This is a genomic window from Pseudomonas sp. SCT, from assembly GCF_003864275.1.
GTDB lineage: Bacteria > Pseudomonadota > Gammaproteobacteria > Pseudomonadales > Pseudomonadaceae > Stutzerimonas > Stutzerimonas stutzeri_AE.
The window spans coordinates 1-56,057 of record NZ_BDJA01000006.1 but is presented as its reverse complement, the minus strand read 5'-3'; the positions used below and the strand labels follow the sequence as shown (position 1 = coordinate 56,057).

The 56,057-nt window shown below is 56.8% G+C and carries 56 protein-coding genes (1 of these 56 running past the window's edge); 31 read left to right on the top strand and 25 right to left on the bottom strand.

All coding sequences use genetic code 11. The features are described from left to right. The 5 genes from cmoB to lon all read right to left on the bottom strand — a co-directional run. A protein-coding gene (gene cmoB / locus BHD08_RS15600) for a tRNA 5-methoxyuridine(34)/uridine 5-oxyacetic acid(34) synthase CmoB (RefSeq protein WP_125023412.1) crosses the window boundary here: on the bottom strand, window positions 1–380 show its 5' end (the start). Its footprint begins 583 nt before the window's first position; 380 of the gene's 963 nt are visible here — the first part of the coding sequence; the start codon lies at window positions 378–380; the stop codon falls past the left edge of the window. Beyond that, window positions 377–1,153, bottom strand: a complete 777-nt coding sequence (gene cmoA, locus BHD08_RS15595) for a carboxy-S-adenosyl-L-methionine synthase CmoA (RefSeq protein ID WP_177412687.1) — start codon at window positions 1,151–1,153, stop codon at window positions 377–379. Before cmoA ends, cmoB begins: the two co-directional genes overlap by 4 nt. A gap of 27 nt (window positions 1,154–1,180) precedes the next feature. Further along, window positions 1,181–1,750, bottom strand: coding sequence for a hypothetical protein (locus BHD08_RS15590; protein WP_015277820.1), 570 nt, complete (start codon window positions 1,748–1,750; stop codon window positions 1,181–1,183). A gap of 86 nt (window positions 1,751–1,836) precedes the next feature. After that, window positions 1,837–2,238, bottom strand: coding sequence for a protease inhibitor I42 family protein (locus BHD08_RS15585; RefSeq protein WP_015277819.1), 402 nt, complete (start codon window positions 2,236–2,238; stop codon window positions 1,837–1,839). Between the two features lie 147 nt (window positions 2,239–2,385). Beyond that, window positions 2,386–4,773, bottom strand: coding sequence for an endopeptidase La (lon, locus tag BHD08_RS15580; protein ID WP_125023408.1), 2,388 nt, complete (start codon window positions 4,771–4,773; stop codon window positions 2,386–2,388). A 173-nt stretch (window positions 4,774–4,946) separates the two neighbouring features. Here lon and BHD08_RS15575 point away from each other — a divergent pair, with 173 nt between their 5' ends. From BHD08_RS15575 to putP (BHD08_RS15565), 3 genes are all read left to right on the top strand, one after another. Then, window positions 4,947–5,702 (top strand): AraC family transcriptional regulator, encoded by a 756-nt coding sequence (locus BHD08_RS15575; protein ID WP_015277817.1) that lies wholly within the window; start codon window positions 4,947–4,949, stop codon window positions 5,700–5,702. 251 nt (window positions 5,703–5,953) lie between these two features. Further along, on the top strand, window positions 5,954–9,115 hold the full coding sequence (putA, locus tag BHD08_RS15570) for a bifunctional proline dehydrogenase/L-glutamate gamma-semialdehyde dehydrogenase PutA (protein ID WP_125023406.1): 3,162 nt from the start codon (window positions 5,954–5,956) through the stop codon (window positions 9,113–9,115). A gap of 198 nt (window positions 9,116–9,313) precedes the next feature. Further along, on the top strand, window positions 9,314–10,798 hold the full coding sequence (putP, locus tag BHD08_RS15565) for a sodium/proline symporter PutP (RefSeq protein ID WP_125023403.1): 1,485 nt from the start codon (window positions 9,314–9,316) through the stop codon (window positions 10,796–10,798). A gap of 106 nt (window positions 10,799–10,904) precedes the next feature. Here the strand turns inward: putP (BHD08_RS15565) and BHD08_RS15560 are convergent, their stop codons facing one another. Continuing rightward, entirely contained in the window at window positions 10,905–11,129 is a 225-nt protein-coding gene (locus BHD08_RS15560; RefSeq protein ID WP_014819536.1) for a DUF3203 family protein, read from the bottom strand. Between the two features lie 227 nt (window positions 11,130–11,356). Between BHD08_RS15560 and BHD08_RS15555 the strand changes: the two genes are divergently transcribed. Together BHD08_RS15555 and putP (BHD08_RS15550) are read left to right on the top strand one after the other, a co-directional pair. Beyond that, window positions 11,357–13,369, top strand: coding sequence for a TonB-dependent receptor (locus tag BHD08_RS15555; RefSeq protein WP_125023401.1), 2,013 nt, complete (start codon window positions 11,357–11,359; stop codon window positions 13,367–13,369). A gap of 209 nt (window positions 13,370–13,578) precedes the next feature. Next, window positions 13,579–15,063 (top strand): sodium/proline symporter PutP, encoded by a 1,485-nt coding sequence (gene putP, locus BHD08_RS15550; protein WP_125023399.1) that lies wholly within the window; start codon window positions 13,579–13,581, stop codon window positions 15,061–15,063. Window positions 15,064–15,174: 111 nt separating this feature from the next. On the opposite strand, the gene BHD08_RS15545 is transcribed toward putP (BHD08_RS15550), so the two are convergent. Together BHD08_RS15545 and BHD08_RS22970 are read right to left on the bottom strand one after the other, a co-directional pair. Beyond that, entirely contained in the window at window positions 15,175–15,990 is an 816-nt protein-coding gene (locus tag BHD08_RS15545; protein ID WP_122099514.1) for a DUF1206 domain-containing protein, read from the bottom strand. 51 nt (window positions 15,991–16,041) lie between these two features. Beyond that, window positions 16,042–16,209, bottom strand: coding sequence for a hypothetical protein (locus BHD08_RS22970; RefSeq protein ID WP_160128662.1), 168 nt, complete (start codon window positions 16,207–16,209; stop codon window positions 16,042–16,044). Between BHD08_RS22970 and BHD08_RS15540 the strand changes: the two genes are divergently transcribed. From BHD08_RS15540 to pcaD, 5 genes are all read left to right on the top strand, one after another. Next, the gene (locus BHD08_RS15540) at window positions 16,208–17,050 is read left to right on the top strand and encodes an IclR family transcriptional regulator C-terminal domain-containing protein (RefSeq protein WP_106155553.1); all 843 of its coding nucleotides are present in this window, start codon (window positions 16,208–16,210) and stop codon (window positions 17,048–17,050) included. The genes BHD08_RS22970 and BHD08_RS15540 overlap by 2 nt on opposite strands. A 227-nt stretch (window positions 17,051–17,277) precedes the next feature. Then, window positions 17,278–18,135 carry a CoA transferase subunit A gene (locus BHD08_RS15535; protein ID WP_125023397.1) on the top strand — a complete coding sequence of 286 codons (858 nt, stop codon included), beginning with the start codon at window positions 17,278–17,280 and terminating at the stop codon, window positions 18,133–18,135. Beyond that, window positions 18,135–18,932, top strand: a complete 798-nt coding sequence (locus BHD08_RS15530) for a CoA-transferase subunit beta (protein WP_122099517.1) — start codon at window positions 18,135–18,137, stop codon at window positions 18,930–18,932. Before BHD08_RS15535 ends, BHD08_RS15530 begins: the two co-directional genes overlap by 1 nt. Beyond that, the gene (gene pcaF / locus BHD08_RS15525; RefSeq protein WP_125023395.1) at window positions 18,929–20,134 is read left to right on the top strand and encodes a 3-oxoadipyl-CoA thiolase; all 1,206 of its coding nucleotides are present in this window, start codon (window positions 18,929–18,931) and stop codon (window positions 20,132–20,134) included. Before BHD08_RS15530 ends, pcaF begins: the two co-directional genes overlap by 4 nt. A gap of 220 nt (window positions 20,135–20,354) precedes the next feature. Continuing rightward, entirely contained in the window at window positions 20,355–21,143 is a 789-nt protein-coding gene (gene pcaD, locus BHD08_RS15520) for a 3-oxoadipate enol-lactonase (RefSeq protein ID WP_125023393.1), read from the top strand. 278 nt (window positions 21,144–21,421) lie between these two features. Here pcaD and BHD08_RS15515 read toward each other — a convergent pair whose 3' ends face one another. The 3 genes from BHD08_RS15515 to BHD08_RS15505 all read right to left on the bottom strand — a co-directional run bounded on the left by BHD08_RS15515 (window position 21,422) and on the right by BHD08_RS15505 (window position 23,842). Next, on the bottom strand, window positions 21,422–22,237 hold the full coding sequence (locus BHD08_RS15515; protein WP_125023391.1) for a hypothetical protein: 816 nt from the start codon (window positions 22,235–22,237) through the stop codon (window positions 21,422–21,424). A 135-nt stretch (window positions 22,238–22,372) separates the two neighbouring features. Continuing rightward, window positions 22,373–23,083 (bottom strand): hypothetical protein, encoded by a 711-nt coding sequence (locus BHD08_RS15510; protein WP_125023389.1) that lies wholly within the window; start codon window positions 23,081–23,083, stop codon window positions 22,373–22,375. Window positions 23,084–23,158: 75 nt separating this feature from the next. Continuing rightward, on the bottom strand, window positions 23,159–23,842 hold the full coding sequence (locus BHD08_RS15505) for a hypothetical protein (protein WP_125023387.1): 684 nt from the start codon (window positions 23,840–23,842) through the stop codon (window positions 23,159–23,161). 460 nt (window positions 23,843–24,302) lie between these two features. On the opposite strand from BHD08_RS15505, the gene BHD08_RS15495 reads away from it, so the two are divergent. From BHD08_RS15495 to BHD08_RS15415, 17 genes are all read left to right on the top strand, one after another. After that, a complete protein-coding gene (locus BHD08_RS15495; RefSeq protein WP_014819553.1) occupies window positions 24,303–24,518 on the top strand; it encodes a hypothetical protein in 216 nt (71 codons plus the stop codon). Next, complete coding sequence (locus BHD08_RS15490) at window positions 24,515–24,664, top strand: DNA-binding protein (RefSeq protein ID WP_125023383.1); 150 nt, start codon at window positions 24,515–24,517, stop codon at window positions 24,662–24,664. The genes BHD08_RS15495 and BHD08_RS15490 overlap by 4 nt, the downstream gene beginning before the upstream one ends. Then, window positions 24,661–24,867, top strand: a complete 207-nt coding sequence (locus BHD08_RS15485) for an Arc family DNA-binding protein (RefSeq protein WP_125023381.1) — start codon at window positions 24,661–24,663, stop codon at window positions 24,865–24,867. Before BHD08_RS15490 ends, BHD08_RS15485 begins: the two co-directional genes overlap by 4 nt. A gap of 3 nt (window positions 24,868–24,870) precedes the next feature. Next, window positions 24,871–25,209 (top strand): DUF5447 family protein, encoded by a 339-nt coding sequence (locus tag BHD08_RS15480; RefSeq protein WP_125023379.1) that lies wholly within the window; start codon window positions 24,871–24,873, stop codon window positions 25,207–25,209. A 4-nt stretch (window positions 25,210–25,213) separates the two neighbouring features. Continuing rightward, window positions 25,214–25,987, top strand: coding sequence for a DNA cytosine methyltransferase (locus BHD08_RS15475; protein ID WP_125023377.1), 774 nt, complete (start codon window positions 25,214–25,216; stop codon window positions 25,985–25,987). Between the two features lie 293 nt (window positions 25,988–26,280). Then, window positions 26,281–26,640, top strand: coding sequence for a hypothetical protein (locus BHD08_RS15470; RefSeq protein WP_177412686.1), 360 nt, complete (start codon window positions 26,281–26,283; stop codon window positions 26,638–26,640). A 15-nt stretch (window positions 26,641–26,655) separates the two neighbouring features. After that, complete coding sequence (locus tag BHD08_RS15465; RefSeq protein ID WP_008567547.1) at window positions 26,656–26,835, top strand: hypothetical protein; 180 nt, start codon at window positions 26,656–26,658, stop codon at window positions 26,833–26,835. Further along, the gene (locus BHD08_RS15460) at window positions 26,832–27,047 is read left to right on the top strand and encodes a hypothetical protein (protein WP_015277797.1); all 216 of its coding nucleotides are present in this window, start codon (window positions 26,832–26,834) and stop codon (window positions 27,045–27,047) included. Before BHD08_RS15465 ends, BHD08_RS15460 begins: the two co-directional genes overlap by 4 nt. 10 nt (window positions 27,048–27,057) lie before the next feature. Then, window positions 27,058–27,267 carry a major capsid protein gene (locus tag BHD08_RS15455; protein WP_038662356.1) on the top strand — a complete coding sequence of 70 codons (210 nt, stop codon included), beginning with the start codon at window positions 27,058–27,060 and terminating at the stop codon, window positions 27,265–27,267. Window positions 27,268–27,415: 148 nt separating this feature from the next. After that, complete coding sequence (locus BHD08_RS23250; RefSeq protein ID WP_256678702.1) at window positions 27,416–28,714, top strand: virulence factor TspB C-terminal domain-related protein; 1,299 nt, start codon at window positions 27,416–27,418, stop codon at window positions 28,712–28,714. Further along, a complete protein-coding gene (locus tag BHD08_RS15445; RefSeq protein ID WP_125023374.1) occupies window positions 28,714–29,040 on the top strand; it encodes a DUF2523 domain-containing protein in 327 nt (108 codons plus the stop codon). Before BHD08_RS23250 ends, BHD08_RS15445 begins: the two co-directional genes overlap by 1 nt. Window positions 29,041–29,052: 12 nt before the next feature. Further along, entirely contained in the window at window positions 29,053–30,231 is a 1,179-nt protein-coding gene (locus BHD08_RS15440) for a zonular occludens toxin domain-containing protein (RefSeq protein WP_125023372.1), read from the top strand. A gap of 147 nt (window positions 30,232–30,378) precedes the next feature. Beyond that, the gene (locus tag BHD08_RS15435; protein WP_125023370.1) at window positions 30,379–31,656 is read left to right on the top strand and encodes a hypothetical protein; all 1,278 of its coding nucleotides are present in this window, start codon (window positions 30,379–30,381) and stop codon (window positions 31,654–31,656) included. Continuing rightward, a complete protein-coding gene (locus BHD08_RS15430; protein ID WP_125023368.1) occupies window positions 31,656–32,663 on the top strand; it encodes a tyrosine-type recombinase/integrase in 1,008 nt (335 codons plus the stop codon). Before BHD08_RS15435 ends, BHD08_RS15430 begins: the two co-directional genes overlap by 1 nt. Window positions 32,664–32,707: 44 nt before the next feature. Continuing rightward, window positions 32,708–33,022 (top strand): type II toxin-antitoxin system RelE/ParE family toxin, encoded by a 315-nt coding sequence (locus BHD08_RS15425; protein ID WP_125023366.1) that lies wholly within the window; start codon window positions 32,708–32,710, stop codon window positions 33,020–33,022. Window positions 33,023–33,027: 5 nt separating this feature from the next. Further along, complete coding sequence (locus tag BHD08_RS15420) at window positions 33,028–33,315, top strand: DNA-binding transcriptional regulator (RefSeq protein ID WP_125023364.1); 288 nt, start codon at window positions 33,028–33,030, stop codon at window positions 33,313–33,315. A gap of 336 nt (window positions 33,316–33,651) precedes the next feature. Continuing rightward, window positions 33,652–34,026, top strand: coding sequence for a hypothetical protein (locus BHD08_RS15415; RefSeq protein ID WP_125023362.1), 375 nt, complete (start codon window positions 33,652–33,654; stop codon window positions 34,024–34,026). A gap of 390 nt (window positions 34,027–34,416) precedes the next feature. Here BHD08_RS15415 and BHD08_RS15410 read toward each other — a convergent pair whose 3' ends face one another. Genes BHD08_RS15410 through BHD08_RS15400 form a run of 3 tightly spaced genes read right to left on the bottom strand, consistent with a single transcriptional unit; the run spans window position 34,417 to window position 39,729 of the window. Beyond that, window positions 34,417–35,025 (bottom strand): hypothetical protein, encoded by a 609-nt coding sequence (locus BHD08_RS15410; protein ID WP_125023360.1) that lies wholly within the window; start codon window positions 35,023–35,025, stop codon window positions 34,417–34,419. Next, window positions 35,000–38,341: a site-specific integrase gene (locus BHD08_RS15405; protein WP_125023358.1), complete on the bottom strand. Its 3,342-nt coding sequence runs from the start codon at window positions 38,339–38,341 to the stop codon at window positions 35,000–35,002. Before BHD08_RS15405 ends, BHD08_RS15410 begins: the two co-directional genes overlap by 26 nt. Next, window positions 38,338–39,729, bottom strand: a complete 1,392-nt coding sequence (locus BHD08_RS15400; RefSeq protein ID WP_125023356.1) for a site-specific integrase — start codon at window positions 39,727–39,729, stop codon at window positions 38,338–38,340. The genes BHD08_RS15405 and BHD08_RS15400 overlap by 4 nt, the downstream gene beginning before the upstream one ends. 365 nt (window positions 39,730–40,094) lie before the next feature. On the opposite strand from BHD08_RS15400, the gene BHD08_RS15395 reads away from it, so the two are divergent. Then, window positions 40,095–41,117 (top strand): DUF4238 domain-containing protein, encoded by a 1,023-nt coding sequence (locus BHD08_RS15395; RefSeq protein WP_125023354.1) that lies wholly within the window; start codon window positions 40,095–40,097, stop codon window positions 41,115–41,117. Between the two features lie 57 nt (window positions 41,118–41,174). Here BHD08_RS15395 and BHD08_RS15390 read toward each other — a convergent pair whose 3' ends face one another. From BHD08_RS15390 to BHD08_RS15365, 6 genes are all read right to left on the bottom strand, one after another. After that, the gene (locus BHD08_RS15390; RefSeq protein ID WP_125023353.1) at window positions 41,175–41,843 is read right to left on the bottom strand and encodes a competence protein CoiA family protein; all 669 of its coding nucleotides are present in this window, start codon (window positions 41,841–41,843) and stop codon (window positions 41,175–41,177) included. A 107-nt stretch (window positions 41,844–41,950) separates the two neighbouring features. Then, the gene (locus BHD08_RS15385) at window positions 41,951–42,901 is read right to left on the bottom strand and encodes an endonuclease (protein ID WP_125023729.1); all 951 of its coding nucleotides are present in this window, start codon (window positions 42,899–42,901) and stop codon (window positions 41,951–41,953) included. Between the two features lie 33 nt (window positions 42,902–42,934). Then, the gene (locus BHD08_RS15380) at window positions 42,935–43,969 is read right to left on the bottom strand and encodes a hypothetical protein (protein WP_125023351.1); all 1,035 of its coding nucleotides are present in this window, start codon (window positions 43,967–43,969) and stop codon (window positions 42,935–42,937) included. Beyond that, window positions 43,969–45,609 carry a hypothetical protein gene (locus BHD08_RS15375; protein WP_125023349.1) on the bottom strand — a complete coding sequence of 547 codons (1,641 nt, stop codon included), beginning with the start codon at window positions 45,607–45,609 and terminating at the stop codon, window positions 43,969–43,971. The genes BHD08_RS15380 and BHD08_RS15375 overlap by 1 nt, the downstream gene beginning before the upstream one ends. 3 nt (window positions 45,610–45,612) lie before the next feature. Then, complete coding sequence (locus BHD08_RS15370) at window positions 45,613–46,419, bottom strand: hypothetical protein (RefSeq protein WP_125023347.1); 807 nt, start codon at window positions 46,417–46,419, stop codon at window positions 45,613–45,615. 5 nt (window positions 46,420–46,424) lie between these two features. Next, window positions 46,425–47,852, bottom strand: a complete 1,428-nt coding sequence (locus BHD08_RS15365; RefSeq protein ID WP_125023345.1) for a hypothetical protein — start codon at window positions 47,850–47,852, stop codon at window positions 46,425–46,427. Between the two features lie 393 nt (window positions 47,853–48,245). Between BHD08_RS15365 and BHD08_RS15360 the strand changes: the two genes are divergently transcribed. Both BHD08_RS15360 and BHD08_RS15355 read left to right on the top strand, forming a co-directional pair. After that, window positions 48,246–49,715, top strand: coding sequence for a nucleotide excision repair endonuclease (locus tag BHD08_RS15360; protein WP_160128660.1), 1,470 nt, complete (start codon window positions 48,246–48,248; stop codon window positions 49,713–49,715). Between the two features lies 1 nt (window position 49,716). Beyond that, window positions 49,717–50,685 carry a hypothetical protein gene (locus BHD08_RS15355; RefSeq protein WP_125023340.1) on the top strand — a complete coding sequence of 323 codons (969 nt, stop codon included), beginning with the start codon at window positions 49,717–49,719 and terminating at the stop codon, window positions 50,683–50,685. A 188-nt stretch (window positions 50,686–50,873) separates the two neighbouring features. On the opposite strand, the gene BHD08_RS15350 is transcribed toward BHD08_RS15355, so the two are convergent. The 3 genes from BHD08_RS15350 to BHD08_RS23530 form a co-directional block, all read right to left on the bottom strand. Then, window positions 50,874–51,260 carry a hypothetical protein gene (locus BHD08_RS15350; RefSeq protein ID WP_125023339.1) on the bottom strand — a complete coding sequence of 129 codons (387 nt, stop codon included), beginning with the start codon at window positions 51,258–51,260 and terminating at the stop codon, window positions 50,874–50,876. Window positions 51,261–51,381: 121 nt separating this feature from the next. After that, window positions 51,382–52,203, bottom strand: coding sequence for a GIY-YIG nuclease family protein (locus BHD08_RS15345; protein WP_125023337.1), 822 nt, complete (start codon window positions 52,201–52,203; stop codon window positions 51,382–51,384). Between the two features lie 396 nt (window positions 52,204–52,599). Next, window positions 52,600–53,001: a 3'-5' exonuclease gene (locus BHD08_RS23530; RefSeq protein WP_125023335.1), complete on the bottom strand. Its 402-nt coding sequence runs from the start codon at window positions 52,999–53,001 to the stop codon at window positions 52,600–52,602. 49 nt (window positions 53,002–53,050) lie between these two features. Here BHD08_RS23530 and BHD08_RS15335 point away from each other — a divergent pair, with 49 nt between their 5' ends. Continuing rightward, entirely contained in the window at window positions 53,051–53,641 is a 591-nt protein-coding gene (locus BHD08_RS15335; RefSeq protein ID WP_125023333.1) for a hypothetical protein, read from the top strand. A 224-nt stretch (window positions 53,642–53,865) separates the two neighbouring features. Here the strand turns inward: BHD08_RS15335 and BHD08_RS15330 are convergent, their stop codons facing one another. Together BHD08_RS15330 and BHD08_RS15320 are read right to left on the bottom strand one after the other, a co-directional pair. After that, on the bottom strand, window positions 53,866–54,333 hold the full coding sequence (locus tag BHD08_RS15330) for a hypothetical protein (protein ID WP_125023331.1): 468 nt from the start codon (window positions 54,331–54,333) through the stop codon (window positions 53,866–53,868). Window positions 54,334–54,903: 570 nt separating this feature from the next. Then, window positions 54,904–55,989, bottom strand: coding sequence for a DUF4113 domain-containing protein (locus BHD08_RS15320; RefSeq protein ID WP_125023329.1), 1,086 nt, complete (start codon window positions 55,987–55,989; stop codon window positions 54,904–54,906). Window positions 55,990–56,057 lie beyond the last annotated feature (68 nt).

Genomic DNA, 56,057 nt, shown 5'->3' with positions numbered 1-56,057 from the left:
CCGACATCGAGGATGCGTTTGCCGGCGAGATCCAGGTGCGGTGCAACCCGCTCCCACTTCCAGTCCGAGCGCCATTCGGTATCGACGTGTACGCCAAACACATCGAATGGGCCCTTGCGCCATGGCGATAACCCCATCAGCGCATCGTGGGTGGCCTGGCGCGTGGCGTCGTCACAGATTGCGTCGAGGCGGAAGCCGTCACGCAGTTCGACTTGCACGGGCGCCAGCGCTGGCAGGGCGTCGACGGCTCGGCGCCAGCGCGGCAGGTCGCCGTGGCCGACGGCAAGTTTGGCATCCAGCTGCTGCTGAACGCTGTTGGCCCAGGCCGCGAGAGGGGTGCCGGCCAGGCGCCAGGCGAGAGGAGTCAGGTCGAGATTCATGGCAGGGCGATCAGCGAAGCGAAATTCAGGCATTGGAACCAGGGCACGACCTTGGAAAAGCCGGCGTCGAGCAGGCGCTGGCGATGGGTTTCCAAGCTATCGGGCTTCATCACGTTCTCGATAGCGCTGCGTTTCTGCGCAATCTCCAGTTCGCTGTAGCCATTGGCACGCTTGAAGGCGATATGCAGATCGGTCAGCAGTTGTTGTTCGCTGTCATCGTCGAAACGCAGTTTCTCGGACAGGAGCAGTGCCCCGCCGGGTACCAGCGCCTGGCGGATGCGGCCGAGCAGGGCAGGACGCTGTTCCGGCGCAATGAATTGCAGGGTGAAGTTCAACGCCACCAGTGAACTTGGCCGGAACTCCAGAGCCAGGATGTCGCCCTCGATAACCTCGACCGGCAGCAGCTCCTGGAACATCGAATCCTGCCCGTGCAGGTATTCGCGGCAGCGCTCGACCATCGCCGCTGAGTTGTCCACCGCGATCACCTGGCAGTTGTCGACCTTTACGTGGCGGCGCAGAGCCTGGGTGACCGCACCCAACGAGCAGCCGAGGTCGTAGAGGTGGGTATGTGGCTGCGCGAACTGCGCGGCGATCACGCCGATGTTTTCGACAATCGTTGGATAGCCGGGAACGGAGCGCTTGATCATGTCGGGAAACACGCGCACCACGTCCTCGTTGAATACGAAGTCGGCGATCTGCGCCTGCGGGGTGGCATAGATTCGGTCGGGAAGTTGCGTCACGGCTGTGTTCCGGCGAAGCAAAAAGGCGCGCATTTTAGCCCAAGTGCGCGTCAGGTTCGCTTATTTCAGCTGGTCGGAAAGAAACTCACCGGCACCCTGCAGTGGCCCGAGCGGATTGCGCTGTACCTGATAGCGGCGGATCTGCGGTTCGCCATTGCTGACCTTGTGTACCAGCGTGTCGTCCACCAGTACGAACACCGCTCGCAGGTTCCAGCCCTGCACCTGGCGGTTCTTGCGGAAGTTCAGCACGTCGGCCCAGAAGCTGCCGACGCGCTGGCTGTCGGTCTGGGTATATTCGAAGGCGTAGCCAGTGCAGCGGTCCTTGGCCTGGAGGCAGGTCACCAGGCTGTCCGGCAGGTATTCGATCGGAATGTTCGGTTGGACGAACAGCTGCCTGACATCCAGAAACGAGAGGATGCGGCCATTACCGCCATGCTGTGGGTCGAAACCCAGCTTGAACAGCTCGACGCGGGTCGTGCTGCCCGGGGTGGCACGGGCGAAGCTGGTCTCGGCGTCGAGATAGTCGCGGAAACCGGAGCTGACCTCGGCGCGTTCACTGGGTAGCAGGTTGCCGCAGCCAGCAAGCAGCGGCAGCGCACAGCAGAGCAGGCACAATCTGAAGCCGTCCATGACATGTCCCCCCGACTACGTTGTCCCTGTAATCGGTATAGGCGATTTTCGGCTGTGGCGCTGGGGATCCGTGCCGCTGGTATCGATTATTTCACACGGATACGGCAGTCGAAGCGCTGAGCCGGGGCGACTTCGCGCTCCCAGGGCCTGGCGTACTCGAGTGCCAGGTTCGCCTCGCCGCTGGTGGCCGCGCGGAAACGCCAGGTCGACACCCCGGCACCGCCGACGACTCCGGCTTTCTCGGGAACGGTGTAGACCTCGGGGCCGAGCAGCTTCAGCTGGGGTGCGCCGTCGGAACGGAGCGACCAGCGAAAGCCCGTGGTCGGGTTGCTCGGCAGTCGCAGGTTGAATTCCTGACCTTGGCTCAGCTGCATGGGCTGGCAGCTGCGGGCCTGATTATCCAGCGTAAGGGTATTGGGCGCCTGCTGTGCGCAAGCGCTGAGCAGAAGTGCGGCGGCAGGCAATAACGCGCGACGGACGAAGAGCATGGAGCGGCACCAGTCGGATTGGTTGCCGAGAGGATAGCTGCCCCGGTGCCTCAGCCCAAGCCTTGAGTCCCTGTGGCCGAGGCTACGAATGCTCGGCTCTGCTGGTCGCGGCCGTCAGGCAAGGGTGCCGCTTACCTGGCGTTGCCTTCAGAACAGCACCTTGGCCACGTCGGCGAAGCGCTTGGCGAAGTGCACCGTCAGCCCTTCCTTCAGGTAGTCCGGCAGCTCTTCGAAGTCGCCGCGGTTGGCTTCCGGCAAGATCAGCTCGAAAATCTTCTGCCGCCGCGCCGCGATCACCTTTTCGCGTACCCCGCCTATCGGCAGCACATGGCCGGTCAGCGTCAGCTCGCCAGTCATCGCCACGCCTTTCTTCGGCGGCTGGTTGCGCGCCAGCGAGAGCAGCGCGCTGGCCATGGTGATGCCGGCGCTGGGGCCGTCCTTGGGCGTGGCGCCTTCCGGCACGTGCAGATGGACGAAGGCCTGATCGAAGAATTGCGGGTCGCCTTTGAAGGTCTTCAGGTTCGAGCTGACGTAGCTGTAGGCGATTTCCGCCGACTCCTTCATCACCTCGCCGAGCTTGCCGGTGAGCTTGAAGCCGCGGTTTAGCGTATGGATGCGCGTCGCCTCGATCGGCAGCGTGGCGCCGCCCATGCTGGTCCAGGCAAGGCCGGTGATCACGCCGACCCCGGAGAGCACCTGTTCGCTGCGGAACACCGGCTTGCCGAGGTAGCTTTCCAGGTCCTTCGGCGTGATCTTCAGCACCGCTTGTGGATCTTCCAGCAACTGCACCACCGCCTTGCGCACGAGCTTGCCCAGCTGCTTTTCTAGCTGACGCACGCCGGCCTCGCGGGCATAGCCCACGATCACCGCTTTCATGGCGCTGTCGCTGATGGCGAGTCGCGCTTTCGGCACCCCGGTCTTGTCCAGCAGCTTGGGCCACAGGTGGCGCTTGGCGATCGCCAGCTTCTCCTCGGCGATGTAGCCGGACAGGCGGATCACCTCCATGCGGTCGAGCAGCGGGCCGGGAATCGAGTCCAGGGTGTTCGCCGTGCAGACGAACAGCACCTTGGACAGGTCCAGGCGCAGGTCCAGGTAATGGTCGAGGAATTCGACGTTCTGTTCCGGGTCCAGCGTTTCCAGCAGCGCCGAGGCGGGATCACCCTGGTAGCTGCTGCTGAGCTTGTCGATCTCATCGAGCATGATCACCGGGTTCATCACCTCGACATCCTTGAGCGCCTGCACCAGCTTGCCGGGCAGGGCGCCGATGTAGGTGCGGCGGTGGCCCTTGATCTCCGCCTCGTCGCGCATGCCGCCGACGCTGAAGCGATAGAACGGCCGACCGAGGGATTCGGCGATGGACTTGCCGATGCTGGTCTTGCCCACGCCCGGCGGGCCGACCAAGAGCACGATGGAGCCGGCGATTTCGCCCTTGAAGGCACCGACGGCGAGGAATTCGAGGATGCGGTTCTTGATGTCATCAAGCCCGGCGTGATGCTTGTCCAGCACCTTGCGCGCGCGCTTGAGGTCGAGTTTGTCCTGGCCGTAAACGCCCCAGGGCAGGGCGGTGGCCCAGTCCAGGTAGTTGCGGGTGACGGCATATTCCGGTGAGCCGGTCTCGAGGATCGACAGCTTGTTCAGTTCCTCGTCGATGCGCTTCTGCGCGGCCGGCGGCACCACCTTGCCTTCCAGTCGCGCGCGGAACTCGTCGGCATCGGCGCTCTTGTCGTCCTTGGTGATGCCCAGCTCGCGCTGGATGATCTTCAACTGTTCCTTGAGGAAGAACTCGCGCTGGCGCTCGCCGATCTTGCGGTTCACCTCGCCGGTGAGCTCCTTCTGCAGGCGCGCCACCTCGACTTCCTTGCGGAGCAGTGGCAGCACCTTCTCCATGCGCTTCAACACCGGCACGGTATCCAGCACTTCCTGCAATTCCACGCCCGGCGCGGTGGTCAGCGCGGCGGCAAAGTCCGACAGCGGCGACGGATCGTTGGGGCTGAAGCGGTTCAGGTAGTTCTTCAGTTCTTCGCTGTACAGCGGGTTGAGCGGCAACAGCTCCTTGATCGCGTTGATCAGCGCCATGCCGTAGGCCTTCACCTCGTCACGCGGATCGTCATCGCTCTTCGGATAGTCGACCTCCACCAGATAGGGCGGCTTGCGCCGCAGCCAGCCGCGGATACGCACCCGTGCCAGGCCTTGCGCGACGAACTGCAGCTTGCCGCCTTCCTGGGTGGCATGGTGCACGCGGACCATAGTGCCGTGTTCCGGCAGGCTGTCAGGGTCGAAGGTCGCCATATCCAGCACAGGCGAGTCGACGAAGAACAGCGCGACCCGCTGGTGCGGCGTCTTCGCCACGCGCTCCAGGGTCTCGGCCCAGGGATCTTCGTTGACGATCACCGGCAACACCTGGGCCGGGAAGAAAGGCCGGTTGTGCACGGGAATGATGTAGAGCTTGTCCGGTAGCTGCTGGTCAGGCAGTACGAGGCCATTGGAAGAAATGATTTCCTGCTCGATATGGTCCTGATTGACGTCGTCGTTCATGCAGCACCCGTTGCGAATACGTGCACCTTAGATGGGTGGTGGCGCGGATGATTTCAATCCCGTCGCGCGGGGGTGGGCACCTCGCGCGGGGTCCGGTAAAGTGCCGATGGTCTGTTCCCTTTCGGCATGGCTTCCGAACGACGCGGCGACAGACCCAGCCTCAGGTGCCAACCATGCTCAACGCCCGTCTGCTTCGCCTGGATGATCAGACCCACCAGCACGCCCACGACTATCACCAGCTGGTGATGTCGCTCTCTGGGCGTGCGGAATTCGAGGTCAACGGCACGGGCGGCGAGGTTTGTCGGATGCGCGCCTGTCTGGTGCCGGGCGATGCCGATCACGGCTTCGCCGGCATGGGCGACAACCGCATGCTGATCATCGATCTGGACGAGCAGGATGTCGGCACCGAAGACCCGGAGCTGCTGGCTCGGCTGTTCGAAGCGCCGCGCTATCCGGCGCTGGATGCCGATTTCCAGAACCTGCTGGCCTACGCCGGCGCCGAGCTGGCGCGCTACGGCAGCGATCCGCTGCTGGCCCGGGCGCTGGGCGGCGTGCTGTTGCGGGCGCTGCACTTGCGACTATTTGGTGAATCGCTGCAGCGCCCCGTTGGACCGCTCGATATCCAGCGGCTGGACAGCCATATTCAGGACAACCTGGCGCGACGCATCACCGTCGCCGAGCTGGCCCAGGTCGTCTGCCTCAGCCCCAGCCATTTCCACGCCCAGTTCAAGGACTGTGTCGGCCTCACGCCACACCAGTACCTGCTCAAGACCCGCCTCGACCGTGCTGCCCGCCTGCTGCGCGAAACGCCGCTGCCGCTGGTGCGGATTGCCGAGGAGTGCGGCTTCTCCAGCCAGAGCGCATTGACCACGGCGACCCGTCGCTATCTGGGTCTGACCCCTCGCGGATTGCGCAAGTCAGACTGCTGATCGCCCTGTTTTCGGGCTCTTCAGCTACCAGACACATATTCCTGCGCCATTCTGGTGCGCTTTCATTGCCTCCGTGTTTCGGCGTCCGGCTTTCGTAGTTTTTTGTAAAACTTCCGTAGTTTTGCGCAAGAACGACGCGCTGTGCTGCCCCTACATTCCGTCTCCCGACCTGGCTCATTGTCTTGTGCTGCACCAACAGCCTGGCCGTGGACTAGACCTATAAGCAGACACAATCACAAGAGGAGCGGCGCATGTTCAAGGCCGGTCACGTGCTGGATGGCGCCTTCGCCAACCAGAAAGCCGCGGAATTCTTTCCCGCCATCAGCGCCAACTACAGCGTTGACGAGGCGCAATATCTCACCGAACTGTTGCAGCTTGCCGATCCCGGCGAGGCAGGCATTGCCGCCATTCGCGAGCGTGCGCGCAGCCTGATCGAAGCGGTTCGCGGGCGCGACAATGCCGTCGACACGCTCGATGCGCTGCTGCGCCAATACAGCCTGGATACCCAGGAAGGGCTGATGCTGATGTGTCTGGCCGAAGCGCTGCTGCGGGTGCCGGATGCCGCCACCGCCGACGCGCTGATCCGCGACAAGCTCAACGCCGCCGAATGGGAACGTCACCTCGGCCAGAGCGACAACGTGCTGGTCAACTTCGCCGCCTGGGGGCTGGTGATGACCGGCAAGGTGGTCGATCCGGAAACCGCCGATGGCCGGCCGAAGAACGTCATCGGTCGCCTGCTCAAACGCTCTGGCGAACCGGTGATCCGCGGCGCGATGAATCAGGCGATGAAGTTGATGGGCAAGCAGTTCGTGCTTGGCCGGACCATTTCCGAAGCCTTGAAGAACGGCCGTCCCGAGCGCGAGAAGGGCTACACCTACTCCTTCGACATGCTCGGCGAGGCCGCGCTGACCGCCGAAGACGCCGCCAAGTACATGGCCGACTACCGTCAGGCCGTGGAAACCGTCGGTGCCGAGCCGCAGGTCGGCAAGGGCCCGCGTCCGTCGGTGTCGATCAAGTTGTCGGCGCTGCATCCACGTTACGAAGTCGCCCAGCGCGAGCGCGTGCTCACCGAGCTGTTTGGCAGTGTCCGTGAACTGGCCATCCTCGCGCGGCGGTTGAACGTCGGTATCACCATCGATGCCGAAGAGGCCGATCGCCTGGAGCTATCGCTGGAACTGTACGAAAAGCTCCTGCGCGACCCGGCCATCGCCGGCTGGGGCGAGTTCGGTCTGGTGATCCAGGCGTACTCCAAGCGCTGCCTGCCGGTGCTGGTCTGGCTGACCTTACTCGGTCGCGAGCTCGGCGAGCGCATTCCGCTGCGCCTGGTTAAAGGCGCCTACTGGGACAGCGAGATCAAGCAGTGCCAGGTTCAGGGCCTGGACGGCTATCCGGTCTACACCCGCAAGGAAGGCACCGACACCTCGTATCTCGCGTGCGCGCGCTACCTGTTGTCCGAGCACACCCGTGGGGTGATTTACCCGCAGTTCGCCAGCCACAACGCGCATACGGTCAGCTGCATTTTGGCCATGGCCGAGGGAACCTCGCAGCCGCGTGAGTTCGAGTTCCAGCGCCTGCACGGCATGGGCGATGCCCTGTACGACACGGTGATCGAGAAGTACGGCAAGAACGTGCGCATCTACGCGCCGGTCGGTGCGCACAAGGATCTTCTTCCCTATCTGGTGCGTCGCCTGCTGGAGAACGGCGCCAACTCGTCCTTCGTTCACCAGCTGGTCGACCCGCGCGTGCCGGTCGAATCGCTGATCGATCATCCGGTCACCCAGCTGCGCAGATTCGCCGCGCCGGGCAACCCGCGCATTCCGCTGCCGCCGGCGCTGTTCGGCAACCGCAAGAACTCTCAAGGGATCAACATGAACATCCAGAATCAATGGACCGAACTGGCCAGCGCCTATCAGCCCTTCCTCGAGCGCCAGTGGCAAGCCGCACCGGTCATCAGCGGCCGGACCCTTGCCGGTACGCCGTCCGAGGTGCGTTGCCCTTATGAGCTGAACAAGGTCGTCGGCCAGGCGCAGTTCGCCAGCGCCGACCAGGCGCGTCAGGCCATCGATCGCCTGGCAGCCTACTGGCCGACCTGGAATGCCACCCCGGTGGGAACCCGCGCTGCGGTGCTGGAACGCCTGGGCGATCTACTGGAGCAGCACCGCGCCGAGCTGATGGCGCTATGTACGGTGGAAGCCGGCAAGTCGCTGCAGGATGGCATCGATGAGGTACGCGAGGCGGTGGATTTCTGCCGCTACTACGCCCAGCAGGCGCGGCTGAAGCTTGGCCGCGAAGAGCTCAAGGGCCCGACCGGCGAGCGTAACGAGCTGTTCCATGAAGGCCGCGGCGTGTTCGTCTGCGTCAGCCCGTGGAATTTCCCGCTGGCGATCTACCTCGGCCAGATCACCGCGGCACTGGTGGCCGGCAACACCGTGTTGGCCAAGCCGGCCGAGCAGACCAGCCTCATCGCCGCGCGAGCGCTGGAGCTGATGTTCGAAGCCGGCCTGCCGCAGGAGGCGATCGCCTTCCTGCCCGGCGACGGCGCCACCCTGGGTGGCGTGTTCTGTCGCGATCCGCGCGTGGTCGGCGTGTGCTTCACCGGTTCGACCGACACGGCGCGCATCATCAACCGCCAGCTGGCCGAGAAGGAAGGCCCGATCGCGACGCTGATCGCCGAGACCGGTGGGCAGAACGCGATGATCGTTGATTCCACAGCGCTGCCCGAGCAGGTCATCAAGGATGCCGTCGGCTCCGCCTTCACCAGTGCCGGCCAGCGCTGCTCGGCGTTGCGCGTGCTCTACGTGCAGCGCGACATCGCCGACCGGGTCATCGACCTGCTCAAGGGCGCCATGGCCGAGCTCAGGGTCGGCCCGACCCATCTGCGCGAGAACGACATCGGTCCGGTGATCGATCAGGAAGCCCGCGAAGGCCTGTTGGCGCACATCCAGCAGCTCAAGAGCGAAGGGCGCCTGATCGCCGAAGCGACACTGCCGGCTGGTCTGAACGGTCATTTCGTGGCGCCGGTGGCCTTCGAGATCGACGGCATTCACCAGCTGAAGAAGGAACATTTCGGTCCGGTGCTGCACGTGGTGCGCTACGACGCGGCGGATCTGGAAAAGGTGGTCGCGGCGATCAACGGTACCGGCTACGGCCTGACCCTCGGCGTGCACAGCCGCAACGAGGAAACCGCCGAACGCATCGAGCAACTGGCGCGGGTCGGTAACCTCTACGTCAATCGCAACCAGATTGGTGCGGTGGTCGGCGTGCAGCCGTTCGGCGGATGTGGCCTGTCGGGTACTGGCCCGAAGGCGGGTGGGCCCAGCTATCTGCTGCGTTTCGCCAACGAACGCACCACCTCCACCAACACCACCGCGGTGGGCGGCAACGCCTCGCTGCTGTCGCTGGGCGACGACTGAACACCCGCCCGTGCTTCGTCACCGGCCGCACGCGCGGCCGGATCACAACAACAAATGGACAGTTGGCGGACGCTCTTCCGCCACTGACGGGCCCCGTTGGGTCTGTCACAGGTGATGGCCTTGTCGCCATCGCCCTCTGCCAAGGTGCGATGCGGGTCCGCTCGCGTTGCGCCGAACAACAACTAACGAGGGACACACATGAGCATCAGTACACCCACGCTGATCACCTTTCTGATCTACATCGCGGCGATGATCCTGATCGGTTTCATCGCTTATCGCGCTACCAAGAACTTCGACGACTACATCCTCGGCGGTCGCAGCCTCGGCAGCTTCGTCACCGCGCTGTCGGCCGGTGCCTCGGACATGAGCGGCTGGCTGCTGATGGGCCTGCCCGGCGCGATCTTCGTCGCCGGCCTGTCGGAAAGCTGGATCGCCATCGGCCTGATCGTCGGCGCCTGGCTCAACTGGCTGTTCGTCGCCGGCCGTCTGCGCGTGCACACCGAGCACAACCATAATGCCCTCACGTTGCCGGACTATTTCTCGCACCGCTTCGAGGACGAGAGCCGCATGCTGCGGATCTTCTCCGCGCTGGTGATTCTGGTGTTCTTCACCATCTACTGCGCTTCCGGTGTGGTCGCTGGCGCGCGGCTGTTCGAGAGCAGCTTCGGCGTGCCGTACGAGTACGCACTGTGGATCGGCGCCGCGGCGACCATCCTCTATGTGTTCATCGGTGGCTTCCTCGCGGTGAGCTGGACCGATACCGTGCAGGCCACGCTGATGATCTTCGCCCTGCTGATCACCCCGGTGTTCGTCATCCTCGCCCTCGGCGACATGGGCGCCGCGATGGACACCATTGCCACGCAGAACCCGGCGGCCTTCGACATGTTCAGCGGGCTCTCCTTCGTTGCGATCATCTCGTTGCTGGCCTGGGGCCTGGGCTACTTCGGACAGCCACACATCCTGGTGCGCTTCATGGCCGCCGACTCGATCAAGACCATTCCCAACGCCCGCCGCATCGGTATGGCGTGGATGATCCTGACACTGGCGGGCGCCGTGGCGGTGGGCTTCTTCGGTATCGCCTATTTCGCTGGCCATCCTGAGCAGGCTGGTCCTGTGAGCCAGAACGGCGAGCGGGTGTTCATGGAGCTGGTGAAGATCCTGTTCAACCCGTGGGTTGCGGGGATCATTCTGTCCGGCGTACTGGCGGCGGTGATGAGCACGCTTAGTGCGCAGTTGCTGGTCAGCTCCAGCGCGCTGACCCAGGACTTCTACAAGGCGATGCTGCGCAAAAGCGCGTCGCAGACCGAGCTGGTGTGGGTTGGCCGCGCGATGGTGCTGCTGATCGCGCTGATCGCCATCGGCATCGCCTCCAACCCGGAGAGCAAGGTCCTGGGCCTGGTGTCGTACGCCTGGGCCGGCTTCGGCGCGGCGTTCGGTCCGGTGGTGCTGATCTCGCTGCTGTGGAAGCGCATGACCCGCAACGGCGCGCTGGCCGGCATGCTGGTCGGTGCCGTTACTGTGGTGGTGTGGAAGGAATTCATCGGTCTGGGCCTGTACGAGATCATCCCTGGCTTCATCCTTGCCAGCATCGCCATCTTCGTGGTGAGCAAGATGGGCGCCGAGCCGGCCCCGAGCATCATCAAGCGCTTCGAGGAAGCCGACGCGGATTATCACGCCGGTTGACCTGCGCAGGGTGGCTATGACCGCCTAGACCACCATAGGCCGGTTCCGGCCATCCACCCTAGCACCAGAACCCCGGCTAGCCGGGGTTCTGCGTTTCTGGTCGTGGTCAGTCGTCCGCTACCAGGTTGGAGCGGTCGTCAACCGCACCCGCCGCGATCAGGTGTTCGGCTTCGTCTTCCGGCACATGGATGCTGGTGCCGTCGATATTCATCACCGACATACGTGCCTGGGGATCGGTGGTGATGCGGACGTCCATCAAGGCGCTGCGGTGCGTATTGCCGTTGATAACCACGGCGCAGGTGCCGGTGGTGGTATCGATGTCTACGGTCATGATCTGTCTCCCGAAGCGGTGCAAAAGCCGGGCGCGGGTCGCACGGCGTTTCCATTTCGACCACGTCTAAGGCCCTTCCGTTGTGATCGTCGTCAGAAAAACAGTGTTAAACGTTACGATATAACATGTTAAGTTCTCGCCCCGCGAAGCTGGCGCCGCTACCGGTTGCCGGCGCACAGCCGTCTTCGGTTGCCTCGCAAGGCAACCGCCACTGTCTGGAGAGTCACATGAAACTGAAGCGTCACCCCCTGGCCTGGGCGATCAGCCTGGCCCTGGTTCCGGCTGCCTGGGCTGCCGAGCCGGTCGAATTGCAATCGGTCGTGGTCAGCGCCAGCGGTCTGGGCAAGCAGAGCCATGAGATGACTACGCCGGCTGCCGTGATGGAGGGAGACGAGCTGGTGCTGCGTCGAGAGGCGACGCTGGGGGAAACGCTGGAAAGCCTGCCGGGTGTACGCTCCAGCAGCTTCGGTGCCGGTGCGGCGCGTCCGGTGATTCGTGGACTGGACGGTGCGCGGGTCAAGGTGCTGAGTGATGGCGTGGAGTTGCTCGATGCTTCGACCATAAGCCCCGACCATGCGGTGACCAGCGAACCGCTACTGGCTGAGCGCATCGAGGTGCTCAAGGGACCGGCAACCCTGCTCTACGGTGGCGGCGCCATCGGCGGTGTGGTCAACGTCATCGACAAGAAGATTCCCACCCGCGTGCCGGAGAAGGGCTACGAAGGCGAGCTGGAGCTGCGCGCCAACAGCGTCGCCAATGAAGGGGCAGGGGTGTTCGGCATCACGGCGGGTAGTGGCAACTTCGCGGTGCGCGCCGAGGGCACCAAGCGCCAGGCCGACCCGTATGAAATCCCCGGCTCACCGAGCAAGCAGGAAGGCTCCTACAACGACACCGACAGCTTCAACCTGGGCGCCAGTTTCATCGGCGAGCGTGGCTACATCGGCATGGCCTATGGCGAGCAGAACAACCGCTACGGGCTGCTGGGCCACGAACACGCCGAATGTCATCTGGACGGCATTCAGTGGCACTGCGGTGAGCATGATGACGATGATGAGGACGATCATGACGACGAGGGCGGCGTGCCTTATGTCGACATGCGCCAGAAGCGCTGGGATCTGCGTGGCGAGCTGAGCGATCCGCTGCCGGGCTTCGAGCTGGCGCGGCTGCGCATCGGCCACAGCGACTATCAACACAAGGAAATCGAAGGCGGTGAAGTGGGCACCCGCTTCAACAATGACGCCACCGACGCCCGCCTTGAACTGACCCATCAGCCGCTGTTCGGCTGGCGCGGCGTGCTCGGCGCACAGACCCTGCGGCGTGACTTCGAAGCCCTCGGCGAGGAGGCCTACGTGCCGCAGACGCTGACGCGCAACCACGGCCTGTTCCTGCTCGAGGAATACACCGCCGGCGCCTGGCGCTATGAACTCGGCCTGCGTCACGAATGGCAGGACATCGATGCCGATGGCCGCCCGGATACCGATCACAGCGGCACCTCGATGTCCGCCGGTGCGGTCTGGACCTTCGCTCCGCAGTACTCGCTGGGCTTCTCGCTGACGCGCTCGCAACGCCTGCCCAGCGCCGAAGAGCTTTACGCCAACGGCCCGCATGCCGCGACCCGCACCGTCGAGCTGGGTAATGTCGACCTGGAGGAGGAAACCTCGCACAACGCCGAGATCACCCTGCGCAAGTTCGCCGGCCGCACGACCTTCAGCCTGAGCGTTTTCCGCAACGAGGTGGACGACTTCATCTACGCCGCCGATACCGGCAACGACATCGGTGGCGGCTACCGCGAGATCGAGTACCGCCAGCAGGACGCCGTGCTCACCGGGGCGGAAGGGGAGGTGCGCTTCCAGGCGACCGACGCCACCGCCTTCACCCTGTTCGGCGATCACGTGCGCGGCAAGTTGCGCGACGGTGGCGGCGACCTGCCACGCATCCCGGCCGATCGCCTTGGCGTGCGGCTGGATCAGAGCTTCACCCCAGCGCTCAATGGTCAACTGGAGTTCTATCGCGTGCAGCGTCAGGACGAGCTGGCCGATTACGAAAGCGAGACCGGCGGCTACAACATGCTCGGTGCCAGCCTGGGTTACAGCGGCTCGCTGAACCAGACCGATTACCTGCTCTACCTCAAGGCCAACAACCTGCTGGACGAGAAGGCCCGCCAGCACACGTCCTTCATCAAGGACGACGTGCTGCTGCCCGGGCGCAACCTGACCGTAGGCATGCGCCTGGCGTTCTGATCCGGCTGATTGCCACGGCGCAAGGGTCGGCACCGGTTGCCGGCCCTTTTTCGTTTGCAGAGGCCAGACCCTGCGAGGGAGAACTTCGCAGTCACGGGCGCGGATGTCAGCGACGCGCTATTCTTGCGCCCCTCGATTGCTCCGTTGCGGGTGCCGGTCGCATCCCGGGCTGTGGCGGAACGTCAGGACCAACAAGGAAAACAAGTCCCATGAACGTCAGCACTCCCACTCTGATCACCTTCGTGATCTACATTGCGGCGATGATTCTGATCGGCTTCATCGCCTACCGCGCCACCAAGAACTTCTCTGACTACATCCTCGGCGGCCGCAGCCTCGGCAGCTTCGTCACTGCGCTGTCGGCCGGTGCCTCGGACATGAGCGGCTGGCTGCTGATGGGCCTGCCCGGTGCGATCTTCGTCGCTGGTCTGTCGGAAAGCTGGATCGCCATCGGCCTGATCGTCGGCGCCTGGCTCAACTGGATCTTCGTCGCCGGGCGTTTGCGTGTGCACACCGAGCACAACCACAACGCGCTGACGCTGCCGGATTACTTCTCGCACCGCTTCGAGGACGAGAGCCGCATGCTGCGGATCTTCTCCGCGCTGGTGATTCTGGTGTTCTTCACCATCTACTGCGCGTCAGGCGTGGTGGCTGGTGCGCGGCTGTTCGAGTCCACCTTTGGCATGCCGTACGAGTACGCACTGTGGGTAGGCGCGGCGGCGACCATCCTCTATGTGTTCATCGGCGGCTTCCTCGCGGTGAGCTGGACCGACACTGTGCAGGCAACGCTGATGATCTTCGCGCTGCTGGTCACCCCGGTGTTCGTCATCCTCGCCCTCGGCGACATGGGCACGGCGATGGCGACTATCGAGGCGCAGAACCCGGCCAACTTCGACATGTTCCGCGGACTGTCCTTCGTCGCGATCATCTCGTTGCTGGCGTGGGGCCTGGGCTATTTCGGCCAGCCGCACATCCTGGTGCGTTTCATGGCCGCTGACTCGATCAAGACCATCCCCAACGCCCGCCGCATCGGCATGACCTGGATGATTCTGACCCTGGCCGGCGCGGTCGCGGTGGGCTTTCTCGGCATCGCCTACTTCGCCGACCATCCGGAGCAGGCCGGTGCGGTCAGCCAGAACGGCGAGCGGGTGTTCATGGAGTTGGTGAAGATCCTGTTCAACCCGTGGGTGGCCGGCATCATCCTTTCCGGCGTGCTGGCAGCGGTGATGAGTACCCTCAGTGCCCAGCTCTTGGTCAGCTCCAGCGCGCTGACGCAGGACTTCTACAAGGCGATGCTGCGCAAGAATGCCTCGCAGACCGAACTGGTCTGGGTCGGCCGCGGAATGGTGCTGTTGATCGCCCTGATCGCCATCGGCATTGCCTCCAACCCGGAGAGCAAGGTACTGGGGCTGGTGGCCTACGCCTGGGCCGGCTTCGGCGCGGCATTCGGGCCGGTGGTGCTGATCTCGCTGCTGTGGAAGCGCATGACCCGCAATGGCGCACTGGTCGGCATGCTGGTTGGCGCCGTCACCGTGGTGGTGTGGAAGGAGTTCATCGGGCTGGGCCTGTACGAGATCATCCCGGGCTTCATCCTCGCCAGCATCGCCATCTATGTCGTGAGCAAGCTGGGCGCCGAGCCGGCCCCGAGCATCGTCAAGCGCTTCGAGGAAGCCGACGCGGATTACCACGCCGGTTGAGTCGGCAGCGCAGGTCGAGCAGCCACGCTCGACCTGCGCTGCGACGTCGCACGCTGAGGCGGTACGCTCAGCGCATCCTGTGTATCGCCTGTCTCTTTGGCCGACCAGGCTTCAATTCGTCACTTCCGACAGATCGATCCGCCGCCAGCGCGCTTCCGCGAAGCTGTATACCGCGAAGGCGAGCATGCCGACACCGATCGCCAGCAGCAGCACGCCGCCTGCGGGCATGCCCTGCAGGGCTTGCAATGCTTCCTTGAGGCCCGGTGGATCGGTGGGCTCATAGCGGCTGCCACCCATGAACAGCAGGCCGGCGATGATCAGAAAGGAACAGCCACGGGCAGCCAGACCGACCCGGGAAACCGGGCGGACCAGCTGCATGGTGCGTTCATCGCACAGGAAGTAGCGTTCGAAATGCGCGCGCCAGGCCTTGATCAGGTGCGCAATGCCGACCCCAAGCGGGATCAGCGCGATCGCCCAGATCAGCCAGTGGGAATGCTCAAGGCCCAGCAGGCGCATCAGGCTGTCGGTCTTGTCACTGCCCGAACCGCCGCCGCCCTCGGAGAAACGATCCAGCCCGCTCACCAGCAGGCTCAGGGTGAACAGTGCGAGCAGCAGGTTGACCACACCGCTGCTTACCAGCCCCGTGCGGATCAGCAGGCCCTTGATATCGTGGCCGTGCCTGTCGGTATCGCCGATGCCCTGGGTCAGTCGCCAGGCCACATGCGCAAGCAGACCGATCACTACCAGCCAGAGCAGCATGCTTCCGAAGGGTTGCCCGAGCAGTTGCTGGACTGCGCCTTTAGTATCTACCGTCTTTCCTGCTCCAATCGCGGCCATGATGGCGAAAAATCCAATGATCACGTACACCACGCCTCGTGCCGCATAGCCACTGCGTGCCAGCCAGATGACCCCGCGGGTTACGTTCATCCACCATCCTCCGTTGTGCCGTGAGAGAGAGGCGCCGTTGCGGCCACCTGTTCAGTAGACGTCCGGCTTGCAGCTCGGTTCGGAGATGGATTCGTCCGCTATAGCCGTATAGGCCGGAATGCTGGCGCTCGCTTTGGCCGCTATGCTGATGACGGGCTGGCGATTATCGGTCGCTGTGCCGATAATCGCCCGAACTGCCAGGTTGAGGATTACTGCCATGACCGATGACCATCGCGTCCATTTTCCGCCGATGGCACCACCCATCATCGCTTCGCCGGCCAAGCGTATCGACGCGCTGACGGGGGATCCCAACTTCATGACATCCTTGGCGCGTGGCCTGGCGGTGATTCACGCGTTTCAGGAGCGCAAGCGCCACCTCACCATCGCCCAGATCAGCCATCGCACCGAGATTCCGCGGGCAGCCGTGCGCCGCTGCCTGCACACGCTGATGAAACTGGGTTACGTCACCACCGATGGACGTACGTACTCGCTGCTGCCGAAGGTGCTGACGCTCGGTCACGCCTATCTGTCGTCGACCCCACTGGCGGTGACCGCGCAACCGATCCTCGACCGGCTCAGCGAGCAGCTGCACGAGGCCTGCTCGATGGCGACACTGGAGGGCGACGAGGTGCTCTACGTGGCGCGCTCGGCGACTCCGCAGCGGCTGATTTCCGTTGATCTGTCGGTGGGCAGCCGGCTGCCGGCCTACTGCACATCCATGGGCCGCATCCTCCTCGCGGCGCTGGATGACGCGGCGCTGGACGACTACCTCGCCCGTGCCGACCTGCAGATCAAGACCAGTCGCACCCTGCATACACCGGAAGCGTTGCGCAGCAGCATCGACGATATCCGTCGTCAGGGCTGGGTCATCGTCGACCAGGAGCTGGAAGTGGGATTGCGCTCGCTGGCGGTGCCGCTCAAGGACTCCGCCGGCCAGGTGCTGGCTGCGCTCAACGTTGGTACCCATGCCGGACGCGTTTCGCGCCAGGAGCTGGAAACCCGCTTTCTACCGGTGTTGCTGGAGGCCAGTCGTGAGCTCAGCACCCGGTTGTTCCATTGACCGCGAAGGTGGCGAGGTCGAGCTTCAAGTCCTTCTCGGAGTGACGGCGCGCCCACGACAGGGGCGCTGATACACCAACGCAGCCTCATTGCAGGTGTTCGAAGCCAGATAGGTATCCGTTCGATAATCGAACGCTATGTCGATTATCGGATTGTGGCGCGGTGGTCGGACCGTTAACGTTTTCCCCAACGCACTCAGCGTACCGAAAACAACACGAGATTCGACTCATGGCTGAATTCCTCTCGCTCCGCGACGCCGTCGAGCGCTTCGTCCAGAACGGCGACACCGTCGCGCTGGAAGGTTTTACTCACCTGATCCCCACGGCTGCCGCCCATGAGATCGTCCGCCAGAACAAGCAGGATCTGACGCTGGTGCGCATGACACCCGACCTGGTCTATGACCTGCTGATCGGCGCCGGCTGTGCGAAGAAGCTGATCTTCTCCTGGGGCGGCAATCCTGGCGTCGGTTCGCTGCATCGCCTGCGCGATGCGGTGGAGAAGGGCTGGCCACAGGCTCTGGAAATCGAGGAACACAGCCATGCGGATCTCGCCAACGCCTATGTCGCCGGAGCGTCCGGTCTGCCGTTTGCGGTGCTGCGTGCCTACGCCGGTTCCGATCTGCCGAAGGTCAACCCGCTGATCAAGTCGGTTACCTGTCCTTTCACCGGTGAGGTGCTGGCGGCCGTGCCGAGCGTACGTCCGGATGTCACCGTCATCCATGCGCAGAGGGCCGATCGCAAGGGCAACGTGCTGATTCGCGGCATCCTCGGCGTGCAGAAGGAAGCGGCATTGGCGGCGAAGCGTTGCATCGTCACCGTCGAGGAGATCGTCGACGACCTCGAAGCACCGATGAATGCCTGCGTGCTGCCAACCTGGGCGCTGACCGCCGTGTGCCTGGTGCCAGGCGGCGCCCACCCGTCCTACGCCCACGGCTACTACGAGCGCGATAACCGTTTCTACCAGTCCTGGGACCCGATCGCCCGTGACCGCGACGCGTTCACCGCCTGGATTGATACCTACATTCGCGGTACCGCCGATTTCGCCGCCTACCGCGCAAAGATTGCCCAGCAGCAGGAGGCCAACTGATGAGCGCTCATCTCGGCAATGACTACAGCACCAACGAAATGATGACCGTAGCCGCGGCGCGCAATCTGGGTAACGGCAGCGTCTGTTTCGTCGGCATCGGCCTGCCGTCCAAGGCCGCCAATCTGGCCCGCCTGACCCACGCACCGGAAGTGGTGCTGATCTACGAATCGGGCCCGATCGGCGCCAAGCCGTCGGTGCTGCCACTGTCCATCGGCGATGGCGAATTGGCCGAAACCGCCGACACCGTGGTGCCGACTGGCGAAATCTTTCGCTACTGGCTGCAGGGCGGACGCATCGACGTCGGCTTTCTCGGGGCTGCGCAGGTGGACAAGTACGGCAACATCAACACCACGGTGATCGGTGACTATCACAAGCCCAAGGTGCGTCTGCCGGGCGCTGGTGGCGCGCCGGAAATCGCTGGCAGCGCGAAGAAGGTGCTGATCATCCTCAAGCAGTCCCATCGCACCTTTGTCGACAAGCTCGCCTTCATCACCTCGGTCGGTCATGGCGAGGGCGGTGAGCACCGCAAGCAGCTCGGTCTGCCGGGGGCCGGCCCGGTGGCGATCATCACCGATCTGTGCATCATGGAGCCGGAAGAAGGTACCAATGAATTCGTGGTCACCTCGCTGCACCCTGGCGTGGCGCGCGAGCAGGTGATCGAGAACACCGGTTGGCAGATCCGCTTCGCCGACACTGTGGCCGTCACCGAGCCGCCGCGTGCCGAGGAGCTGGAAGCGTTGCGCGCCCTGGAAGCACGCACGGCTGCTGCTCATGGTCAGTTGGGAGGTGAGGAATGAGTCGCGACGTATTTATCTGTGATGCCGTGCGCACGCCCATCGGCCGCTTTGGCGGTGCGCTGGCTGCGGTGCGCGCCGACGATCTGGCGGCGATTCCGCTCAAGGCGTTGCTCGAACGCAACCCGGGCCTTGACCCGGCAGCGGTCGATGAGGTCTTCATGGGCAGCGCCAACCAGGCCGGCGAGGACAACCGCAACGTCGCGCGCATGGCTTTGCTGCTCGCCGGTCTGCCGGAGACGGTGCCGGGCGTGACGCTCAACCGCCTCTGCGCCTCGGGCATGGACGCGGTCGGTACGGCCTTTCGTGCCATCGCCAGCGGCGAGCTGGAGCTGGCGATCGCCGGGGGCGTCGAGTCGATGTCCCGTGCGCCCTACGTGATGGGCAAGGCTGATACGGCCTTCGGTCGCACCCAGAAGATCGAGGACACCACCATTGGCTGGCGCTTTATCAACCCGAAGATGAAGGAGTTGTATGGCGTCGACGCCATGCCGCAGACGGCCGACAACGTCGCCGATGAGTGGCAGGTCAGCCGCGCGGATCAGGATGCCTTTGCCCTGCGCAGCCAGCAGCGTGCCGCTGCGGCCCAGCAGGCCGGCTTCTTTGCCGAGGAAATCGTCCCGGTGGTGATCAGGGGCAAGAAGGGCGAAACGGTCTTCGACCGCGACGAGCATCCGCGCGCTGACACTACCGTCGAGGCGCTGGCCAAGCTCAAGCCGGTCAACGGCCTGGACAAGACAGTCACTGCCGGCAATGCCTCGGGCGTCAACGATGGTGCTGCGGCAATGATTCTTGCCAGCGCCGAAGCCGTGCAGAAGTACGGACTGAAGCCGCGCGCCAAGGTGCTCGGCATGGCCAGCGCAGGCGTTGCGCCGCGCATCATGGGCTATGGTCCGGTGCCGGCAGTACGCAAGCTGTGTGAGCGGCTGAACATCGCGGTGAGTGATTTTGACGTGATCGAACTCAACGAAGCCTTTGCCGCGCAAGGGTTGGCCGTGACCCGCGACCTCGGCCTGCCCGACGACAGCCCGAAGGTGAATCCCAACGGCGGTGCCATCGCCCTCGGCCATCCACTAGGCATGAGCGGCGCGCGACTGGTGCTGACGGCAGTCCATCAATTGGAGAAAACCGGTGGCCGTCTCGGTCTGGCAACCATGTGCGTCGGCGTGGGGCAGGGGCTGGCGCTGGTCGTGGAGCGGGTCTGACAGCGAAGCAGTACCGGTTGCGCGCGGGAGCAGTTTCGCGCGCGGAGCCTCGAGCGCAAGCAGGTTGTAGCGGCAGCTGGGCCATATGCGCAGGCGGATTGAGCTCCACCCTCTCGACATGCGAGCGCGTATCAAGCTGCCTGCGTGATTGGCCCACACCTGGTGAGGCACGGCTCTTGAGAGAGCGGCCTGCCGAACATAACGCAAAGTGAGAAGAACAATGCCGAGCGTAAAACTGGCTGATGTCAGCCTGAACTATCGATTCGATGGCGCGGAAAATGCGCCCGTACTGGTGCTCTCCAATTCACTGGGCACCGACCTGCAGATGTGGGACGACCAGATTGCGGCGTTTGCCGAGCATTTTCGCGTGCTGCGCTATGACACTCGCGGACACGGCGGCTCCGGCGTGACGCCTGGTCCCTACAGCATCGAACAGCTGGGCCAGGATGTGCTCGGCATGCTCGATGCGTTCGGTATCGAGCGTTTTGCTTTCTGCGGTCTGTCCATGGGCGGGCTGATCGGGCAGTGGCTGGGCATCCACGCTGGCGAGCGCCTACAGCGTCTGGTGTTGTGCAACACCGGAGCAAAGATTGGCACTGATGACGTGTGGAACACGCGGATAGACAGCGTCCTGGCCGGCCGCGAACAGACCATGCGCGACATGCGTGATGCGTCCATCGCACGCTGGTTCACCGCAGATTTCGCTCAGGCCAACCCGGCGGTTGCGGCACGCATCACCGACATGATCGCCAGCACCTCACCGGACGGCTACGCCGCCAATTGCGCGGCGGTGCGCGACGCCGACTATCGTGAGCAGCTTGCCACGATCAAGACACCGACATTGATCGTTTGCGGCGCCAAGGACCCGGTGACGACCGTCGAGCACGGCGAGTTCATCCAGGCCAATATCCCCGGCGCCGAACTGGTCGCCTTCGAGGCTGCGCACCTATCCAACGTCGAAGCTGGCGATGCCTTTACACAGCGAGTGCTGACGTTCTTGCGCGGCTGAGTACGTTGATGGGCTAGCAAACTGACGATGAAGCCCCTTCGTAGCCGAACTCAGCCCATCCGCAGGCACAAATGAAAAGGCCCCGCGCATAAGCAGGGCCTTCGATGACTGGAGCGGGCGAAGGGAATCGAACCCTTTTGCTTAGTGTGTCGTTTCGGCTCAAAGCGTGTCGTTATGCGGTTTCCGGGCTAAACCGCCTGCTCGTTTCGTCGCTATTCGGCACAGTGTTTTCGACACTTTATCGACAGTCGCTTTGCCTAATAGCCGGTACCGGGTTGCTAGGCTTCAGGCTGGGTTGTCGCTTTTTCTAAGCTTCGCTTGATTTCATGTCTTATCAATAGATGCTGGTTGAAAAAAACGTATTCTCGTTTTGCTTCGGTTTGAATTAGCGTCAACTGTGAATTGCCTGATTTTAATAGAATATTTGCAGTGCCTGTGAATTGGCCGCTTTCAATGGCTACAGGTTGTTCGTTCTTTAGCTTATCGTATCGAAGGATTCCAGCGTAATAAGAAAACGCTAGTGTAATGGCAGTTCCAAAATAAATTGCTGCTTTAGTGGCTTGACGCCTATAGGCAATTCTTTTTTGATCTCGAAGGCGGCTAATTACTGTTGAGGGCGACCGAGCAAGAAACCCAAATTTAAGGGCAATGGCTGTGATTGCTACTAATAAGTATAACCAAGTAGTTTCGCCAACTCTTGTATACGTTAACTCTAGGTAGGAGAAGTTGAATAGGATTAGAAAAGTAAGTATCAGCATTGTGTAGTATGCTGGATTTTCGTACTTTATGGATTCTTTATATAGCTTTACTGCGGACCGGCTGAAGTGGCCCGGCCAGTGTTTTCTCAGTTGCAATGAGAATGCTGCTAGTGTGTGGCCTCCAGCAAAAAAAAGTTGAGATGCTATGAATGCTACGACCCTTGAGATCGTGTAGCAGAGCAAAAAATAAAATGAGAAAGTGGTAATAAATGCCGGAAAAAAATCAAGTGTAACTACGGACGCTATCTCAAACGGAACGCTCGACATGAAGCCAAAATAATGAGCGGATGCGAGGGAGAAAGCGACAAGTAATGGTTGGCCAATGGTCTTGATCAACTCCTTGTTTCGTTCAAATAGATCCGCAACATTAAACCCCGTAGGGGCGATTGTTTTATTGTTGGCGACCTTTCTTAGTCGGCTTAAGATGTCAGCTCTTCTATGTGGTCGCACTAAACTGTCCTAATTTACTTTCTAGGGAAGGTAGTTGTTTTCAGCGGCACACGCTGGTTCATACCGGCTGCACATCTTCTTAAACGCAACCTTCGCACCCTTACGGCAGTCACGGTAGACCAGGGAGCCGCGTTTGTAGTTTTGGCACACGCTGTTGTAGTCGATCTGGCCGTTAACCACTGTCCACTCAAACTGGCCGCTGATGCGCTGCTTGTTGTGGCCGTTCTCCCAGCTCCAGTCGCTGAGGTTAGTCTGGCGGGAAACTGAGCGCTTTTGCGTGCTGTTGATGGAGCTGGCAGCGTAGTAGCGGGCCGGGGGCGGCTGCATCGTGTTGGCGACGGGGCGGGGCGTGTAGTTGCTATCGTTGAACGATGTTTGGCGCTGCTGTAGAGCTCGGGCGGTGCCTTCTTCGAACCAGTCGATTTCTTCCTGGGTCAGCGGCCGCTGCTGGGATGCTGGTGCTTGTTCTGCTGCTGGGGATTCGTAGCTTGCAACGGAAGGCTGGCTAACCGGCTGCATGGGCTGCGCTGGCTCTTGGTTAAACCAAGGCTTGCCGCCGACATGGATGCCTTGCTTGATCTGGGTTACATCCAGCACAACCGGGTTGCCGAATGTGAATGCGAGTGCCGATAGCACCGCCGAACCGATACCCAGGATTGCCAGGAACCGCCAAGGGCTAGGTTTCTTTCTGTTACGTAGATATTCCGGTGCATCATCCCAATCTGATCTCATCACGCCTCCTTGCTCAGTGATCGGGGTTGTTAAATAAATCTGTCCCCTTTTTCTCCGTCCCCTTTTTCTCCTTTTTTAAACTACTAAATGCTCTTTATCTATTTTATCTTTGTAGGCGATATGTAACGTTTCTAAGTAGCAATGTCCAATGTTCGTAATCTCGAAGCTCACGTTGATCTTGCTTTCAGCAGGCTGCGATAGCCCGAAGGGCTTTACTTCAACCATTTCTATTTTTCGTTTCACGATTCTGTGTGCTACTAACTCGTCGCCCAAATGATCTGTAAGTGTATAGCTATTGTGGTGGGCGTGCATGAACATGTGTATCGTTGATAGTTTTATATAGTTCGTGAGCTGAATTTGGTCTTTAAATACGCCGTATTCAATATCTCCTTTGATTAGCCGTCGTAAGGATGTTCCTATGATTGCCGCTTTTTGATCTGACTCTGCGCTATCGATTGCGTCCAATATTTCCTCTAGAAACTCAGCCCTTTCCTCGTCAGACAGCCGTGCTGCAAAATTCGTCGAGTCCTCGTCATTTACGTCGTTGCTTGCAGCCTCAAGGAATGCGTTGACTTTTTTTCTTAACTTTACTTTTTTAAAGCTTTTAAATGTTTTGTATATTCCATGTGCTGTTGATATCACAGGAACTGAACTAAGCACTTCATTATCTAGGGAAGTATCAATCGCTAGCTCGGCGTATTCAGCGAGCGGGAAATCCTTAAATACTTTTATAATTGAGAGGGATTTTTCCTTATCCATTTGACGCCTCAAATACTATTCCATTAACGGGCATACCATCGCCTAGCTACTTCCGTTGTAATCGCTATCCCGCGTTTTGACTGGGCAAGTTTGAGTGTGCTTCTTCGTAGCCAGGGGATATCTGCCCTTTTGTGGGATCGACCTCACCCTTCCAAAGCCAAAGCTCATATTGAGGAAAGGCTTTCAGCAGCTCCTCCATATCTTCAATGCGGGCTTTCACCTTGCGATTTGTCGCTACGGTCTGCCATCGCTGTCGCTCAGTGATAGCGGTGGTTTCGGCTAGCTTGGTTGCGCCTAGGTGGCGAACAAGCGTTCTAAGCCGCTCTTCTATCATTCCTAAAAGCTCTAAAAAATGATGAATAATTTATTGATAAATAGTTCATCACTGATAGCATTTGCCTTGTGATAAATAATTCATCAGCGCTTGGGCGCTACTGCCACGAATAGTGACGGAACGAGCATGGAACTGGAAGAGCTAGAACCTTCAAAGCTGATCGCCCCACAGCAGGACGTGGAAACCGTTGAAGCCTGGGCGGAACGCAACGGCCTGACCTGCTCCATGGCTCGCGCCTGGGTCTACCGGGGCGTCCTCCCCACCGTAAAGCTCGGCAAGCGCCGCATGATTAACAGTGCGCTACTGCGTAGCTGGCTGCTGGAGCAGGAGTGGACCGCATGAATCCTCCTCTCTATACGCAAGCCGCATTCGCCGCTCTGGCCGGTGTGTCCGTCGATATGGTCGCTGGCTGGGTCAGGTCTGGCGCCGTCGAGAGCGTGAAGCTGGGCAAAACCCGTCTGGTGCGTTTTCCGGGGGTGTGCCAATGAGCTGCACACACCCGCAATTCAAGCTGCGCATGCCTGCTGCACTCCGCGCCCAGGTCGAACGGTCCGCTTGGGCTGCACGCCGCTCCCTGAACGCCGAAATCGTCATCCGCCTGGAAGCGTCCTTCGCCCAGGTTGCGCCCAGCACCAATGCACAGGAGCGCTCCGCATCCGCGCCGTCTACGGAAAGCCAGGGGAGGGGATGACCTATGCAGAAGCCGGCCAGCTATCAACGCCTTCCGCACGCCCAGGACTGCGACTGCTCTGTCTGCTGGTCCAGGCGCGAAACGGCGAAACCCGCTCCCTCCCGGTCCACACCATGCGCCCAATGCCGCCCCGCATATGCTCGGCCGATTCGCACACTGCAAATGGGCTGCGTCGGTGGAAACTGGAAGCCTCTGCTCTCGGACTGGAAAGTGGAACCGGCCTTTATCTGCGAGAAGCACACGCCACCCGAGCGCCCCGCGAAGTGGTGGAGCGTTATCTACGACTCGGGCAAGCCAACGCCCTTCGTCCCGATTCACGAACCGTTCGAGCTGGTGGGGTGATGGCATGAGACAGCCAACTGCTCTCGTAGCCTGCGAGTTTTCCGGGCGGGTTCGTGATGCGCTGACCCGCGCCGGGTTCTACGCCGTCAGCTGCGACCTGCTGCCATCCGAAACCGAAGGCGAGCACATCCAGTGCGATGTGCTGGAGATGCTCGACTGGGGCTGGGATCTGCTGATTGCCCATCCGCCCTGCACCGACCTCGCTACCTCAGGTGCCCGCTGGTTTCCCGAGAAGATCGCTGATGGTCGCCAAGAGCGCGCCCTGGACTTTGTGCGCGAGTTGCTTGCTGCGCCGATCCCTTTCAAGGCGCTCGAAAACCCGAAGTCTGTTATCTCCAGCCAGATCCGCAAACCGGACCAGATCATCCAGCCGTGGATGTTCGGTCATGGCGAACGCAAGGAAACCCATTTCTGGCTCCAGAACCTGCCGCTCCTGGTACCGACCGAAATCGTCGAGGGACGCGAACCGACTGTGCATCACATGGCACCCGGACCAGATCGCTGGAAGAACCGCTCGCGTACCTATCAGGGCATCGCTGACGCGATCGCCACGCAGTGGGGCGGCTACGTGTTGAGCCAGCTCGCCAGCCCCGCGCGACCTGTCCAGGTCCAGGGCCGCGCTCCCGGCTCGTCGGATCACGCTTCACCGATCCGGCGAACGGAAGCACGGGCGGAGCGCACCCTTGACCCTGCACGAACCGAAACAGCCTCCGCTCGTGAGTGCGGGAGCGCTTTTCCCTCCCGCGCTCCCGAGCCCTCGGCGGCGAGAGTGGGATGACAAGGGCGAAGCCCTTGGTGTTTAGAGAGTGAGGTTTATTAATTAATTTTGTTTTGAGCGTGGAGTGTAAGTGTCGATTCGTCGCTATTCATGCCAATAAACCACGCAACATGATAATTCCTTGAGTATGAAAAAAGCCTGTTTCAAGCGCGTATAAATAGAGCTACGAATTAACCCGCAAGCCAAGTAACAAGCCGGTCGCAGTGAAATTGCTTTTTCACTCGCTCGGGATCGCTCGGCCTGCAGAAAGCAAAGCAGCGCAATAAAGCGCAACTAGAGAGAGGAAACACAAGATGGCACGTTCGACTATGGAAGTTGCATTTCTCGGCACTCAACGTTTCGACGGTGAAGCGGGCCAGAAGTACATCAAGGTCTTCTACGGCGATGAGCCGGACGGCAAGACCGAACACGGCCTGTCGATCATCGGCATGGCAGCAGCGGACGAAGTAGCCGATGAAATCTTCGCAGCCGGCGCGCAGTTCGAGCCGCTGCAACTGGTGCGCATCCACTTCGAAATTGCGCGTGGTGGCCAGAACAAGGGCAAGAATCTGGCGCTCCAGCTCGAAGCCGCCCAGACCCGCGCCGCTGCCGAAACCCCGCGCACCCCAGCTCAACCCCAGGCCAAAGCCGGCGACCCGGCCAAGGCCAACTAACCGGGAGGGGCGGCCATGCTGATCGATGACCGGGTGTATTGCGACTGCTGCGGAAACGACATGGGCAAGCTCATGGCGCTGCCCGCGCCGCAAAGCGACCTGCTGCCCGACCTCAGCCTGCCGCCCCACTTCGCCGTCTGCCCCGACTGCGAACCCTCCGAACAAACCGCCGACCTCGAGCAGGCCGGCGAATGAATTTCCTCGCCTGTGACGGTGACTGGCTGCAAGGCGCCGATGGCTCGCCCATCTGCTCCGGTTCGCTGGTCGCCCTCACGGTCGAGGAAATGCAAAGCCTCTACGGCTCTGCACTGACCTGGGACCAAGTCTCCGAGCTGCAAGGCGAAGCGATTGTTCTGTTCGCCACCGTGTTCGGCTTCCTGGTCCTGAAAAAAGCCCTGAAACAGTGAGGTATCACCCATGCAACTGAACAAGCACTTCATCAAGAAAATCGGCCTCGGCGCTGCCGTTGCTCTCTCGGCTGCTGCCGGCTCCGTCTACGCGGCAGTCCCGGCCGAAGCCACCGCGGCGCTGGATACCGCCGGCACCGACGTCGGCACCATCGGTTGGGCGGTCTTCGCCGTGATCATCGCCGCGATGGCGTTCAAGTACATGCGCCGCGCCCTGTAACCGGGTTTGCGCACTGCATGTGCCGAAGCAAACAAACCCCGCTCCGGCGGGGTTTTCTCTTCCAGGGAAACGCCATGAGCTACGAACTGTACGTCCTGATCCTCACCACCCTGGCGTTTTATCTCGTGTTTTTTGGGCGGGTGTGATCATGCGATCAATCTGGATCTGTGCGCTGTTCATCGCTGCGTTAGTGCCAGGACTAGCAGGGGCTGAAGAGTTCTTCTGGCGGGCGAACTATGCGGGCGGTATACCCAAGCCAACGCCACTTGAGTCATGCAAAGCAGCGAACAGTAATGTCAGCTACGTCAGCAAAGTCGACGACACGCGCTACAACTGTCACCAATACAATGGCCCGGTTCTTTTTCAAACGCTTCGTTATGCGATCAATTGCACCACAGCTCAGCGGTGGGATTGGGATCTCGGGCGCTGCGTAGATGCGCCAGAACCCAGCCAATGTGAGACCACGAACGGCCAGACAGTCAGCCACGAACACCTGATGAAGGCCTCAGTAGGCCAGCCGACTATTGACCCTCCGGGGTCTGTTTGCGGCAACGGTTGCCAGTACGCCTTCACCTATACACCGGCCTCCAACGTCTACGTCTATACCAGCGGCAATCCGCCAGGCGTGTTCGGTGTTTACAGCTACACCGGCAACGGAATCCAGTGCAGCGAAAGCACCTTGCGGACACCGGGCAACCCTTCTGAGGGTGACACCCAGGACCCCGACGATACGCCCCCGCCCGAGGATGGCGACAAGTGCCCAGAGGGGTACATCTACAACGGCACCTTCTGTTCACCGGATACACCGCCGACTGATCCTACGGACCCAACCGACCCGACCGACCCCACGGACCCGAGCGATCCTGGCGATGGCTCAGATGATGGAGGGTCGGACGGTGGCTCTGATGGTGGTGGCTCGGGTGACGGGGATGGTGACGGCGGCAGCTCTGGTGAGGGCGATGGGGATGGCGACGGCTCGGGCGGTGATGGTGGCAATGGTTCAGGTGATGGCGAGGGCGATGAGGAAGCTGACGAAGATAAGTCCAGCGTCGGCGGCGAGCCCTGCGATGCAACCCTGAGCTGTGAAGGCGACGCGGTTCAATGCGCGATCCTCCGCCAGCAAAAGGAGCTGCGCTGCCACGCCGAGGAACAGGCCGACTTCGAAAAGCACAAGCCGGCCATCGAATCCGCCGTCCAGGGCGACAAGTTCAAGCTCGAGGAAGGCGCCGAAGTCCAGCTGCCGTCCTTCATCAACCAAGGCACTCGCTTCCTGCCGGCTACGTGCCCTGCCGCCGAAAGCTTCAGCCTGCGCACCGGTGGCGGGCGCTCCTTCCAGATCAGTTACGAGCCCCTTTGCCGCGCCGCCAGTGACCTGAGCGGCCTGTTCGTGGCTGTGGCTACCGTTCTCGCTGCCCTGTATGTGGGTCGCGGCGTAGGAGGTCAGTAATGCAGTTTCTATTCATCGTGCAGATGCTCGTCATCATCCTCGGCCCACTGGTGAAGATGGTGCTGAAGATGATCGGTTTCGGCTTCGTCACCTACTTGGGCTTCAATCTCATCATTGGCCAGGCGCAGGACTACCTGTTCGGGCTGATGGGTGATGTCGGGCCGGTGATCCAGGGCGTTCTCGGGCTGGCCAAGTTCGATGTGGTGGTGAACCTGTACTTCGCCGCCATCTCGACGCGCTTCATGCTCGCCGGGATCGACAAGGCCACCGACCGTCGTCGCAATCAGGTCTGGCGCAAGCCGGGCGGCACCTCCATCGACGCATAAGGAGGCGCCGTCATGCTCGTTATCCGCACCGGCAAGCCCGGCCATGGCAAGACCCTGAACACCATCCGCGAAGTGGACCAGAAGGCCCACGCCGAAGGCCGGGTCGTCTACTTCCACAACATCAACGGCCTCAAGCCCGATCAGCTGCAAGCGCAGTGGTTCGAGTTCGAAGACCCCGAGAAGTGGTTCGAGCTGCCCAATGACTCGATCATCGTCGTCGACGAGGCGCAGGGCTGGTTCGGCTCGCGCGATCCACGGGCGCGGCCACCGGAGCACATCACCCGCTTCGAGACCATGCGCCACCAGGGCCACGAAGTGCACCTCGTCACCCAGGACCCGCGTTATCTCGATGTGCACCTGCGTCGGCTGTGCAATACGCACATTCACTACTGGCGCGTCTTCAAGTCAGCCCAGCTGCTGCGCTTCGAGTCAGAAGTGGTGGTGGAAAAGGTCGAGCTGAAGACCAGCTTCAAGGATGCCGACAAGAAGTCGCTGCGCCTGGATAAGCGCTACTTCGGCGCGTACACCAGCACCAACGCCAAGCACCACTTCCAGGCCAAGGTGCCGACCAAGTTCATCTTGGCCATCTGCGTGCTGATCGGTGCGGGCATCCTCGTCTATCGCGCCTATGAGCGCTACAACGCCGAGAAAGTCGCGCTCGAAGTCACCAGCAGCGCGCCGGCCGGGAGCATGGTCGATCAGGTAAGGGATACGGTCGGAGCCTTCATCCGGCCAAGCGCCTCCGACGCCGAACAGGCCGCGCCGCTCACCGTTGAGCAGTACCTGGGCAGGCGCGTACCCAGGGTGCAGGACCTGCCGGCATCGGCGCCGGTGTATGACGGCCTGACCGGCCCGCAGACCTTCCCCAAGCCTGTGTGCATCGCCACCACCGACCGCGATCTGATCGCCCGCAATTACAAGCGCATGCAGGTCGGTGACAGCGATGAAGGGCTGACGGGGTGTCGGTGCAACACCCAGCAAGGCACGCGCCTGGAAGTGTCGTTCGGCTTCTGCATGTCGGTCGTGCAGAACGGCTACTTCGACGACACCAAGCCCGACCGTGGCTCGCCACAGGACCAGCGCAATCAGCAGCCACCACCTTCCACCTCGCCGGCCTATCAACCGAGCCAGCAGCAAGCCGGAACCACCGTCACGCGGGTGCCCTATGAGAAAGGCCGTTTCCTGTGGTGATGACCGTCAGCGCGCGTGCGCTCCGCGCTCTTTGCACGCGCGGCGAGGCACGAGCCGGCGTGCAAACGCGCGCGCTGACGTCCCTGTAACACGTCAGATAAACCCAACTGAACAGTGTCAATTCGTTGCAATTTGGAGCAGAAGAAGATGAGCGTTAAAGACCAGATTCGTGTTGATCAGAACTTTCAGGAAACCCCAATCGGGCGGCTGTTCTTCGATAGCCATTCGGCCAAGCTGACTGACCTGTCAGGCGTTCGCTTGCTCCGTTGCGGCGTCGATACGGTCCGCCAGCTGTACCGAGGACTGATCCGCCCGGAAATCATGGCGCTGTTCGAGAAGCCGGGCGTTATGGTCGAGTTCGCCGGGGAGTTCTGGCACGCCGGACGGGTAGGGCGGGACTCGGGCTACCAGTACAAGCTGCAGAACGCTGACCTCGGGTTCATCCTGCTCATCAAGAACTTCAACGCGAAGCTTGAGAACATCGGCCCACATCTGAAAATCGAGGTGTCACCGCACGCGATCGACGCACTGTCGCCTGAGCGTTTGCAAGAGCGGATGGACTACTACGCCGCGGCCGTGATGACACACCGCGAACGCAACCAGTGCGCTGTCCATCTGGCGTTGGATCTCCAGGGCTGGAAGCCTCCGGTGGATCTGGTGGCACGCCTACACTGTCGCGCGCGGACGCACCGGGATATCTCGGGTATCAACGAGATCAACTGGGCGACCAAGTCCAGCGTCTACGGTCGTGGCGAAACATCCATGTTTGGCTCAGCTGGGGGCGTTCAGCTCTGCATCTACAACAAAACAGAACAGGCCCGCGCGACCGATAAGCTCGACTTCTGGGAAAGCGTCTGGCGTCGGCGTGATTCGTTCGATGCGGCCGATCCTGATAACTACGATCCTGAGGCGGACGTCTGGCGGGTCGAGCTGCGCTATCACCATTCGGTCATCCAGCAGTTCGCCAGCGGGTCGATCAGTGCCAAGACCGGCGAGGCCATTGAAACGGATTCGTTTGCGGCGTTCTCCGCCCATTTGGACGGCCTGTGGCGCTACGGTCTGTGCCAGTTCAAGTTGCTGCATCGGCCAGGGCAGTACGAACCGATCTGGACGCTGATGCGTGATGACGTGCGGGTCGATGTGGCGGTCGATTCCCTGGTCGATGAAACGGAATACAAACGCTACTACAAGACCTCAAGGGGCTTCTCCGGCAAGAACGTGGAACTGTTCCTGGGAAACTTCGTAAGCCTGCTGGCACGGGAGCGAGTGGGCGCTAAAACCGCATTTGATCGACTGAAGGAATGGGAATGCTGGCCGGTCATTCGTGACCACTACGCCGCCAAGGATATGAGCGAGCGTGATCTGTACAAGCACATCAAAACGTTGCTTCAAGAGCGCCATGTTCGATGGGGTAGAGCAGTCTGATGGCGATCCAGCAGCTCTCTGACGGTCGCTGGCGGGTCGATGTTGAGCCGGTCAAGGGCAAGCGGTTTCGCAAGACGCTGAAGACCAAGGCCGAGGCAATGCGCTTCGAGGCGACCTGTCGAGCCAAGTGCAGCGAATCGAACGATTGGGCACCGCGGCCAAAGGATAAACGCAGGCTGTCAGAGCTGGTCGGGCTGTGGTTCGATCTCCACGGCGTCTCGCTCTCCGATGGCGTTCGACGTGTGGCGATCCTGCGGGCGTGTGCAAAGGCGATGGGCGACCCGATAGCTCGTATGGTCGATGGCGCGAAGATCGCCGCCACACGCGCGCGTTGGATGTCAGCAGGCGTCACCGGCAAGACAGCGAACAATCGCCTTGGCTACCTGAAAGCGGTTTACAACGAGCTGCACAAACTCGACGTGATCGATTATCCCTGTCCGTTCACACGTATTCGCCCGGTTCGGCTGCAAGAGCGGCCCTTGGCCTACCTGACCAAGCCGCAGATATCCGAGCTGCTCGATGCACTCCAGGCGCGGACCACGTCTCCACATCCGGCGATGGTGGCGCGGATCTGTCTGGCGACCGGGGCGAGGTGGGGTGAGGCTCAAGCACTTCGACCGGAGCGGATTCGAGGCAATGCGTTGGTGTTCGCTAATACCAAGTCGAAGCGGGTGCGGATGGTCCCGGTAACGCCCGAGCTGGTGGCGGCGATCAAGAAGCACTGGCAAACCTACGGGCCGTTCACCAACTGCATTGGCGTGTTTCGGCTGGTCCTGCTCTCGACCTCGATCAAGCCACCACGCGGACAAGCAAGCCACATCCTGCGGCACACGTTCGCAGCTCACTTCATCATGGGCGGTGGCCATATCGTGACGCTGAAAGAGATCCTGGGTCATGCCTCGCTGAACATGACAATGAGGTATGCCCACCTCGCGCCTGAGCATTTGAACGATGCGATCAGGTTAGGGCCGTTGGCCGGCATCACGTTACCGCTCGCCTGCCAGTAATCGAATCAATTGAAGGAGGTGCGCCACTGGCGTACTATTCGTTTATGATCTTTATCGAGACACCGATCTTCACCAAGCGCCTGCGGGATCTGCTTAGCGATGACAGCTACGCGGAGTTTCAGCGGCAACTGGCTGACCGGCCGGACATGGGCGATGTGATTGAAGGTACTGGCGGCATTCGCAAAGTTCGCGTTGCGTCTGGCGGTCACGGCAAGCGAGGCGGGTCCAGGGTCATCTACTACCACTTCACGGTGGCTTCGCAGATCGCATTACTGCTGATCTATCCGAAGAACGAGAAGGACGACCTGACGGCAGACGAGCGCAAGGTGCTCAAGCAAATCATCGAACGGTGGAGGTAATCACCATGAGCAAATTCTTCGAAGACCTTCTGGAAAGCGTCCAGCAGATGGACGAGATTCACCGTGGCGAACGTCAGCCCTCGCGGGAATTCGTCGTGGACTCGCTGCAGGTGAAGGAGATCCGCAAGGCAACTGGTCTGACCCAGGCCAAATTCGCAGCGATGATCGATGTTCAACTGGGTACGCTGCGGAACTGGGAACAAGGTCGACGCGAGCCGACCGGACCGGCAAAGGCGCTGTTGCGCGCAATTCATAACGATCCGAAGCACGTCATCCAGGCATTGTCCGCTTAAGCCTGGAGAGTGATGAATATTTAAACTTTACTCAACTGTAACGTGTTGATTTATATGGATAATACTTTTCCATCTCTATTCTTCTCATAAAATATTTATATATATCAATGAGTTAATGGCGCGGTTGTCGGACTGTTCAATGTTTTTTTGTGATGATAAAGTGCCATCACACCTAAGCAAGGAGCGACAACATGAGCGTCATCTATCGCGCAAAATGTCTGGATTGCAAACACGAGTGGACTAGCAAGGCGGGGTACGGAACCCCTAACGCGTGTCCTAAGGCCGTGTGCCGAAGCAAGCGAATCCAAATCAGCCCGATTGGTTGAGATATCCTGCATGAATGATCAGGATGATCCACTTCCATCTCAGGAGTTCTTCTCAAGCTTCAGCCTCAAAGATGCTTGGGAAGACATGAAAGGCGAATTCCAATCAGGCACTACTAAGTCAAAAGCGACTGCCACAGCAAAGCTTCTGGGTAAAACGCTTTGGAATGTCGGGCGGCATGTGGCAAAGAATGCACCTGCTCACCTCGCTAAGGCCAAAGAGTCTCTGGAGCGGGAAAAGGCTGAGCAGGAGCAGAGAAAGCGTAGTCTGGCGAGAAAATCGAATGCTGAGCTAATCGAGATCGTCAAAGCCGGCGGTGACGATCTAGAACGTAGGCTGGCTTACAGCATCTTGAAAGAGCGTAAAGAGGCAAACGAGCGTGCCTAAAACACGTAATACAGCTTTTCGTTGATTTATCCTCAATCGCCTTTTCGACACTTCTTCGACACCACCAAAAGCCAGAAACGAAAAAGCCCTGTAAAAACAGGGCCTTAACGTTAGGTGTCTGGAGCGGGCGAAGGGAATCGAACCGTTATTCGGGGGGCATAGCAGCTTACAAGGGGCTGCCGATGCGCATGCAATAATTTTTTTTGCAAAATCAGAAAGTTACTTTCACGTCAGACCAAAATGAACTTGCATCTGGTTGCAGGTCACTCTAGCAAGTAAATCCATTTGCCTGGCGCATTCGTCAACCAGAAGGTTTGGACGATAACATATAAAGAAAGAGCTAACTCAGATGGGTGATACTAATACAGTCTTTTGCTCGTTGTGTAACCTTCAGGGTGTACCTGATCGTTCTTTGATCCACTGAACAAATGCTTTAGTCAGAGCTGAATCAACAACAACGATTTCTTCCGAACTTATAGTTGAGTTGATGTCAGTGATTTCGCCCTTATCATTTATTTTTATGCCGATGCTTAACGTATATGCTAAGAGTTTCTGAAGTGCAGAGCAGGTGAGATCAAAGTTCTTGAGTGTTCTATCGGGGCGAATGCTTGCTGGCGCTTCTTGGATATCACGCAGAGTGGCATCGACTGAGATGTTTGCTTTTATGTAATTGTGAAGTCGGGAAATATCGCTATGTAAATTTGATATGGTCAGGTCTCGTTTTGTTATTTCGATAGGATCGATTTGAAAACGTTGGGCATTGATGTTCTGCTCTGAATGCGTATATATAAAAGAATTTAAAGTCTCTCTATATCTACTGTTTCGAAGTAATGTTGTCCAATGCATTCCCGTTTTTGGTGCTAGATGTTTCGCTAGCGTGGTTATATCATTGAAATTTAATCCTCGTGGCTGTTTTTTTAATTGAGAGTTAATGAGAAGCAAAGTGCTCGCCTCTTTTGCTTCATAGTATTTCTTATTTCTGCTTTTGTTCTGATTCATTTAATAGTGTTGCGCTGTGGTCATGGCGATTGTCCATTAGTAACACCAGCTTCGATAAAGTTAAGTTGTTCGCTTTCATTATCGATTGAATTTTGTTAATCGCTATTTTTGAATAGTTTGGCATGTCAGGTGGCGTAAACGACATGTCACGTGCTAACCGATTCAGACGAGACATAAAATTGCCGCCCTTCATATCAGGATAGTCGCGGAGATCACATAGTGTAGCAATGAAAAGAGAGAAAGGACTGTCGCTGGGTATGTTCTTAGGCGAACATTTGTGTAGTATTTCGGGCTGGCGTACAAAATAGCTACAATCTTCTTTGCTTAGAATGTCAACTTGAGCTTTAATCTGCTCTGATATCAAAACCAATGCAACATATTCAAATTTGTCGACCATCAATCGAAATACTAGTTCGTCTCGTTTTTCTGCTGGGGTTTCTTCGTCAAGTAAATTCAGTTCATTTTGGTGGTTTGATATTGAGAATGATAATGCTCTTATGCGTGCTTGTATGCCGTCTAGATGTTCAATGCTATAGACGGCGATAGGGCAAAGTCCGCATCGTTGGACATCTCGTGTAGAGTCTGTAACAAATTTTGGGCATTTACCCCCTAATGGACAGATGCAATGATCAAAGAAAGCTGTTTGATCAAGCGGGCTGCTTTGACAGTATATGAGTCCTGACTTAGGCGTGTCGATAAATAATGAGTTAACGGAAAACATTCCAAATTGATCGATTGTGGCACTGCGGTTTTCCTTAAAGGCCTTTTGCAGAGCTGAGTCTAGCAGGGATGGACGTACTCCTCGGACATCAAAGACTCCCTCATCGAGAGTCTCGGACATCGCTACAGTCAACTTTTCAGACTGTGTAAGTGATGCAAAGTAATCAACTTGAGGTTTGCTATAGATCTTAGTTGCTAATGTGTTTTTGTGTCCTGTTTGGAGAGCTATCTCTTCAAATTCAAGCCCAGCATATCTACACCAGGTAACTAGATTTGTTCGCATTGCATGGGGAGTATGCGTTGCTAGCAGAGATAGCGGACAGTGCTGATAAGTTTCACCAGTGGTTTCGTCTTTGATATCGCGTACTATTGGCGACCATCTATCCTTGAATACTTTTTTTCCAATAGGGTTTAGATATACAAAGCAGTGTTTCTCTTCATGGTGGTGGTTGTATATTTCCTGTGCTCCTAAAAGCATCAACTTCCATATTGCTGAATAGGCGTCATCGCCATATGGCCTTCCCGTGTAGGCGCCAAGGTCGTTGTATAAGCCACGTGGGCTCCTAAACAAAGGCCTAAAAGATCCATACTTTCGGTCGTCGCCCTCGTAATACACAGGAATAGGTGCTGTGTGGCAGGTCTTGGTTTGAAATTCCTTTTCTAGGTTCAGCATGTCCATAATGTCATTCTGAATCAAAGCCACACGAGATGGATTCGTCTTGTCTGTTGTTATATAGATCAGCGTTAGATACAGACCCGTAAGTTCAGTCTTCGTGAACTTGTCGTATTCATCCAAATCTAGCCATTGGAGATTCTGCATGCGTTGACCTGTAAAAAATTCAGTGGTCAGCATGCGGGGCACTGACAGCCATGGAACATTTGTACAGATCCTGATGTTGCTAGAATTAATGTATTCACCGTAGTGCCACGAGAAAACATTGGGAATTTTATTTATTTCTATGGTCTTGATCTTTCCATTTATGTTTGTAGTGATTTCTGTTTGAGCGTCTAGGGCAGATAAATCAAGCCACTCCTTCTTGGCGGTCTCGGCTGATACTTGGATTTCATTATTCAAGCATCTTAGCTGGAGAGACCGGCCAATGTGTTCTATTGCTCGAAAGTATGCCCGAAGAAAAGGTATTGATCGTAGTGGAAAGGGGACTTTATCGGAGGGGCGTCTTGATCCACTACCGTCGCTATCATATTGTTTGTCGACAGGATTAACAATTAACCCCTTAGATGGACATTTTTTTATTGTGTTCATCTCCTTGTCATAGTTTATGCAGGCGTTGAACAGGTTATGTATTACATTGATGAAATTGCTTTTTGTCGCTTTTGACTTCCTTGTGGAATATAGTGTTAGTGCAGTAGGGGGCAAGATAAGTCCACCTAAATCTAAGTCATCATCACGAAACCAGAAATAGACTCGATCAAACGTGTGTGGCGAGTATGGATACGCTAAGTCTCGGCTATTTGTGGCGTTCCACCACCGCGGAAGGAAGTAGAACAGGTAGTCCATAAATAAGTACACATCTCTCAGAATTGATTTCATGCTTAGCGATCCAACTCTTCGTTTCTCTTTGGCTATAAAGTAGTTGATATATGGTATCCACTCGCGTGTAATGCTGTTAATGTCTACTTCAGGATTAGTTGGGTAGAAGCTGAAAATTATTTCTTTTATGCTTCCTCTTCTTGGTCGCTTGGTTAGTAACGAGAATTTATAGATCACGGAGTCTACGTCAAAATCAGGCGTGTCCTGATAAAGGGTAGACTTGCTTTTGGCTGCATACTTAGCAATAGACGCCTTACGACGTTGTTCTTTAGTTAGCTCGGCTCTTGCCCATAGCTGTTCAAGTGTTTCGCTTCTTAGGTCTACAACTGGATTGTTTGCGGTGCTTGCATAAAGAATAAGCGCACTTGGAGTACGTTTATCTATTAGGGTAGGGTGTTTTTTTGCGAACAGCTTTGCCCAAGCTGTTATTCGACTGGAGCCCCTGCTGAAGTTTGGTCTTGAATATTCATACTTTAACGCCTCTAGTAATTCGTATTGGTCAACGTCCTCAATGGATGACCAAGAGCTTGCATACATAATTTTTCTGTATTTATTGAGGTGTTTCGGTTCGCATGTTTCTGATTTTGCTAACTGTAGTATAAAATTGTCTGTTTTTTCGTAAATATATTTATCTATGCAGTGTATGCCGTTGTGCTTAAAGTCCAACGGCAAAGTAATTAGCCGTTTGAACCAAAGATCAACTAGCAAGTACCGGATTGGTGTTTTGAGTCCTTCGAGTTCCTTTGGGTTCTTTATTTTAGAGTTTAGAAGGGCTTCATATTTTACAGCGTCCTTTTCATTAAACTTTGGTGATTGTGATAGCAGGTATAGCTCTTCAATTAGTTCTAAACTTCTTGTGCTGAAGTTATTAAATATCAGCTTAAGGTAAGCGTTGCAGCGTGCATTGTATTCGGGATTGCTTGTTTTTTTTACTCCTGCTCTGTCCCTGTAAAGATTTTCACTTGTGTTTTTCCAGCTTATTTCAATTCCCCTATATAACTCTTGGGGGTCGCAAATTAGTTGTGGTTTTTGTGTTAGGTTCATTTCCTTTCAATCTCCTCGCTAGCCTTGGATCTATAAATCTTTGCGAGGTTTTCGTAATTTGAAGCGATAACATGATTTATGTTTATTTCGTGGTTTGCCGAGAATACAATTCTGTCGGCGGCCTCTAACTTCATGATAATTTGTTCGGCTTTCTTCTTTGCATATTTGGCAGTAGATTTAATTCCCTTGTGTCCCATGCAGATCTGAACCTCTTCCAATAGGAGGCCGGGCTCGGGCCGTCCTTCAAGCCAGACATGATTCAAAAGGTATACTCCATAAAGATGTCGCAGCGAGTGGATGCTGTAGAGCTTTGTACTTTTGTAGTTATTATAGTCTTTATAGATCCTTTTCTGAGACTCCTTGAATGAATCGTTTAAGGTTCCGTTTAGCGAGCTAGATGCCATTCCGTAGTAAAGTGGTTCTCCGTATTTATATTGTCCGTGATATACAAATAGATAGTCGTGTTCAGTAGTTGGTCTCACTGCAAGATAGTCTTCAAGTGCTTTAAAGAAGATTGTTTTAATTGGTTCGAACATAAATACGAGTGCTGTTTCTCTACCTTTCCAAGGTAGCTTAAGCTCTAGGGGGTAACTGCTGCTCTTATGTAGATTGTACGGGTCGGGAATTCTTAGTTGGCGTGCGTTGATATCTATTAGTGATAGTTGCAACGCTAGCGCTTCGCTTATCCGAAGCCCGCCTGCAGCTAATAAGGCGAATAGGCACCTGTCTCTGGCTGAAGATGCCCGGTTACATAATGGAATAACAAGATCTAGAGGGAAATCCTTTCCAAAGAATACGTCTCCTCTTTTATCTGGAGCTGCAATGGCTGTCGGGTGGGTATGCTTTCCTCTCGTGGCAAGCCGAGCGTCCATGTTTGAAAGGATTATGCTGTTCCTTACGATATTTTCGTTTTCGTAATATCCAATATTTCTTGGAAAAGTATCGCTTCGGAGGGGGATTTCTGTTTCTCGTTGTTTGTCTAAATGCTGAAGCTGTGTTCTCCAGGCTTTATTAAATTGAAGTAGGGAATTTACGGCTGCGATTCGGGGTGTGCAAGACGATTTGGTAATAGGCAGTCGCCCGAGCCGTAATGCGATGTCTGAAATTTTTTCGTCCGAGCTATACCGACTGTCAATCAAAAAATCAGGATACGCTTCTATATAAGTGTCCAGACTTTCAATACTGGTCGCCGAAAGGTTCAAAAAACATCCAGCTTCTATGAGATAGTCGAGGAACTGAGATACGCCTGTGGCATAGGAAATTAAAGTGTTACGGCTTTTAGATTTGCTTTTCAGCTTTCTAATGTATCTGTCAAAAATTTCGATCTTTTCGCCGTTAGGGCCAAGAAGCAGTGGGGGTTCAACGCTTACTAAAGTGACGTTTTTCATTTTCCAATCGCTCAAATTGAGACTTCAGAAATAATATTGCATGTATTGACAGATGGCTTGAGTCGTGCTTAGATTTAATAGTGGATCAGTTCCGCTCAGTTCTGCTATCTTTTTTTATACATTTTAGACATTAATAATCCGCAACCGATTCTATTTGGCTATAAAATATTGCCAAATTAATTGATTTTTATCTTATATATAATTAAATGTTTTAAAGGCTGCAGCCTTCAGAGATAGTGCCTCGTCTAGCGAGTTATTTCAGATGAATGTACTCGCTAAGTTGACCATCCCGATCTGGCGTGTCGTCATTTAAGGACTCGAGAGTGCTGTCTCCTTTGGTACGATGATTCCCTGGAAACGTAGATATGCAGCAGGCTCGTAGAGATAACCACTATGTACCCAAGCTGTACCTAAAGCAGTGGGCTGATCAAGGGCTCATTTCTACCTACCGCTTGTTGGTTCCAAACGAAAACGCCCCCCTATGGAAGAAGCAGTCCCTGAAAGGAATTGCATTCCATCAGCACCTCTATACCTATCTATTAGGGCAGGAGGAGACAGACGAGATTGAGCGCTGGCTCGACAGGGAGTTTGAGAGCCCAGCGCAAGAGGCTATCCGGCGGGTTGTTCAAGAGGAACGCATGGAAGCTGAGCACTGGAGAAGACTAGTACGTTTCGCCGTTGCCTTGGATGTCCGTACTCCTGCTCGACTAAAGCAGTTCATTGGGCGACAGAACGAAACGTTACCGGCCTTAATGGATAAGACCCTCCAGCGCTCCGTCCAGAAGCTGGAGGCTGCAGTTGCGCGTAACGAGCCGATCCCGCGACGAGTCGAAGAGGATGACGCTTTTTCGATTTTCAAGATATCCATCGAAACGCGATCAGATGGAAGTAAACAGGCAAAGGCAGAAACCACCGTTGGACGGCGGCTATGGGTCTGGCAAATGAAGCATCTGCTTACGAAAACGCTTGGTCGTTTGCCTATGCAAAAGTGGACGATATTGCATGCTCCGGCAGGCATGTCTTGGCCTACCTCTGACAACCCTCTAATCCGCCTTAACTTTCAAGACTCGAGGAACTACGACTTCGGTGGCGGATGGGGAGTGAAGAATGGAGAAATACTGCTCCCCCTTAGCCCGAAGCATCTGCTTTACACCTGTATTGGCAACAAGGTTTGGCCGCGGGGAACGACTCTGGATGCGATGACTGCTCAGATGATGCGGAAGATTATCATCGAACATGCGGATCGCTATGTGTTCTCGCGAGATCCCAGCGATGTTCACTTGATTCGCCCCCGGTTAGTTTGCACATCGACCTATAAAAATGAGCAAGCATTCTGGGAACGGTGGCATCAAGAGCAGTGCAGGGCTGAAAGAGAGTTACTGAGCTGATTGATCCAATTTGCGGCTTTAGTAATCCTATGGGGGTTACCAGGGAGGTTTGTTTAGTTACTTCTCCACCGAGTCAAATTCAGACGAGGTGGAAGACGGGCGGAATGCTGATCTCTGCTTAGCTGTGCGGTTCACAATAACGGCGGCGTGGCAGTCAGACGAGTACGTCAAATTGTATATACCACTCTTCAGGCCGAAATGAGGATGATTGTCTTGCTCGATATCTAGCCAGAGGGAGGCTGTACGTTTGTGTCCTTGGAAGGCGTGCGTTAAGAAGAAGATCCAGCTGTTGTCGCCGCGTCTGCGGTGCTTCAGTCGATAGTCTTGGAATTGAAATCCCCCAAAGGCTTTGGCGTTGAAGATTACAACTGGCTTGAGATCGTGCTGCGCTGAGGCGTCTATGAAGGCCTTTAGTGCAACTAAATCCAGTTTCTGAGCAAGCATCAGGGAGAGGCGCTTCTCGGGGTGGATTCCATCGAAGTCTACCCCGTTCAAGCTGGTCTCCATCTCCCACTCACCTGAAGCGTGATAATGACGTATCCAGCTGTACTGCCAGAAGGTCGCTGTCTTTCGATAACTGCAAGCTTGGCCTGGCTTATGGCTCCAATGCCATTCGTTAATATCGCCCAGCTTGGGGGTCAGCTGCCCGTTGCAGCTGGGGCAAAACCCGTTCTCTTCGCGTGTTGCGGGTATGCGCCTCCCGGCTTTGCTATTTGCTAGATACATCGAGCAATCCTTCCCTGAGTCGGCTCATTTGAACCCATTACTAGCCCAGATTCGTGGCGCTAGGCTCCCTTACATCGCACGAGTTGGGCCGCTTTCGATCGTCAAAGCTATCGACAGTTGCCTGCTTTCCGGTAACCGCCAGCAACAGCTTTTGCTTCGGTAGCGAACGGTACTTGGTTTTTTGGAGATACCTTATCGTAGCTAGGACAGCCCTCGGGCAGGTGGTAAATCCTACTGTTGCGGTTGCCGATGACTACACCCACATCGGCCTTCTCAGTAGGCATTGCTGTCGCACGCGCAGGAATCGCGCTAACGAGTCCCTCGCGGGTCGGTTTGTGCCCAGCACTCCAAGAACGATCACCAGTGATGAACGGATTCGAGTGGCCCATGACCTTCGAGGTAAGGTTGTTCCACTCCTTTTCCCAGGTGGTTACGGGATACTGGCGATTCCATGCCATTAGCAGCTGTTGCTGTTGGCGAGACATGGAAAGCCCATACCGGTCGAACATGTAAAATGTCGCCCTTGCCACGATGCCTTTAGCCTCGTTTCGTGGTTCGGCGGCACGCTTTTTAAAGTCGACCCGCGTCGTGCATGCTCCGTATTGTGGCGCTTGGCCGGTGACCATGCCGTAGTTGAAGTTGCTGCGGTCACCGTTAACCTCACCAACAGATGGGTACAGGTTGAACAGGTCTGCCTCCATTGCTCGGAAGACCGGATCATCTGTTATGCAGTTCTTCCGTCCGCCGTTCTGCCAGCATTGGCGCTGATGCCCGAACGTCCATGCAGGCACGATGTGCTCCCACTCAATCCGAGCGGCGCGGTTCTGCTGTGCGCGGGTTTCATAGCCGCAGGACTTCGGGTCGATCCTTCCTCCAGACTTGCCAGTCCATGTCCATTGGCAGCCGCAGTAGAGCTCGCCCTGTGTGCTTGAGGACTGATCGAAGAAGATCCTCTGCTTGGCCAGCACCTTGGCCGCAGCGAAATTGGATGGGGCGTCAGCGAGCGTGTTCGAAGAGAGGAGGAGTGCGGCGACGGTCGCTATTAGGAAGCGAGTCATATGCGCAACGGCCAGCATTTGCCTTCGCCCTTGTTATCTGCGTTTCTCGATTTTGTAGAAGCTGCCCTCGATCATCAGCCGCTTGCGGTCTGAATTGACCGCATCGGTAATGGTGTTATCGAGTAAGACGAAGTGTCGGCAGTCCTGCTTCTTCGACTGCTCGAATATTGGGCGAACAGAGCCGATGAATTCGGGGTAGCTCACGTCTTTGTTAGCCAAAATGCGCTCGATATTAGGTAGATCAGCTGCGTCCTGATTGCGACTTTCCGGCCAGGCCGGACTGACCGTGAGCGCTTCATCACGCAAGACAAGCGAGAACAGCAGTTGCGTCTTACCAGTGACCTCGTCGGCCCAGCAGGGGGGGAAATCCATACCGCCGCGAGCATCGAGCTTATTCTGCAGGTAAACCATCTGTCCGCGCAGGTTGGCGTTTTCACGCTTGAGTTCGACAGGGTTCAGTTTGTTGGTTTTGATCTCCCGGTACGCTTTAGCGTCAGCAACCACGGCGCTGGTTTGCTCCAGCCGCGTCAATTCGAGATCTTTTGGTGCCTGGGCGGCGATCAGCTTGCTTGCTTCGAGAATCTGGTTTACCTCGGCTTCAATAGTCTTGTCACTAGGCGCGACGCCTAGTTGTTCGCTGAGCTCTGACATCACAACCAGTGACGTTCGGATGTGATCGAGCGGAGCGTTGCTGTCCTTGCTCATCTTCTCCAGAACCTTCTCCAGTTCGACCATGGCGGTCAACTTTGCATCCTTTTCCTCGAGCAGCACCTTTAATCGCTCGTTCTCAGACTTGGCTTCGGCCGTCTGTACGAGCTTAGAGATGACTTCGTCGGGTTGTGTTGCCCCCAGATTTTGAAGTTGCCTACTGATGAAGTCCTTGGCTTGGGTTAACGCAGCGTGTTGTTGCTGAAGCACCTGTTCGCTCTGAAGCTGAGAAATGAGATCGCCTTTTTCGCGTTGCAGGGCAACGACCATCATGCCGAGCACAAGCATTAGCAAAAAGGTGAGCATGAAGGCAATTTCGGTCAGTGAGAGCTGAAAGACCTGGTCGTTCTTGCCTGACATCAGCTCTTAGCGCCTTCAAGCAAGCTGTGGTCGATAGCCTCGGGAGAAGATGCGCCCGATTCAGCCACTGCGGCAAGAGTAGGGCCTTTGTGGGCCCCTTGTTGCACCAGCGTACTCCTGATGACCTCATCAAGCTTGCTGGCAAGCCGATTCGAACTGTCGGTAGAGCACACGACCTTCTCGATCGCACCTGCAAAGCTTTGCTCGTTTTGCTCGAGCGCCGCTTTCATGATGTGAGCTGACGCAGTATTGCTTTGCAGGGCTTCGCGGATTTGTGCGCCCATAGCTTCAAACTGTGCCCGCGAGTCATTGACCCACGTCGGAAGCAATTCAAGAGTTGCTTTCAGGCCATTGAGAAGTGTTTGTTGATCATCGTGGGTCTTCTCGGCGGTACTTAGCAGTTTGGAGGTGACTTGCTGACCTTGGCTGATCTGAGTGACCAACGCGCTGACCGAGTCGGACATTTGATTTGCTGACTTGGCCATCACGTTAAGGTTGGTGATTTGCTGGTCAAGGCGCTCATTTACAGTCTGCTGTTGTGCTGATAGACGCGTGATAGCCGCATCGCTTTGAGCCGATTGCTTCAGGGCTAGCTCATGACTGGCGCTGATGAGGCCTACCAGACGTGTTTGCTCCTCAGCAATGGAGCGCACCAGCTCCATGGACGAGTTCATAGCCTCACTCTGCTCATTGATTTTCGAGATACTCTTCTCGACAGCTTTGGCCGCGCCGTTGATATCACGCGTGACGAGGCGCATGACCTGACCAACATCGCCCGCCGAGTTGTTGAGCTCGTTGAGCGGCGTGTTCAGCTTCTGAGCAAATAAATCATCCGGAAACGCAACGGCCTCGAGTCGAGCATTGACGGACTTGGTGAAGTCGCCGACGCTGGTGTCGAGTCGTACAAGTGATTCGCCTGTTTCACGGGCGTATTTTTCCACGACAAGGTTCAGGCTCATCGAGGATTTCTTCAGCTCCCGGATATTCTCAATGAACGCGTAATTGATCCGCTCGGACAATTCCTTGAAATGGACTGCCATCTGTTCGGACAGCTCTTTGGCGTGCGCATCCATGCGGGCAGCGCTCTCCTTGGCCATTTCATCGAAACTCTCACGGACGGACTTCACCGATTCGGTGGTCGCCGTTAAGACCTCGCCACGAAAATGAACCAGCGCCTGAAAAGCACGGGCATATTCGTCGGTTAGCCGGCGAGAAGCATCCACCGCGCTTTGCTCATGGTTGCGTAGAGCATCTTCCATATTTGGCCGAAAGCTGACCAGGATTACCCGAACCGTTAGCCCAACAATCGTACTGATCATCGCCACGCCGAATCGTGTGGCGATGGTGATCATGTCGTTCTGGATATTGGGCAAATCGATCAGGCATACGATGATCGAGGCGACGGTGAAAATGAAGCCCAGGTAATAGCAGGAATCAGCAAACTTCTCGTCTGAGACGTCGGACGTCTTGTACTTACCTCCAATTACGACATACGCAAACATGATCGTGATCGGAGCGATGAACCCTGTGAACAGGAGTTCACCGAGCAGATAGCTAGCGACTAGGCAAACAATCTTGGCTACGCAAGCCGTCGCGAACAGAACCGGCAGCTTGATTTGAAAATCAGCTTCCTTACTCATGATTCATCCCTCAAAGGTATCGATTTCGACCAGCTGCGCGCCGCAATTGTCGAAATATTGCTCCCAAAATGCTGCCTGCTTGGTGGTTTGCAGATTCGGATAATTGATCAGGTAATTAAGGTGCACCTCAACTCCATCGAGGCTGGCTTGCGACTTTCGCCCATAGGCGCCAGCCGAGAATGTCTTGAAGTCGGGTAGGCTCTTGAACATGCTGAATTCAGGCATATGCGGCAGCATGTCAGAGAACACAACTAGAGTGCGGGGGCCTTGTGCATCCACGCGGTTAAAGCCATTGATGGCGGCCAGTTGCAGCATCTCAAAGACAGGAGATCGGTCAGACGGCTTATCGAGCGTGATCCGCTGGCGTAACTGCATCAGGGGCGACCTGAACTCCTTGATGTACCGCGCCTTGATCTGAGCTGGGTTAGAATTGAGCTTGGATTTGCCTTCGCCAGTGCCTGGGTTGCACTTCTCGAAAATCGGCATAGCGTTGTCGGCAAAGGATTCGCCGAGCACAAACACCGAAATCATCTGCCCCTCAAGCACTTGCTTTTCAGCGAGCTCTTTGAATCGCTGAGTGAGCGCCTGGCGCTGAATGAAATTGAGGGGCTCTGTATTATCGACTAGGACAACGGTATGACCGGTCGGGCCGGAGGCGGGGCACAGGGTCACCGGATCGGGCGGCGCCTCTGTGTTGAGCAGCAGGTACACCACTCCGGCCAGTAGTCCGGCAATGGCCAGGCCCACGAGCACAATCAGCACCAGAGTTATATTGCTCTTCTTTCTTGCAAGTTTGCTGCGACGGGCCATGAACGTTACGCCGATTTAAGATGATCGCGAAGGGGAGTGACCTGGTCATAACAGCTCACGAACGCGGACTGTATCTGGCCCCGGATAGGTTCGACCTGAGCCAGCAGCTCATCGAGCAGCGCTTCCTGGCGCGCGATGTCTATAAGGTCGTCCTGAAGATCCACTTCTTTGGCTTCAACCGGGGGAAGGAGAACCTTCTCGTTGAAATACGCGGGAGCAGGGGTTTTGCGGTGAATGGTGTTCTCGGTTCTGAACAGCTCGATCAGTGCATGGAGCATATGCTCTGCCTTGCCCTGATAGTTGGTAAAACGTTGGCCGGCGAGAGACTTGTTCTCGGCGAGCTCTTTTAGCTTGACGATGTCACGTTTGGCAGTTTCCAAGGTGCTGTCTAGCGTCTTTTCAAACTCCTCCTTTAGATCGCTCAGCTCATCGCGCACTAGCTCAACCTGACTGTCGTGCAGGGCGCGGGCTTCAATAACGCGGTCACTTGTGCTGCTGTATCCGGGGTAGATGTCACCCCAGGTGAGGCCCTTGACGAGCGCAAGGATGGAGAAGATCGCGCTCATCAGGAACAGGATGATCGAATCGATGCCGTGAAAGCCGAACGGCGAAGCGAGCATGGTCTGATGGGCGATTGCCATAGCATCACCATCAAGAGTCACTACTGCAAACGCGTCTCTTAGATGGGTGGTTATCAGAGCGATACCAAACAGTAGTGCCAGTGCGGCCAGCAAGCTGATTACACCGATAAGCTTGGCAAAGGGACTGACGTGCCACAGGTACTTCAGGCCCTTTTTACCTATGAAGAAGCCGCCAAGCACGTTGATCGCGGAGAGCATGCCCGCATAAACAAAGCCCTGCGCTAGGCCGCCGGCAAGCCCAGCCGAAAAAAAGTAAGCGTTCGCAGCGCCTTCCAGGATTACGAGCAGGGCGATAATGAGAATCCACAGCCAGCGGGAGAGAGCGCCCATGGGCTGCTTAGGCTCACGATCTAACCGATTCTTTGCCTTGAAGAGCTCTAGCTCTGTTGTCAGCCGCTGAGCTTCGGCATCAAGCTGATGCAACTCATGATCGTGAGAGGCAATCACATCATTGGCGCGTCGCTTGAATTCTTCCGATGACTCGCGGGCGCGGTTGATATCCTTGGTGACGTCAAGCTCTGACATATGTCGCTTCAGATACACCATATGATCGTGCGACCAGCCGATCACCTTGTGCCGGTATTCTTCGATACGCGACACGATGCGCTCTTCTATGGCACTGAGCCCCGTCTTGTCTTCCGGTGGGTTGTTGTGCACGCCCATCCGCCGCGCCTCGTCCACGACGCCCAGCTCTTTTTTCAGCTCATCGAAATCCAGAGGGTAGAGGGCAGGATTGTCGCCACTGGCAGGGGTGGCCTGCATCCAGCCAAACAAAGATCTGACAATACCCATACGTCCCTGTCCGAATATCGAGGATTAATCGGGCGCGATCAGACGCTTTTTTTCAAAGAATTTCAAGCTTTGAGATGTTCATCTCATTCTTATTCGCTTCTTTGCAACAGATGGCTTCCTCGCATAGCTGAGCGCCAAGCGTGGCAAGGCTTATGGCCCCAGTCCCACATGAGTTTGACTGGCTTGGTGTAGGTGATGGTCGTAGCTCTGAAAACGCTGTCATCGGCGTGTCGCGGGTGCGGGCCTGCCACTGCGCGCCAAGAGCACTCCGTCCTGCCTCGGCTCACTCCACGCACATCTTCAATCCGTTATTCCAGCTGGAACCCGTACTGTCATTTTGATAGCGTCAGCGTCGTCGCTGCGTCTCAAGCAGGAAAGTTTCGGGAAGGAATCATGGGCCCACAATATGAACAAAAGTCACTGTCTCCATTGGCGTGCCTTATCGTCGATCGCGCGATTGAGAACACTAATCGAAAACTGATCGCCGGGTTTCGCAACAAGAACAATTCCCGTCCCAACGCCAAGAAAGCTGACCCGTTGACGACAGGAAAGGACACCCTTGCTGCTACGTCAGCGCAAAGTGCGATGGATGTTGCCAATCGAGGGGTAGCGTGGAAAGAGATTCTGCTGAAAAGCCTGTCAGCGGGAATCGGTTCACTTGCTACCTTGCAGTTTGATGGCGAGATCAACCTCAGCGCTGCTGATGCCTCCGGCACCAGTAAACTGCCCGATAAGCCCGGCGTTTACGTGGTGTATGACGCGAGTGGCAACCTGGCCTACATCGGCGATAGCACGAACATGCGTCAGCGTTGGCAGGACGGGCATCTGAATGACCATAAAAGAGGGAACAAAAAAGGCGAACCTTACAAGCTTTCCGAGCAAATCGAAGCGGGATGCAAGATCAAGTTCATAACTATGGATTCGGCTGAAACGGCTGCAGCCCTAGAAGCACACTTAATCAAGACCGAAAAGCCACCGATCAACAGTCGCCAAGAACTGCATCAAGAACAAGGTATCCGCAGCAACATCGAAGCTAAGAAGCTCAAAGACACACTCGGAAATGCCACTGACGTCGCACTGGGTGCTGGCAAGGAAGCGCTAAAAAATTCAGGCTGGCAATTGCTAGAACAGTTGAGTTCCGCCGCTATCATGGCGATTAAAGACGAGCTAGTCGACGTGTTCATGGGTGGAACTGCTCGGCTGAAACAGCGAGTGGAGCGTTTTCTCAAGAAGATCTGGGCGGTGATCGAGAAAATCATTGAGGCACCCCTGAAACTGCTAAACGGTATCGTCGAATTCATCGTCAATGCCCTGTCCAAAGCGATCCGCCAGGTCTACAACCTCGCTCGCAACCTTTTCGATCTCGCTCACGGCGCATGGCAACTATACAAAGGCGCACAGTCGATGAGCCGAGAAGAATTGATCAAGAAGATCGTCGAGACCGTAGTCGTCAGCGGCACGCTGGTGCTATGGGACGGCTTGGAGCCGGTCATAGAGTCGCAACTAATACCGCTAACAGGGGTGGCAGCACCGTATATATCTTGCGTGCTGTCAGCCATAGGCTTCGGGCTATGCAGCTATCACCTACAGAACCTCGTACCCCCTATTGTCGCTTATTTGGTGGACTTCAAGACCGGGTGGAGCGAGTCGCTGGAAGCCAAACGAGAGGCCGCGCTGCAGCTTATCAAGGTAGAAGAGAACGAATGGCTGATGGCCGAAGGGCTGATCGAATATGCTCATTCGGTAGAGGCCACGGCTAAAGAAGTAATGCAGCATCGCGAACGACTGGCCCGGCACGTTAGCGTGCGTGCAATTGACTTTTCGGCGCTCTTGCCGACCAATCGAATTATGCAGGAACCCTGACGTGTTCAATTTTTTGGGTGGCAGATTTGTACTTACCGGGTTGGCGGCTGACGAAATAGCACTACAACCTGCGCAGCAGTTGCTTCCGGCGCCTCGCTCCGAAGAAAACCAGCTGAAAGACTTCCATGAAGGCCTGCAAAAGCTCAACGCTGCGATACAGCGTGGCACTAAGACCAGATCGCAGCTAAAGGACTTTCAGAACCAGGGCAGCTGGAACGCGTTCTGGGGTGGCTTGTCGGGAAGGAGCGACAAAGACCTCGCCCGATTGCTGACAGAGTTTGGCGCGAGTCTTGAAGTGACGCAGAGCGTATTGCAATTGGTAACCCAAGTGCACACCGTTAATAACAACGTGCTGCGCGGCTTTAATGATGCCCTGGTGCGAGAGATCGAGCGTCTACAAGCGGATGCCCAGACCCTGGAAGGCAACCAAAACGGCGCGCTCGTGGTGCTCTACGAGTTCAAGCACCAGATCGATGAGCTTTTGGTGCTGTCTGATGGTTACGAGTACTGCAAGAACGCAGTGAACCAATTGGCCGCCGCGCAGAACAGCCATGAGATGGAGCTTCAGGAGCTGACCTTGGCCTTCTCGAACGGCACCCGGATGCAGGAGCAGCTTAACGTAGCATCCTCACGCCAGTTAGCCGAGCAGGCCGAAGCACAAGGGGCCCAGCAGAAGCAAATCGAACGAGTGAACCAGCTTCTCAGTAGCGAAATCAATACGAGGGAGCGCCTTTCAGCTTCAATGACGGCATCGTTGAACGAGATCAACCAAGTGGTTAGCCAGCGCTTGGAAGGCATAGAAACGAGGATGTGCGAATTACTAGAGAGTCAGCAACAAGCCCGCAGCCGAATTGAGCAGGTGGAAGCGCAGCTGTTGGCCAAGCCTAGCTGGGTGCAGCAGCAGGCCATAGCTCTTTTCGCTGTGGTGCTTTCTAGCGCGACGCTCGCCTTCTTGATGTTGGGCTCTTGAAGTAACCGTGTGGAAGGCAACGGTCGTGATTATTCATACCGTCAGAATTGTCTCGTTTCGTATCCACCTTTTGCTTTGGCGGTTGGTGTACTGCTTTGGTAGCTTGGGTAGATTCAGTATCATGGAAGAGTAGCGATTGTGCAGAGAGCTTGATGGGCAGGCTCTCTGACATAAGGCGACGACTGGACTTATGCCTTGTTGGCGTCGTGCTCAGCTTTGCGAGCTCTGAGGATGTCGTAAGCAACTCGGCGTTCTACATTATCACCGCTGTTTTTCGCGATCTCGTAGAGTTCTCCGTTCAACTTGCGCTCGAAGATTTCTTTTGTCTTCATACGTGCTTCGTTTTTCTTTTCGATATCAGCTCTCGCCTTTTCGAGTTGCTCAGGAAGGTTCTTAGCGACATGAAGCCCTAAATTCCAAAGAGATTTACCGATGAGCTTGGCGCTAGAGGTTGCTTTAGACTTCACAGTGCCGTAGCGAAACTCATCTTTGGTTTCGTCCCAAGCATCGCTGAGCTTGAACTCAGTAAAGAACTCTCGTGGAGGAAGCTGATCATCGTGATCTAGATCTTGCATGTCGCAGTCCTTAGCCTATGCGGCCCATTGTTGGTATCCCTATCCAAATACCCTTGGGACGAGGTTCTTTTAGACAGGGTTCTTAACTTGCTGTCACTGGTAACAGTAGGAACGCAGGTGGCTAGTTGCGGTTGTAGCCAAAATCTCGGCTCAGCAATATCTGTTTCCAATGGTTTTCCCGCGCATCAATCTCAGGGGTCATGGCGTGGAGATCAGTGACCTCCAGAATTGAGAAGCGAAGGTGATACTGCCGATCCGGCGGTGCATCAATGCCGAACTCTTTTTTGAGGGCAACGTTGCCCCCGTGCGTAGTAGCCGCGTAGGTGCACCAACGTCCCCAGATTCCACTCTCACCGTCTGCTTTGCCGACATACAACTTGCCGGTCTCAACGTCTGTTATTAGATAAATGCCTTTAACGCTGGACAAAGCTGCACGCCAGGTTGGGATGTTCTGACGTACCACGATGTCCAGATGCTCCTTGGTCAGATTGACTGACTTGAAACCTGGAAAATCACCGATGGTAAGCCGCCTAGGCAACAGTTCGGAGATGACAAGATCATTCGCAAGCGTCTTACCCTTTGGATACGAATGGCGATGCTTGTACGTGCTCTTAAGGTAGAGTCGACCGACCCATTCTTCGGCCGCTTCGATACGCTCTAGTTCGTATAAATAGTGGCTTCGTGGCTCGGTGTGATGCGAACGACCTTTCCTGCGAAATAGTCCAGCAAATAGCCAACGGGTAGGGCGTCCCGCCTGGATCAGCGATACGACATAATCTTTTTCGAAACTTCGCTGGGATTGCCATGACTGCCACTTATCGAAACGGCCCTCCAGAAAAACATCCAGAGGATGTTCCTTGCCGTTGAATCGCGCTAAGTGAACCTTCGCGCAACCGGGTGTGAAGTCAGGCTCCCACTGTTTCAGCAGATCAAAGAGCAGCATCGAGTGCAATCCGTGTGAGTCTCAGCACCGCCGACAGAGCGCGACGGAATTCGCGGCGACGATCATTCATGCATGATGTCGCATAGCCATTATAGGGCTGAGATTACTGGACATCGCTTTTGATGGCCAATAGAAATGGCGGGGTACGCGAGCGTTGACGGAGCCGTCAGAATGGCACTTCGCTAGGTTACGGAGCGATGCTCTTCTCCAAAAGGCCCTTACGTTATGTTGTTGAACCTAGGTGGGGTGCTCCAATGTGCCCATATTCCTTGTGACGACAGGACTCCGGATCGTCGCTGCGATAGTCAGAGCATCCCCAGTACTTATACTCTGCCTTGTACCTCATCTCGCCCCCGCTCAAAGGGCAAATCGGTATCTACCAGCTGCAGCTCGCATTCACGCATTGCCGGAATCGCCCGACCATTTCCTTGGGTGCGTTGCACTTTGTGCAGCCATTCTCGGTGTGCCCGCAGCGGGGTAATTAGTGCACCCCATGAATACCCTGCCTGTCTTCCCGTTGGTGCGAGCTGTCAGATGACCTTGCTTGCAGACGGGGCAATGTGCTTCTAGAGCATGTAGCTGTTCGCTAATTGCAGCGAATTCATCCAGATCCAGCGGATACTCGTTTTTGACCAGCTCCTGTACGAAGGGCGAGCACTTGCGCATGTCACAGGGCAGGTAAACCCTGTGCTTGGCGCGCGTCAGTGCTACGTAGAACAGGCGGCGTTCCTCTGCATGAGGAAAAGCCTCCCCCTCAGGCAGCAGTGATGCGGCATAATGACATCGCTCGGTAGCCACTGATAACCTGCTAACGCTGACAAGAATTTGTGCTCTGGGGAGAGTGTCGATGGAAAGTGGTCTAAAAGCAGATAGGGAAGACCGGATAGCAGTAACGGCTAAGCGTAAAATAATGAAAAAGCCGACGCCAAAGTCTGATCCGATGCCAGCGCTTGATAAAAAAGCGAAGATAGTTCCTACGAAACCAGAAAAGACAGATAAGAATGGAAAGAAGCTTCATCCCTCCCAAGTTATTGACGATGACATTAAGGTCACCGCTTACATATGGGGTGGATGTGGCTTTGTGGCGGCGATGGTTTCATTGTTTTGCTTTATGGCAGATAGTAGAGAAAGCATAGATCTTGGGATCATATTTGGCGCGGTTGCTTTTGGTTTTATAATATACTGCAACATCTTGTATTCCAAGTCTGGAGCACGGGACGTTAGATGTGCAAAGTGCAACTCGAATTTGGCGAAATGTGTTAAGGAGTCAGAAGATTATGCAGGTACATACTCGGTCAGAAGAAGCGTCATAAATAATGTAACACGGAAGGAAGAGGAAATCTCTGTCACTAAAACAGATTTTAAGGTGACGAAAGAGTGGAAGTGTGGTCTTTGCTCTAGCGGTTGGAAAACCTCTTACATTAAGACTGTAGGCTAATCTAATTAAATTTATTCCGCCTGACACCACCAGTGTTGAATGCGCGATATTGAGAGGCAATAGCTGATATAATAATTATAAGGGTGACTACGGGGGCAGAAGGTATCACACCGCTGCTGATTATCAGTTCGGCCATGCCGAGGTAACAGCGTCCTGTCCTGGCCTTTGGGGCTGGCTGAGCTTTCCCCTGCGTGGGGAAGACGACCAACACTGAAGGCCTAGCATTAACGCATTCGATAAATCTTGGATTCGACGTCAGAAATTTTGGACTCAGTGTCACTTATCTTACGTTTGATGTCTCTGATTTTGTCTTCGCTTTCGCTTATCCAGCTTTTCATCTTGTATATCTGATCGTTAACGTCTTGTTCTTTCTTTTCGTGATCTCTGATTTTAGTGAGAGCAGCCTCCCTGACTTCGCTTCTGTTGCTAAGGGCGTTTTTTTGCTGACGTTCTAGCCATTCAAGGGTTTGAGGCGAAGAGAGGCGCTGGAGGAAAGAGTTGGCTTTGTACAGCCGTTCTTCGTTCTTTCGAATATTTTCTTCAGTGCGGTGAAGAGCGTTGCGCATCTTCGACAAGCTCTCTTCCCATCTATCGACGTTGTCCTGCAATCGCCGAATTTGGTCTTCGCGGTTATGTTGTCGGTTGCGGTAGTCCGCTAAAGCAGCAAAAAACAAAGCGTCTTTAAAGCTCATTCAAAAGATCCTACAGATTGAACGTTCTGTCGCGCCCTCATAAAACTGCATGATATAATATCCTAAAATGGCATCAAGCCTCTACTGTCAAATAATTAGAAGAATAACAATATCAGCAGCTCCCGCAGCTCCCGCAGCTCCCGCAGCTCCCGCAGCTCCCGCAGCTCCCGCAGCTCCCGCAGCTCCCGCAGCTCCCGCAGCTCCCGCAGCTCCCGCAGCTCCCGCAGCTCCCGCAGCTCCCGCAGCTCCCGCAGCTCCCGCAGCTCCCGCAGCTCCCGCGGCGCCCACTAACGCCAGCAACCTGATCATCTCTCTATACGCGCTCATATCCCTGCTTTCGCTTGTGGTCTCGGGCGTATGGGTGTATTCCGGCCTCGACAAAAAATCGAACTGTTAGATCTGCGTGTAAATGTTGTCTCGGCGCAGATTCAGGCCTATCGCTGGGCTTAAGGAGTTTGAGGCGTTGAAGGGAAGCTGGACAAAGTTCGATGAAGCGATGCTCGCTGCGGTCATCTCGTTTTGGTTTATCAACTGTCCGCTATTGGCCGCAAGCGGACAGCTCATTCAAACCTATCCTCGCACGCCAATAACTTCCTCCCAGCGTGTGGTGTACCGCTGGCTTAGCATCTCCCGACGCATCGCCCAAACCGGTGCAGCAGGCACTCGCCCAATACGCACAGTGTCTCTTCCTTCTCTGCGGTTGATCTGGTCAATAACTGCCATCAGTTGCTGTGTACCATGGCGTGGTTTGGGTGCGAAAAGATCCGGTGTCAGCTCACCGCGCTGGCTCAGATTCATGAGCAAAATGGAACACTTGGAGAACGGGTAGCCGGGACGATAGATCTGCCCTAAACCGCGCTGGGCCAAGGCCAAAATTTCGCGGGTATCGTCTGTTGGGGAGGGTAGGGCCAACGTGATGGCATCGGCGTAACGTGGCGCATTGCGATCAGCCAGCTGGGTCTGAAGTCCGACCTGGATAGTGCTGCACAGGGAGTTCTGCGCGCGCAGCTTCTCGGCTGCTCGAGCCACGTAGGCAGCTAGTGCTTCCCGAATCGGCGGTAGCTCTGTCTGACGCGCTCCAAACATCTTGCTCGAGCAGATGGCTTCCTTTGGAGGAGGGCCTTCATTGAAGCCAATACAGCTCACACCACGCAGTTCACGCGCCGTGCGCTCCATAGTCACACCGAACGACTTTCGCAATGTGCCAATGTCGAACTGAGCCAGTTCCCAAGCAGTAGAAATGTTCAGGGCTGCTAGCTTGGCAGCCGAGCGGTGCCCCACGCCCCACACCTCTGAAACTGGTGCCAACCGAAGCAGTTTCTCTTGGCGGAAAGGATCAGTCAGATCGAGCACGCCGCCAGTGCTCTTCCATTTCTTCGCTGCCCAATTCGCGAGTTTGGCCAAGGTTTTGGTCGTGCTTACACCAACCCCAACCGGCATGCCAATTTCATGCGCTAGACGGTCGCGAATGCTTCGGCCCAGCTCAGCTGGGTCGGCAACTCCGGCCATGTCGGCCCAAGCCTCATCGATGGAGTAAACCTCGATGCCCGGCAACATCTCTGCCATCACTCGCATCACCCGATTGCTGATGTCTGCATTTATGTGTAATAGAAAGTCAATAAGAACCGGGCCATGCTCGCCCTTGGAGCTTCTCATACCCAACCGGTATGGCTGTAGCTTCTGAGGAGATCGCCGTCGCTCACCGGATCATCCGGTCATCCTGT

Bases quoted from the DNA above. Each gene is read 5' to 3' on its own strand.
- putP (WP_125023403.1), top strand. From the start codon at position 9,314: ATGAGCATCAGTACACCCACGCTGATCACCTTTCTGATCTACATCGCG.
- BHD08_RS15335 (WP_125023333.1), top strand. From the start codon at position 53,051: ATGGAAAGTGGTCTAAAAGCAGATAGGGAAGACCGGATAGCAGTAACG.
- BHD08_RS15350 (WP_125023339.1), bottom strand. From the start codon at position 51,260: ATGCAAGATCTAGATCACGATGATCAGCTTCCTCCACGAGAGTTCTTT.
- BHD08_RS15400 (WP_125023356.1), bottom strand. From the start codon at position 39,729: ATGAAAAACGTCACTTTAGTAAGCGTTGAACCCCCACTGCTTCTTGGC.
- BHD08_RS15425 (WP_125023366.1), top strand. From the start codon at position 32,708: ATGATCTTTATCGAGACACCGATCTTCACCAAGCGCCTGCGGGATCTG.
- BHD08_RS15455 (WP_038662356.1), top strand. From the start codon at position 27,058: ATGCAACTGAACAAGCACTTCATCAAGAAAATCGGCCTCGGCGCTGCC.
- BHD08_RS15330 (WP_125023331.1), bottom strand. From the start codon at position 54,333: ATGAGCTTTAAAGACGCTTTGTTTTTTGCTGCTTTAGCGGACTACCGC.
- BHD08_RS15470 (WP_177412686.1), top strand. From the start codon at position 26,281: ATGGCACGTTCGACTATGGAAGTTGCATTTCTCGGCACTCAACGTTTC.
- BHD08_RS15475 (WP_125023377.1), top strand. From the start codon at position 25,214: ATGAGACAGCCAACTGCTCTCGTAGCCTGCGAGTTTTCCGGGCGGGTT.
- BHD08_RS15510 (WP_125023389.1), bottom strand. From the start codon at position 23,083: ATGAGATCAGATTGGGATGATGCACCGGAATATCTACGTAACAGAAAG.
- BHD08_RS15375 (WP_125023349.1), bottom strand. From the start codon at position 45,609: ATGAGTAAGGAAGCTGATTTTCAAATCAAGCTGCCGGTTCTGTTCGCG.
- BHD08_RS15560 (WP_014819536.1), bottom strand. From the start codon at position 11,129: ATGACCGTAGACATCGATACCACCACCGGCACCTGCGCCGTGGTTATC.
- BHD08_RS15540 (WP_106155553.1), top strand. From the start codon at position 16,208: ATGACCGATGACCATCGCGTCCATTTTCCGCCGATGGCACCACCCATC.
- BHD08_RS15460 (WP_015277797.1), top strand. From the start codon at position 26,832: ATGAATTTCCTCGCCTGTGACGGTGACTGGCTGCAAGGCGCCGATGGC.
- BHD08_RS15575 (WP_015277817.1), top strand. From the start codon at position 4,947: ATGCTCAACGCCCGTCTGCTTCGCCTGGATGATCAGACCCACCAGCAC.
- BHD08_RS15545 (WP_122099514.1), bottom strand. From the start codon at position 15,990: ATGAACGTAACCCGCGGGGTCATCTGGCTGGCACGCAGTGGCTATGCG.
- BHD08_RS15395 (WP_125023354.1), top strand. From the start codon at position 40,095: ATGCAGCAGGCTCGTAGAGATAACCACTATGTACCCAAGCTGTACCTA.
- BHD08_RS15415 (WP_125023362.1), top strand. From the start codon at position 33,652: ATGAATGATCAGGATGATCCACTTCCATCTCAGGAGTTCTTCTCAAGC.
- BHD08_RS15385 (WP_125023729.1), bottom strand. From the start codon at position 42,901: ATGACTCGCTTCCTAATAGCGACCGTCGCCGCACTCCTCCTCTCTTCG.
- BHD08_RS15465 (WP_008567547.1), top strand. From the start codon at position 26,656: ATGCTGATCGATGACCGGGTGTATTGCGACTGCTGCGGAAACGACATG.
- putA (WP_125023406.1), top strand. From the start codon at position 5,954: ATGTTCAAGGCCGGTCACGTGCTGGATGGCGCCTTCGCCAACCAGAAA.
- lon (WP_125023408.1), bottom strand. From the start codon at position 4,773: ATGAACGACGACGTCAATCAGGACCATATCGAGCAGGAAATCATTTCT.
- BHD08_RS15530 (WP_122099517.1), top strand. From the start codon at position 18,135: ATGAGCGCTCATCTCGGCAATGACTACAGCACCAACGAAATGATGACC.
- BHD08_RS15360 (WP_160128660.1), top strand. From the start codon at position 48,246: ATGGGCCCACAATATGAACAAAAGTCACTGTCTCCATTGGCGTGCCTT.
- BHD08_RS15495 (WP_014819553.1), top strand. From the start codon at position 24,303: ATGGAACTGGAAGAGCTAGAACCTTCAAAGCTGATCGCCCCACAGCAG.
- BHD08_RS15370 (WP_125023347.1), bottom strand. From the start codon at position 46,419: ATGGCCCGTCGCAGCAAACTTGCAAGAAAGAAGAGCAATATAACTCTG.
- BHD08_RS15435 (WP_125023370.1), top strand. From the start codon at position 30,379: ATGAGCGTTAAAGACCAGATTCGTGTTGATCAGAACTTTCAGGAAACC.
- BHD08_RS15535 (WP_125023397.1), top strand. From the start codon at position 17,278: ATGGCTGAATTCCTCTCGCTCCGCGACGCCGTCGAGCGCTTCGTCCAG.
- cmoA (WP_177412687.1), bottom strand. From the start codon at position 1,153: ATGCGCGCCTTTTTGCTTCGCCGGAACACAGCCGTGACGCAACTTCCC.
- BHD08_RS15590 (WP_015277820.1), bottom strand. From the start codon at position 1,750: ATGGACGGCTTCAGATTGTGCCTGCTCTGCTGTGCGCTGCCGCTGCTT.
- BHD08_RS15410 (WP_125023360.1), bottom strand. From the start codon at position 35,025: ATGAATCAGAACAAAAGCAGAAATAAGAAATACTATGAAGCAAAAGAG.
- BHD08_RS15585 (WP_015277819.1), bottom strand. From the start codon at position 2,238: ATGCTCTTCGTCCGTCGCGCGTTATTGCCTGCCGCCGCACTTCTGCTC.
- BHD08_RS15485 (WP_125023381.1), top strand. From the start codon at position 24,661: ATGAGCTGCACACACCCGCAATTCAAGCTGCGCATGCCTGCTGCACTC.
- BHD08_RS15480 (WP_125023379.1), top strand. From the start codon at position 24,871: ATGCAGAAGCCGGCCAGCTATCAACGCCTTCCGCACGCCCAGGACTGC.
- pcaF (WP_125023395.1), top strand. From the start codon at position 18,929: ATGAGTCGCGACGTATTTATCTGTGATGCCGTGCGCACGCCCATCGGC.
- BHD08_RS15390 (WP_125023353.1), bottom strand. From the start codon at position 41,843: ATGTATCTAGCAAATAGCAAAGCCGGGAGGCGCATACCCGCAACACGC.
- pcaD (WP_125023393.1), top strand. From the start codon at position 20,355: ATGCCGAGCGTAAAACTGGCTGATGTCAGCCTGAACTATCGATTCGAT.
- BHD08_RS23250 (WP_256678702.1), top strand. From the start codon at position 27,416: ATGCGATCAATCTGGATCTGTGCGCTGTTCATCGCTGCGTTAGTGCCA.
- BHD08_RS15490 (WP_125023383.1), top strand. From the start codon at position 24,515: ATGAATCCTCCTCTCTATACGCAAGCCGCATTCGCCGCTCTGGCCGGT.
- BHD08_RS22970 (WP_160128662.1), bottom strand. From the start codon at position 16,209: ATGGCAGTAATCCTCAACCTGGCAGTTCGGGCGATTATCGGCACAGCG.
- BHD08_RS15365 (WP_125023345.1), bottom strand. From the start codon at position 47,852: ATGGGTATTGTCAGATCTTTGTTTGGCTGGATGCAGGCCACCCCTGCC.
- BHD08_RS15420 (WP_125023364.1), top strand. From the start codon at position 33,028: ATGAGCAAATTCTTCGAAGACCTTCTGGAAAGCGTCCAGCAGATGGAC.
- BHD08_RS15555 (WP_125023401.1), top strand. From the start codon at position 11,357: ATGAAACTGAAGCGTCACCCCCTGGCCTGGGCGATCAGCCTGGCCCTG.
- BHD08_RS15505 (WP_125023387.1), bottom strand. From the start codon at position 23,842: ATGGATAAGGAAAAATCCCTCTCAATTATAAAAGTATTTAAGGATTTC.
- BHD08_RS15440 (WP_125023372.1), top strand. From the start codon at position 29,053: ATGCTCGTTATCCGCACCGGCAAGCCCGGCCATGGCAAGACCCTGAAC.
- BHD08_RS15380 (WP_125023351.1), bottom strand. From the start codon at position 43,969: ATGTCAGGCAAGAACGACCAGGTCTTTCAGCTCTCACTGACCGAAATT.
- BHD08_RS15405 (WP_125023358.1), bottom strand. From the start codon at position 38,341: ATGAACCTAACACAAAAACCACAACTAATTTGCGACCCCCAAGAGTTA.
- BHD08_RS15345 (WP_125023337.1), bottom strand. From the start codon at position 52,203: ATGCTGCTCTTTGATCTGCTGAAACAGTGGGAGCCTGACTTCACACCC.
- putP (WP_125023399.1), top strand. From the start codon at position 13,579: ATGAACGTCAGCACTCCCACTCTGATCACCTTCGTGATCTACATTGCG.
- BHD08_RS15430 (WP_125023368.1), top strand. From the start codon at position 31,656: ATGGCGATCCAGCAGCTCTCTGACGGTCGCTGGCGGGTCGATGTTGAG.
- BHD08_RS15445 (WP_125023374.1), top strand. From the start codon at position 28,714: ATGCAGTTTCTATTCATCGTGCAGATGCTCGTCATCATCCTCGGCCCA.
- BHD08_RS15320 (WP_125023329.1), bottom strand. From the start codon at position 55,989: ATGAGAAGCTCCAAGGGCGAGCATGGCCCGGTTCTTATTGACTTTCTA.